Annotated in this window: 57 protein-coding genes, 1 tRNA gene and 1 pseudogene (2 of these 59 running past the window's edge); 31 read left to right on the top strand and 28 right to left on the bottom strand. The window is 72.9% G+C overall.

Annotation, left to right across the window (positions count from 1 at the left end; all coding sequences use genetic code 11):
• The 11 genes and pseudogenes from CFP66_RS11440 to CFP66_RS11485 all read right to left on the bottom strand — a co-directional run.
• Positions 1–145 carry the 5' portion of a LytTR family DNA-binding domain-containing protein gene (locus tag CFP66_RS11440; protein WP_094923124.1) on the bottom strand. The gene continues 731 nt to the left of window position 1, outside the view, so 145 of the gene's 876 nt are visible here — the first part of the coding sequence; its start codon is at positions 143–145; its stop codon lies off the left edge, out of view.
• Between the two features lie 135 nt (positions 146–280).
• Entirely contained in the window at positions 281–1,153 is an 873-nt protein-coding gene (locus CFP66_RS11445) for a S49 family peptidase (protein ID WP_198961400.1), read from the bottom strand.
• Between the two features lie 409 nt (positions 1,154–1,562).
• Entirely contained in the window at positions 1,563–2,768 is a 1,206-nt protein-coding gene (locus tag CFP66_RS11450) for a sensor histidine kinase (RefSeq protein WP_233159329.1), read from the bottom strand.
• 11 nt (positions 2,769–2,779) lie between these two features.
• Positions 2,780–3,655, bottom strand: coding sequence for an Fpg/Nei family DNA glycosylase (locus CFP66_RS11455; protein ID WP_094922868.1), 876 nt, complete (start codon positions 3,653–3,655; stop codon positions 2,780–2,782).
• A 4-nt stretch (positions 3,656–3,659) separates the two neighbouring features.
• Positions 3,660–4,100: a hypothetical protein gene (locus CFP66_RS11460; protein ID WP_094922869.1), complete on the bottom strand. Its 441-nt coding sequence runs from the start codon at positions 4,098–4,100 to the stop codon at positions 3,660–3,662.
• Between the two features lie 69 nt (positions 4,101–4,169).
• Positions 4,170–5,396, bottom strand: a complete 1,227-nt coding sequence (locus tag CFP66_RS11465; protein WP_094922871.1) for a cytochrome P450 — start codon at positions 5,394–5,396, stop codon at positions 4,170–4,172.
• A 91-nt stretch (positions 5,397–5,487) separates the two neighbouring features.
• The gene (locus tag CFP66_RS11470; protein ID WP_233159330.1) at positions 5,488–6,018 is read right to left on the bottom strand and encodes a methylated-DNA--[protein]-cysteine S-methyltransferase; all 531 of its coding nucleotides are present in this window, start codon (positions 6,016–6,018) and stop codon (positions 5,488–5,490) included.
• 227 nt (positions 6,019–6,245) lie between these two features.
• A complete protein-coding gene (locus CFP66_RS50265) occupies positions 6,246–6,785 on the bottom strand; it encodes a glycoside hydrolase family 65 protein (RefSeq protein WP_198961379.1) in 540 nt (179 codons plus the stop codon).
• 103 nt (positions 6,786–6,888) lie between these two features.
• Positions 6,889–7,542, bottom strand: a pseudogene (locus CFP66_RS50270) (family 65 glycosyl hydrolase); the annotation flags it as partial.
• A 28-nt stretch (positions 7,543–7,570) separates the two neighbouring features.
• A complete protein-coding gene (locus tag CFP66_RS11480; protein WP_094922872.1) occupies positions 7,571–8,185 on the bottom strand; it encodes a TetR/AcrR family transcriptional regulator in 615 nt (204 codons plus the stop codon).
• 24 nt (positions 8,186–8,209) lie between these two features.
• On the bottom strand, positions 8,210–8,866 hold the full coding sequence (locus CFP66_RS11485; RefSeq protein ID WP_094922874.1) for a TetR/AcrR family transcriptional regulator: 657 nt from the start codon (positions 8,864–8,866) through the stop codon (positions 8,210–8,212).
• Positions 8,867–8,925: 59 nt separating this feature from the next.
• Between CFP66_RS11485 and CFP66_RS11490 the strand changes: the two genes are divergently transcribed.
• Positions 8,926–9,219 (top strand): cytoplasmic protein, encoded by a 294-nt coding sequence (locus CFP66_RS11490; RefSeq protein WP_094922875.1) that lies wholly within the window; start codon positions 8,926–8,928, stop codon positions 9,217–9,219.
• Between the two features lie 85 nt (positions 9,220–9,304).
• On the opposite strand, the gene CFP66_RS11495 is transcribed toward CFP66_RS11490, so the two are convergent.
• Positions 9,305–10,609 carry a UDP-glucose/GDP-mannose dehydrogenase family protein gene (locus CFP66_RS11495; protein ID WP_094922877.1) on the bottom strand — a complete coding sequence of 435 codons (1,305 nt, stop codon included), beginning with the start codon at positions 10,607–10,609 and terminating at the stop codon, positions 9,305–9,307.
• Positions 10,610–10,736: 127 nt separating this feature from the next.
• Complete coding sequence (locus tag CFP66_RS11500; RefSeq protein ID WP_094923129.1) at positions 10,737–12,368, bottom strand: TM0106 family RecB-like putative nuclease; 1,632 nt, start codon at positions 12,366–12,368, stop codon at positions 10,737–10,739.
• Between the two features lie 347 nt (positions 12,369–12,715).
• Here CFP66_RS11500 and CFP66_RS11505 point away from each other — a divergent pair, with 347 nt between their 5' ends.
• The 5 genes from CFP66_RS11505 to CFP66_RS11525 all read left to right on the top strand — a co-directional run bounded on the left by CFP66_RS11505 (position 12,716) and on the right by CFP66_RS11525 (position 16,261).
• Complete coding sequence (locus CFP66_RS11505) at positions 12,716–13,252, top strand: DUF6474 family protein (RefSeq protein ID WP_094922878.1); 537 nt, start codon at positions 12,716–12,718, stop codon at positions 13,250–13,252.
• A gap of 184 nt (positions 13,253–13,436) precedes the next feature.
• Positions 13,437–13,967 (top strand): hypothetical protein, encoded by a 531-nt coding sequence (locus tag CFP66_RS11510; RefSeq protein ID WP_143517224.1) that lies wholly within the window; start codon positions 13,437–13,439, stop codon positions 13,965–13,967.
• A 40-nt stretch (positions 13,968–14,007) separates the two neighbouring features.
• On the top strand, positions 14,008–14,712 hold the full coding sequence (locus tag CFP66_RS11515) for a YcnI family protein (RefSeq protein ID WP_094922881.1): 705 nt from the start codon (positions 14,008–14,010) through the stop codon (positions 14,710–14,712).
• A complete protein-coding gene (locus CFP66_RS11520; protein ID WP_094922883.1) occupies positions 14,709–15,269 on the top strand; it encodes a copper resistance CopC family protein in 561 nt (186 codons plus the stop codon). The genes CFP66_RS11515 and CFP66_RS11520 overlap by 4 nt, the downstream gene beginning before the upstream one ends.
• A complete protein-coding gene (locus CFP66_RS11525) occupies positions 15,266–16,261 on the top strand; it encodes a copper resistance D family protein (RefSeq protein ID WP_094922884.1) in 996 nt (331 codons plus the stop codon). The genes CFP66_RS11520 and CFP66_RS11525 overlap by 4 nt, the downstream gene beginning before the upstream one ends.
• A gap of 61 nt (positions 16,262–16,322) precedes the next feature.
• On the opposite strand, the gene CFP66_RS11530 is transcribed toward CFP66_RS11525, so the two are convergent.
• The 3 genes from CFP66_RS11530 to CFP66_RS11540 are packed head-to-tail and all read right to left on the bottom strand — an operon-like array spanning position 16,323 to position 18,897.
• Entirely contained in the window at positions 16,323–17,732 is a 1,410-nt protein-coding gene (locus CFP66_RS11530) for an NAD(P)/FAD-dependent oxidoreductase (protein WP_094922886.1), read from the bottom strand.
• A complete protein-coding gene (locus CFP66_RS11535; protein WP_094922887.1) occupies positions 17,732–18,391 on the bottom strand; it encodes an NAD(P)H-binding protein in 660 nt (219 codons plus the stop codon). The genes CFP66_RS11530 and CFP66_RS11535 overlap by 1 nt, the downstream gene beginning before the upstream one ends.
• Before the next feature lie 56 nt (positions 18,392–18,447).
• A complete protein-coding gene (locus tag CFP66_RS11540; RefSeq protein ID WP_094922889.1) occupies positions 18,448–18,897 on the bottom strand; it encodes a DUF4442 domain-containing protein in 450 nt (149 codons plus the stop codon).
• 86 nt (positions 18,898–18,983) lie between these two features.
• Here CFP66_RS11540 and CFP66_RS11545 point away from each other — a divergent pair, with 86 nt between their 5' ends.
• Positions 18,984–19,679 carry a haloacid dehalogenase type II gene (locus CFP66_RS11545; RefSeq protein ID WP_094922890.1) on the top strand — a complete coding sequence of 232 codons (696 nt, stop codon included), beginning with the start codon at positions 18,984–18,986 and terminating at the stop codon, positions 19,677–19,679.
• Positions 19,680–19,712: 33 nt separating this feature from the next.
• On the opposite strand, the gene CFP66_RS11550 is transcribed toward CFP66_RS11545, so the two are convergent.
• Positions 19,713–20,828: a 5-methyltetrahydropteroyltriglutamate--homocysteine S-methyltransferase gene (locus tag CFP66_RS11550; RefSeq protein WP_094922892.1), complete on the bottom strand. Its 1,116-nt coding sequence runs from the start codon at positions 20,826–20,828 to the stop codon at positions 19,713–19,715.
• Positions 20,829–20,901: 73 nt separating this feature from the next.
• Here CFP66_RS11550 and CFP66_RS11555 point away from each other — a divergent pair, with 73 nt between their 5' ends.
• The 3 genes from CFP66_RS11555 (at position 20,902) to CFP66_RS11565 (ending at position 22,955) form a co-directional block, all read left to right on the top strand.
• Positions 20,902–21,735 (top strand): LLM class F420-dependent oxidoreductase, encoded by an 834-nt coding sequence (locus tag CFP66_RS11555; RefSeq protein WP_094922893.1) that lies wholly within the window; start codon positions 20,902–20,904, stop codon positions 21,733–21,735.
• A gap of 68 nt (positions 21,736–21,803) precedes the next feature.
• Positions 21,804–22,046 (top strand): DUF2630 family protein, encoded by a 243-nt coding sequence (locus CFP66_RS11560; RefSeq protein WP_094922895.1) that lies wholly within the window; start codon positions 21,804–21,806, stop codon positions 22,044–22,046.
• A gap of 291 nt (positions 22,047–22,337) precedes the next feature.
• The gene (locus tag CFP66_RS11565) at positions 22,338–22,955 is read left to right on the top strand and encodes a uridine kinase (RefSeq protein ID WP_094922896.1); all 618 of its coding nucleotides are present in this window, start codon (positions 22,338–22,340) and stop codon (positions 22,953–22,955) included.
• A 428-nt stretch (positions 22,956–23,383) separates the two neighbouring features.
• Here CFP66_RS11565 and CFP66_RS11570 read toward each other — a convergent pair.
• Positions 23,384–23,469 (bottom strand) — tRNA-Leu (locus tag CFP66_RS11570).
• 123 nt (positions 23,470–23,592) lie between these two features.
• Between CFP66_RS11570 and CFP66_RS11575 the strand changes: the two genes are divergently transcribed.
• The 10 genes from CFP66_RS11575 (at position 23,593) to CFP66_RS11620 (ending at position 34,772) form a co-directional block, all read left to right on the top strand.
• Complete coding sequence (locus CFP66_RS11575) at positions 23,593–24,906, top strand: DUF3662 and FHA domain-containing protein (RefSeq protein ID WP_094923130.1); 1,314 nt, start codon at positions 23,593–23,595, stop codon at positions 24,904–24,906.
• Between the two features lie 65 nt (positions 24,907–24,971).
• Positions 24,972–25,430 (top strand): FHA domain-containing protein, encoded by a 459-nt coding sequence (locus CFP66_RS11580; protein ID WP_094922899.1) that lies wholly within the window; start codon positions 24,972–24,974, stop codon positions 25,428–25,430.
• Between the two features lie 94 nt (positions 25,431–25,524).
• Positions 25,525–26,868: a PP2C family serine/threonine-protein phosphatase gene (locus CFP66_RS11585; RefSeq protein WP_094922901.1), complete on the top strand. Its 1,344-nt coding sequence runs from the start codon at positions 25,525–25,527 to the stop codon at positions 26,866–26,868.
• Positions 26,868–28,307, top strand: a complete 1,440-nt coding sequence (locus CFP66_RS11590) for an FtsW/RodA/SpoVE family cell cycle protein (RefSeq protein ID WP_094922904.1) — start codon at positions 26,868–26,870, stop codon at positions 28,305–28,307. The genes CFP66_RS11585 and CFP66_RS11590 overlap by 1 nt, the downstream gene beginning before the upstream one ends.
• Complete coding sequence (locus tag CFP66_RS11595; RefSeq protein WP_094922907.1) at positions 28,304–29,779, top strand: penicillin-binding protein 2; 1,476 nt, start codon at positions 28,304–28,306, stop codon at positions 29,777–29,779. Before CFP66_RS11590 ends, CFP66_RS11595 begins: the two co-directional genes overlap by 4 nt.
• Positions 29,776–31,188 (top strand): serine/threonine-protein kinase, encoded by a 1,413-nt coding sequence (locus CFP66_RS11600; RefSeq protein WP_233159331.1) that lies wholly within the window; start codon positions 29,776–29,778, stop codon positions 31,186–31,188. The genes CFP66_RS11595 and CFP66_RS11600 overlap by 4 nt, the downstream gene beginning before the upstream one ends.
• Positions 31,189–31,297: 109 nt before the next feature.
• Positions 31,298–33,226, top strand: a complete 1,929-nt coding sequence (gene pknB / locus CFP66_RS11605; RefSeq protein ID WP_094922909.1) for a Stk1 family PASTA domain-containing Ser/Thr kinase — start codon at positions 31,298–31,300, stop codon at positions 33,224–33,226.
• A gap of 40 nt (positions 33,227–33,266) precedes the next feature.
• On the top strand, positions 33,267–33,902 hold the full coding sequence (locus CFP66_RS11610) for an aminodeoxychorismate/anthranilate synthase component II (RefSeq protein WP_094922910.1): 636 nt from the start codon (positions 33,267–33,269) through the stop codon (positions 33,900–33,902).
• 88 nt (positions 33,903–33,990) lie between these two features.
• Positions 33,991–34,263: a cell division protein CrgA gene (gene crgA / locus CFP66_RS11615; protein WP_094922912.1), complete on the top strand. Its 273-nt coding sequence runs from the start codon at positions 33,991–33,993 to the stop codon at positions 34,261–34,263.
• A gap of 62 nt (positions 34,264–34,325) precedes the next feature.
• The gene (locus CFP66_RS11620; protein ID WP_233159332.1) at positions 34,326–34,772 is read left to right on the top strand and encodes a PH domain-containing protein; all 447 of its coding nucleotides are present in this window, start codon (positions 34,326–34,328) and stop codon (positions 34,770–34,772) included.
• 271 nt (positions 34,773–35,043) lie between these two features.
• Here CFP66_RS11620 and CFP66_RS11625 read toward each other — a convergent pair whose 3' ends face one another.
• From CFP66_RS11625 to CFP66_RS11635, 3 genes are all read right to left on the bottom strand, one after another.
• Positions 35,044–35,745 (bottom strand): rhomboid family intramembrane serine protease, encoded by a 702-nt coding sequence (locus CFP66_RS11625; RefSeq protein WP_233159333.1) that lies wholly within the window; start codon positions 35,743–35,745, stop codon positions 35,044–35,046.
• Positions 35,746–35,944: 199 nt separating this feature from the next.
• Positions 35,945–36,478, bottom strand: a complete 534-nt coding sequence (locus CFP66_RS11630; protein WP_094922917.1) for a peptidylprolyl isomerase — start codon at positions 36,476–36,478, stop codon at positions 35,945–35,947.
• A gap of 32 nt (positions 36,479–36,510) precedes the next feature.
• On the bottom strand, positions 36,511–37,656 hold the full coding sequence (locus CFP66_RS11635) for a S9 family peptidase (protein ID WP_233159334.1): 1,146 nt from the start codon (positions 37,654–37,656) through the stop codon (positions 36,511–36,513).
• 224 nt (positions 37,657–37,880) lie between these two features.
• Between CFP66_RS11635 and CFP66_RS11640 the strand changes: the two genes are divergently transcribed.
• Positions 37,881–38,357, top strand: a complete 477-nt coding sequence (locus CFP66_RS11640; RefSeq protein WP_094922921.1) for a hypothetical protein — start codon at positions 37,881–37,883, stop codon at positions 38,355–38,357.
• Positions 38,358–38,453: 96 nt separating this feature from the next.
• Complete coding sequence (locus CFP66_RS11645; RefSeq protein WP_094922922.1) at positions 38,454–38,870, top strand: hypothetical protein; 417 nt, start codon at positions 38,454–38,456, stop codon at positions 38,868–38,870.
• A gap of 192 nt (positions 38,871–39,062) precedes the next feature.
• Here CFP66_RS11645 and CFP66_RS11650 read toward each other — a convergent pair whose 3' ends face one another.
• Positions 39,063–39,389 (bottom strand): putative quinol monooxygenase, encoded by a 327-nt coding sequence (locus CFP66_RS11650; RefSeq protein WP_094922924.1) that lies wholly within the window; start codon positions 39,387–39,389, stop codon positions 39,063–39,065.
• Positions 39,390–39,458: 69 nt separating this feature from the next.
• On the opposite strand from CFP66_RS11650, the gene CFP66_RS11655 reads away from it, so the two are divergent.
• Positions 39,459–40,118 (top strand): DUF6886 family protein, encoded by a 660-nt coding sequence (locus tag CFP66_RS11655; RefSeq protein ID WP_233159335.1) that lies wholly within the window; start codon positions 39,459–39,461, stop codon positions 40,116–40,118.
• A gap of 245 nt (positions 40,119–40,363) precedes the next feature.
• Here the strand turns inward: CFP66_RS11655 and glgX are convergent, their stop codons facing one another.
• The gene (gene glgX / locus CFP66_RS11660; protein WP_094923133.1) at positions 40,364–42,481 is read right to left on the bottom strand and encodes a glycogen debranching protein GlgX; all 2,118 of its coding nucleotides are present in this window, start codon (positions 42,479–42,481) and stop codon (positions 40,364–40,366) included.
• A 201-nt stretch (positions 42,482–42,682) separates the two neighbouring features.
• On the opposite strand from glgX, the gene CFP66_RS11665 reads away from it, so the two are divergent.
• A complete protein-coding gene (locus CFP66_RS11665) occupies positions 42,683–43,372 on the top strand; it encodes a GntR family transcriptional regulator (RefSeq protein ID WP_158228069.1) in 690 nt (229 codons plus the stop codon).
• 16 nt (positions 43,373–43,388) lie between these two features.
• Here the strand turns inward: CFP66_RS11665 and CFP66_RS11670 are convergent, their stop codons facing one another.
• Positions 43,389–44,105 carry a ribonuclease activity regulator RraA gene (locus CFP66_RS11670; RefSeq protein ID WP_094922927.1) on the bottom strand — a complete coding sequence of 239 codons (717 nt, stop codon included), beginning with the start codon at positions 44,103–44,105 and terminating at the stop codon, positions 43,389–43,391.
• Positions 44,106–44,196: 91 nt separating this feature from the next.
• Here CFP66_RS11670 and CFP66_RS11675 point away from each other — a divergent pair, with 91 nt between their 5' ends.
• The 3 genes from CFP66_RS11675 to araD are packed head-to-tail and all read left to right on the top strand — an operon-like array spanning position 44,197 to position 48,843.
• Complete coding sequence (locus CFP66_RS11675) at positions 44,197–45,504, top strand: Nramp family divalent metal transporter (RefSeq protein ID WP_158228070.1); 1,308 nt, start codon at positions 44,197–44,199, stop codon at positions 45,502–45,504.
• Between the two features lie 19 nt (positions 45,505–45,523).
• The gene (locus CFP66_RS11680; protein ID WP_094922931.1) at positions 45,524–47,128 is read left to right on the top strand and encodes a thiamine pyrophosphate-dependent enzyme; all 1,605 of its coding nucleotides are present in this window, start codon (positions 45,524–45,526) and stop codon (positions 47,126–47,128) included.
• A complete protein-coding gene (gene araD, locus CFP66_RS11685; RefSeq protein ID WP_094922933.1) occupies positions 47,125–48,843 on the top strand; it encodes an L-arabinonate dehydratase in 1,719 nt (572 codons plus the stop codon). Before CFP66_RS11680 ends, araD begins: the two co-directional genes overlap by 4 nt.
• A gap of 27 nt (positions 48,844–48,870) precedes the next feature.
• On the opposite strand, the gene CFP66_RS11690 is transcribed toward araD, so the two are convergent.
• Together CFP66_RS11690 and CFP66_RS11695 are read right to left on the bottom strand one after the other, a co-directional pair.
• Positions 48,871–49,647 carry an alpha/beta fold hydrolase gene (locus CFP66_RS11690; RefSeq protein WP_233159336.1) on the bottom strand — a complete coding sequence of 259 codons (777 nt, stop codon included), beginning with the start codon at positions 49,645–49,647 and terminating at the stop codon, positions 48,871–48,873.
• Positions 49,584–50,642: a DMT family transporter gene (locus CFP66_RS11695; RefSeq protein ID WP_233159337.1), complete on the bottom strand. Its 1,059-nt coding sequence runs from the start codon at positions 50,640–50,642 to the stop codon at positions 49,584–49,586. The genes CFP66_RS11690 and CFP66_RS11695 overlap by 64 nt, the downstream gene beginning before the upstream one ends.
• Positions 50,643–50,714: 72 nt before the next feature.
• Here CFP66_RS11695 and CFP66_RS11700 point away from each other — a divergent pair, with 72 nt between their 5' ends.
• Positions 50,715–51,623, top strand: a complete 909-nt coding sequence (locus tag CFP66_RS11700; protein ID WP_094922936.1) for a LysR family transcriptional regulator — start codon at positions 50,715–50,717, stop codon at positions 51,621–51,623.
• A 22-nt stretch (positions 51,624–51,645) separates the two neighbouring features.
• On the opposite strand, the gene CFP66_RS11705 is transcribed toward CFP66_RS11700, so the two are convergent.
• On the bottom strand, positions 51,646–52,752 hold the full coding sequence (locus CFP66_RS11705; protein ID WP_094922938.1) for a zinc-binding dehydrogenase: 1,107 nt from the start codon (positions 52,750–52,752) through the stop codon (positions 51,646–51,648).
• Between the two features lie 67 nt (positions 52,753–52,819).
• Here CFP66_RS11705 and CFP66_RS11710 point away from each other — a divergent pair, with 67 nt between their 5' ends.
• Positions 52,820–53,614: a helix-turn-helix transcriptional regulator gene (locus CFP66_RS11710; protein ID WP_233159338.1), complete on the top strand. Its 795-nt coding sequence runs from the start codon at positions 52,820–52,822 to the stop codon at positions 53,612–53,614.
• Between the two features lie 62 nt (positions 53,615–53,676).
• Here the strand turns inward: CFP66_RS11710 and CFP66_RS11715 are convergent, their stop codons facing one another.
• Positions 53,677–54,666, bottom strand: coding sequence for a GlxA family transcriptional regulator (locus CFP66_RS11715; protein ID WP_158228071.1), 990 nt, complete (start codon positions 54,664–54,666; stop codon positions 53,677–53,679).
• A 102-nt stretch (positions 54,667–54,768) separates the two neighbouring features.
• On the opposite strand from CFP66_RS11715, the gene CFP66_RS11720 reads away from it, so the two are divergent.
• Both CFP66_RS11720 and CFP66_RS11725 read left to right on the top strand, forming a co-directional pair.
• A complete protein-coding gene (locus CFP66_RS11720) occupies positions 54,769–55,563 on the top strand; it encodes a carboxylesterase (RefSeq protein ID WP_094923135.1) in 795 nt (264 codons plus the stop codon).
• Positions 55,564–55,717: 154 nt separating this feature from the next.
• A protein-coding gene (locus CFP66_RS11725; RefSeq protein ID WP_094922942.1) for an SDR family oxidoreductase crosses the window boundary here: on the top strand, positions 55,718–56,307 show its 5' portion. The gene runs 151 nt beyond the window's last position; only the first 590 of its 741 coding nucleotides appear in the window; it begins with the start codon at positions 55,718–55,720; the stop codon falls past the right edge of the window.

The following is a 56,307-nucleotide window of genomic DNA, read 5'->3' on the forward strand; positions in this document are numbered from 1 at the left end:
GCAGGGCGTCAGTGGCGTCGGACGCCTTGAGCACCGTTCCGACGCGGGAGTCCTCGCTGAGCAGGAAGGCCAGTTCTTCGAGAGCCGGCAGCTCGTCGTCCACTGCGAGGACGACCAGGCCACCGGAGCTGTCGTTGCTGTCCACGATCTCCTCATCCTGCGTGTCCGGGGCTGGCGCCGGGGCCGGGACCACCTGCCCCAACTCCGTCGACCATGGTGACGGCGAATCCGTGTGAGTGCCAGAGTCCAGCACCAATCGGGTTCGTCCGGTCACACCGCGCTACAAACCGTACCGCGCCCACAGGGCTCGTATTTCAGCCGCCTCGGTAACGCCCAGCACCGCATCGGTGCTGATCACGCTGGTCGCGGCGGCCGGGGGGGCCAACCCGAGCCGGGCGAGGAGCGGCTTGCGCCCCTCCACCGGAACGAGCTCGGCGTCCGGGAAGCGCTCGGTGAGCACGGGTCGCGCCGTGCCGAGCGCGTCGACGAGCCCGAGCTCGACGGCCCGCGCACCCGTCCACACCTCGCCGGTGAACAGCTCGGCCCCCTCACGGAGCCGATCACCGCGACGGGACACAACCCAGCTCTGGAACATCTCGTGCAGCTGGTCCTGCAGGTCACGCAGCCAGTCGACGTCCTCCTGCTTCTCGGGCAGGAACGGGTCGAGCCGCGCCTTGGACGTGCCGGCCGTGTAGAGCCTGCGCTGCACGCCGAACCGCTCGATCAGCCCGTCCAGCCCGAAACCCTGGCTGATCACACCGATCGACCCCACCAGCGACGTGGGGTGCGCGAAGATCTCGTCGGCGGCGCAGGCGAGCCAGTAGCCGCCTGAGGCGGCCACGTCCTCGCAGAACGCGAGCACCGGCACGCCCTTCTCGGCGGCGAGCCCGCGGATGCGGTCGGCCACCAGCGCCGACTGCGTGGGCGAGCCGCCGGGCGAGTTGATCAGCAGCGCGACGGCGGCGAGCCGCTCCGGCGCGAACGCGCGCTCGAGCGCCTTCTCGACCGCAACGGCGTTGATCACCGATCGGGGTACCGGCCCGGTCGTCGCCGTGATCACACCGTGCAACCGGACCATCGAGACGACGGGCCGCTCGCTGCGCTCACCGAGGCGTCCAGGCAGGCGCGAGGCGAGCCGGTCGGGCAGCCGGATCACGTCCATGGCCCTACGTTACGCGGCCAGGCCGCCACCGCAAGATCAAACTTCCCCCGCGAGTCGGGGTCTCGGTGCACACGTGTCGCGCTCTGGGGCACGGCAGTCGCACCCCGAGCGCAGGCGGGCGGTGGCTCCGCGCACGCGGGACGCCGACCCGGCACAGACAGTCGCGGGCCCGGGCAGACACATCGCAATCCGGCCCGACGCGGCCCACTCAGCGCCGCGGTCGCATGATCATTTCGACCCGCACACCAGGGCGGCCCGCGCAACGCTGCGGTACTTCTCGCCGCGATCTCCCCACCCCCGCAAGTCGCGGCCATGATCGGTGCGAGCCGTGCACCAGGGTCGCGCGCACGACGCCGGCGTACTGCTCGGACGATCAGTGGCGCGGGGGCGCCGCGGACCGTCAGACGCGGATGCCCGCGCGGAACTTCGGGACGCGCAGGGTGATCTTCATGCCGGCCCCGGGAGCGGTGTCCACGACCAGGCCGAAGTCGTCGCCGAAGGTGGAGCGCATCCGGTCGTCGACGTTGCCGAGGCCGACGTGCGCGCCGGACTGGTGGGCGTCGTCCAGGTCGTCGGTGAGGCGCGAGGGGTCCATGCCGATCCCGTCGTCCTCCACGATGATCACGCACTCGGCGCCCGCGTTCTCGGCGGTGATCGTGATCGTGCCGCCGGCGGGCTTGCTGGCCAGCCCGTGCCGGACGGCGTTCTCGACCAGCGGCTGCAGCGCCAGGAACGGCAGCACGACCGAGAGCACCTCGGGGGCGATCTGCAGCTTGATGTTGAGCCGGTTGCCGAAGCGGGCCTTCTCCAGCCGCACGTAGCGCTCGATGTTGGTGAGCTCGTCCTGCAACGTCGTGTACTCGCCCGCGGTGCGGAAGGAGTAGCGGGTGAAGTCGGCGAACTCGATCAGGAGCTCGCGGGCGCGCACCGGATCGGTTCGGATGAACGAGGCGATCGTGGTGAGCGCGTTGTAGACGAAGTGCGGCGAGATCTGCGCGCGCAGGGCTCGCACCTCGGCGCGGTTGAGCCGGGCCCGCGACTCGTCGAGCTCGGCGAGCTCCAGCTGGCTGGAGACGTAGCGCGCGACCTCCGCCGTGGCGCGCAGCAGCACCGGACCTGCGGTGGACGTGGTGAGCGCGGCGAGGGTGCCGACGATCGCGCCGTCGGTCTCCAGCGGCACCACCACGATGCCGCGGACCTCGCAGTTGGGGTGTTCGCACGACAGCGCGGTGTGCGAGAGCACCTGCTGGCGCCCCGTGGAGATCACCGTCTCGGCCAGCGAGCGGACGTCGGGCTCGTGCTGGTCGGCGTCGCCGTCCCAGGCCAGCGTGCCGCCCCGGTTGTCGGTCATGGCCAGCGCGCACGTGTCGAGCAGCTGCCGCAGGTAGGGCAACGCGAACGAGGCCGAGCTGGGCGAGAGACCCTCCCGCAGCGAGGGCGCCGCCAGCGCAACCGTGTGCAGCGTGGCGAACGTGGCACGTTCCAGCGGCGTGGCGAAGGTGTTGCGCCGGTTGCGCAGGATCAGCACCACGACGAGCACGATCATCATGATGATGACGGCACCGGCGATGAGCAGCGCCGTGGAGCTGCCGAGCAGCTCAGTCACGTTCCACCTACCTACCTCACCAGCCGCGACAGCCGCCGGTCGGCGAGGGGTTTGCCGCCGGTCTGGCAGCCGGGACAGTACTGGAACGACTTGCTGGCGAAGGACACCTCCCGCACGATGTCGCCGCAGACCGGGCAGGGCAGCCCGGTGCGGGCGTGCACGCGCAGCCCGGAGCGCTTCTCCCCCTTGAGCTGCGCGGCGCCCTGTCCGACCGAGCGCTCGACCGCATCGGTGAGGACCGAGCGCGTCGCCCCGTACAGCGCGTCGACCTGTTCAGCCGTCAACCGGCCCGCGGTGGCGTAGGGGGAGAGCCGCGCGGTGTGCAGGATCTCGTCGCTGTAGGCGTTGCCGATGCCGGAGATCACCGGCTGCTCGGTGATCAGTGTCTTGATCCGCTCGGTGCGCCCGGCGAGCAGCGCGGCGAACTCGTCGCGGGTGAGCGCCAGCGCGTCCGGACCGAGGCGCGCGATCCCGGGGACCTGCTGCGGGTCGGCGACCAGGTACACCGACAACCGCTTCTGGGTGCCGGCCTCGGTGAGGTCGAAGCCGGGCCCGCCGACGGCGTCGAGGTGCACCCGCAGCTCGAGCGGCCCGCGCCCGGGCTTGGGAGGGGTGGCAGCAGCCGTGTCGTGCCAGCGCAGCCAGCCGGCCCGTGACAGGTGGGTGATCAGGTGCAACGGCTCGTCGGGACGGTCGCCGAACTCGACGGACAGGAACTTGCCGTAGCGGGCGGCGCCGGTGACCACGCGACCCACCAGCGCCGACATCGGCGGGTCGAAGGTCTTGACCGCGCTCATGCTCGCCACGTCGACGCGCGCGACCGGCCGGTACAGGGCGTGCTCGCGCAGGTGGTGGGCCAGCGCCTCGACCTCGGGGAGCTCGGGCATGACGTCAGTTGACCGGTTGGAGCGGACTGTCGGCGTGGCCGGGGGTGCCCTGGGTGCGGATGCGGCGCACGATGATCCGGATCTCCTCCTGGGCCTTCGACCCGCCGCGGACGAGGCCGGTCCACCGCTCGGCGGGCAGGTCGTAGCCGCCTGCGGTCTCCGCGACGACGGTCCACGGCCTGCGCAGGTACCAGCGCACCGGGAAGAACCCCACGACCACCACGGCGACGAGCCAGAGGAACCACGGGATGTGCACGCCCGCCGGCTTCCAGGCGACCACGATCACCCAGAACACGAAGAGGGCGGACAGGATCAGTACCGCGGCGCCACGCCCGCCGTCGACGTCGTGCTCGAAGTCGTCGCCGGTGGCCGGCAGCGACCACTCGATGTTGCGGCGCACGGACCACATCCGCCCGTCGACACCGGCGACCGTTTTCGTAGCCATCTTCCCCGCCGTCGTGAGTGTGCCCGATGTTCTCCCACCACTTTCCCACAGACCGGGCCCGTTGCGGCCCTACCAGCGCAACGGCAGGGACGTGATGCCGTTGATGAAGTTGGACACGAGCCGGCGCGGCTCACCGTCCGGCTCCGCCTGCGGCAGGCGCAGGAACTCGGTGAAGAACTCGCGCATCTGGAGGCGGGCGAACGCCGCTCCGAGGCACAGGTGCGGGCCCTGCCCGAACGACACGTGGTCGTTCGGGTCGCGGGTGAGGTCGAGCCGGAACGGGTGGGGGAAGTGGCGCTCGTCGTGGTTGGCCGAGACGTGGTAGACGACGACCTTGTCGCCCGGCGCGATGCGTTGCCCACGCAGCACCACGTGCCGGGTGGCGGTGCGCCGGAACGTGAGCACCGGCGGGTGGACCCGCAGCAGCTCCTCGATCGCCGACGGCAGGAGCGCGGGATCGGCGCGCAGCCGCCGGTAGGCGTCCGGGTTGTCCAGGAGGGCGAGCACACCGCCGGGCAGCGCGCTGCGCACGGTGTCGTTGCCGGCGATGACCAGCAGGAAGAAGAACATCTTGAGCTCGGCGTCGGTGAGCCGCTGCCCGTCCACCTCGGCCTGCACGAGCGCGGACATCAGATCGTCGGCGGGCTCCGCGCGCTTGCGCTCGGCGAGCTCCTCGGCGTAGCCGAACATGTCGGCGAGCTGCGCGGGCGAGCGCGGGTTGACCGGCCGCCCCTCGGCGTCGGTGACGACCTGCGCGTGCTCCGGGTCCTGGTAGCCGATCACCCGGTTCGTCCACCGCAGCAGCAGGGCGCGATCGCCCGCGGGCACCCCGAGCAGGTCGGCGAGGTTCTGCAGCGGCAGGTCGTCGGTGACCTCGCGCGGCAGGTCGCAGCGCCCCCGCGCGACCGCTGCACCGAGCAGCACCGCGGCCCGCTCCCGCACCACGCCGGCGAAACGCTCGAGCCGGCGCCGCGTGAACGTGCCGGTGACGATCCGGCGCAGCCGGACCTGCTCCGGCGGGTCCATGTTGAGGATCATCCTGCGCAGGAACGGCAGGTCGGCCGGGTCCGGGTCGCGGATCTGGGTGGCCCCGAGCGCCGAGGAGAAATCGCCGGGTGTGCGCAGGACGTGCCGCACGTCGTCGTAGCGGGTGACCGCCCAGAAACCCGGACCCGCAGGCCAGACGCCCACGGCAGGCTCGGACTGCCAGCTCACCGGCGCCGTGTCGCGCAGCAGGCGCAGCGCCTCGTGCGGCACGCCGGCCCCGAACGTGCGGGGATCGAAGACTCCGTTCATTTGCCTCCGCTTCGCTTCGGCGGGCTCGCGGGCCTCTCAGCCCGCTCGCTCTCGCGCAGGTCTCCTCGTGTGCCGGAGCGGCGCCTCATGCTCACTCTGACCCGAAGTCGAGTGCCGGGGTGAGCACGCCTTCCAGCGCGAGCAGCCATTCCTTGGTGGCCCGGCCGCCGCCGAAGCCGCCGAGGGTGTCGGAGCCGAGGACCCGGTGGCACGGCACCACGACCGGCAACGGGTTGGACCCCATGATCGACCCGACGCCGCGCGCGGCCGTGTGGGCCTGGCCCAGCCCGCTGCGCGCGGCCAACTGGCCGTACGTGGCGGTGGCGCCGAACGGCACCGTGTCGTACAGCGTCTCCAGCACCCGGCGCTGCGAGCCTGCGGTGAGCGACCAGTCCAGCGGCACCTCGAACACCCGGCGCGTGCCCGCGAGGTACTCGGCGAGCTGGACCGCGGCCTCGCCGCCGTCGCCGTCGGCCAGCGGCTCACCCAGCCGGGCGGCCGCACGCTCCGCGGCCTCGGGATGCCGGCCGAAGGCCACGAGCGCGAGCCCGGCCTCCGTGACGCCGAGGGTGAGCGCGCCCATCGGGCCGGGGGCGTCGAGCACGGTGCGCACGAGGGTCACGCCCGTCAGTGTGACGCGTCCCTCCGACGATTTCCGCCGGACGCCTTGACGCCCCGTCGGCCCGACAAGATCACCGACGACCGTTGCGGCCTGACCGGTGTGAGTCGCACGCCAGGGCCCACTGCGCGTCAGACCCCCCGGCGGGGGCGGGGCACGAGGTCCCGAGCCGGGAACGGCGCGCCCACCCCAACCCGCCCTACGAGGCAGGGGTCGCGGGCGGCACGAGCTCACCGGATGTGCGGGGTGCCGCACCGGCATCCCGGTGGCGTGTCGCGGCAGAGGGGCCCGCGGTGTTCGGGCTGCTCCGGCACGGAGGGCTGCGGGCGCGGCGCGAGCGGGCGGACCACGGCGGTGCGGCCGGTCAGCGCGATGTCCTCGTCCTCGTGCCGGATCGTCAGCGCGTCGCCATCCTCCAGGGCGTAGCGCGCCTCACCGTCGCCGATGCCGACCCGCAGGCGCGCGCCCCGGTGGCGGACCCGGAACGTCAGCCGCGTGATCCGCGACGGCAGCGCGGGCCGGAACCGCAGCCCGGGCCCGTCCTGCCGCATCCCGCCGAAGCCCGCCACGAGCGCGATCCAGGAGCCGGCCAGTGCTGCGAGGTGCAGGCCGTCGGCCGAGTCCTGCTCGGCGTCGCGCAGGTCGGCCAGTGCCGATTCGGCGAGGTAGTCGTAGGCCAGGTCCAGGTGCCCGACCTCGGCCGCCAGCACCGCCTGGCAGGACGCCGACAGCGACGAGTCGCGCACGGTGATGCCCTCGTAGTAGGCCACGTTGCGCGCCTTCTGCTCGTCGGTGAAGGCGTCCCCGCAGGTGCACCGCCGGCTCCGCGCGACTCTCGAACCGGTGGTCCGCCGCCGCGGCCACGCACAGCCCGGAGCGGCGCGTCCGGTGCAGCAGGGCGATCCGCCCGCCGTCGACGTGGTGCTCCTGCGCTGCGAAGGGGTGCTCGAGCAGGTCGTCCGCGGTGGGGCGGCTCGGCAGGTGCGGTTGCTGGCCGTTGGCGACCAGGCTGGAGGTCAGGGCGATGGTGACCGGCTCGTCCACCGCCCGCACCGTGTAGCGCACCGCCGCAACTCCGCGGTGCACGAACGAGACCAGCCGCTCGGAGCGGACGTCCACCTCCCGCCCGGCGGGCGAGCACCACCGCAGGCTGCGCCGCAGCGTGCCGGACCGCATGTCGAGCACGCGCTCGTGGTGGGGCACCTCCCCCGCGCGCAGGTCGAGCGGCTGGCCGTCGACCGCCACGCGCACGTGCGTGCCGTCGATCGTGTGCACCAGCGTCTGGGTGGCCTCCGGCTCCCCGCAGCCTGCCTCGGTGTAGACGACCGACCGCAGCTCGTGCAGCCCCGCGAGGTAGGTGCCCGGCATGTCGACCGGGTCGCCCTCGTCGAACGTGCGCCGGATGCCGAGGAAGCCGTTGGACAGCGCGAACGCCGCTTCGACCTCGGCCATCGAGTCCAGGCGTGGCCGGGGTTGGCGGACGCACCAGGGCTCGACGGTGAACGGGTCGCTCGTCCGGGGCGGCATGACCGCTCGTTCCCCGCGTCGACGTCCGCTATGCCCGATCCGGTGGGAACAGATCCACGGCCAGGTGCCGGCTGACCCACTCGGCCCAGTCCGGCGTCGTCCACCCCTGCGCGACGACCAGCAGCCCGTAGGTCTCCGGGGACAGCAGCGCCGCGATGATCTCGGTGGCCCGCTGCAGCGACACGCGCTCGGTGAACCCTGGCTTCTCCGCGAGCTCGTCGACGGCCAGCGCGTGCGTCGCGAGGGTGGCCTTGCGGGTGCGGTCGAGCAGCTCGCGGGGCTCGGGGTCGGCGGCGGCGGCACGCAGCACGGTGTCGAGCGGGTACCGGCGCTCGACGAGCGGCGCCGTGTCGGTGACGTATCGGCGCACCGCAGCGGCACCCGACGGCTCGGCGCGCAACCCGGCGATCCACTCGTTCGGCTGATCGTCGGCACCGATCGCCAGCGCGGCCTCCAGTACCGCCGCCTTGCTACCGAAGGAGAGGTAGAGCGTCTGCACAGCCACGCCGGCCGCACGGGCGATGCCGGCCATCGTCGTCTCCAGGTAGCCGTCGCGCACGAACAGCGGCACGGCGGCCTCGATCACGCGGTGCCGGGTGGCGCGGGCGCGTTCGGCCCGGGCGGTGCGCGCACGAGCAGTCAACTGGAACTCCTTGCTGGAACGTCGTTACAGCTTCACGTTACAGCATGTAGATCCATATTGATCTTCCATCACGGCGCGGACGGGTCCGCCGTCGCACATCGCGGACCGGAGCAGCGCACGCGCCGTCCACTGCATCGTCGACACGGCCTTCTCCCGGGGGAGGCCGGCGACGTCGACCATCCAGACGAACGACTCGATACCGGTGGCGGCGCGGATCGCCACGGCAAGGCTCCTGCGGTCGAGCCGGGGGTGAGTGCGGGCCAGCGGTGCGAGGGCGTCCTCGATCCACCCGATGACCCGGCCGCGGCGCAGCACCGGGCCGGTGGGGTCCTGCCCCGGTTCGAGGGACAACCGCAGCGACGCACGCAGCTGCGCCTCCCAGTCCACGACGATCCGGGCGGCGGCCGCGACCACGAGTGCAAGCCGCTCCTCGGGGTCGTCCGGGGGATCGTCTGGGAGCAGGGAGGTGCGGTCGACCTCCGGATGAGCAGCGACGACCAGCGCGCGCTGGTTGGGGAAGTAGCGGTACGCCGTGGTGCGCGAGACCGCCGCGGCGGCCGCGGCGTCCTCGACGGTCGGGGTGGCGCCGGTGGCCAGGAGCTCCCGGGCCGCGGCCACGAGCGCCTCGCGGGTGCGCGCCTTCTGGTTGCGGCGACCGGTCTGCTCGTAAGGGATTGCCATCGTGTCTTACGGTACCGTACTGTCCTTCATGGTACTTACGTCCCATGAAGGAGGTCGCCATGTGCACCGATCCCGTGAAGACGGACCCCGGCCTCTACTCGGTCGTGCTCGAGAACGAGCGCGTGCGGGTGCTGGAGTACCGCGACCACCCGGGCGACCGGACCTCGGTGCACGACCACCCGGACATGGTGATCATCCCGCTGGCCACGTTCCGGCGGCGCCTCACCGTCGACGGCCGCACCGTCGAGGTCGAGAAGCGCGCGCACGACGCCGGCTGGGTGCCTGCGCAGACGCACGCCGGGGAGAACATCGGGGAGACGGACTCGCACGCGCTGTTCGTCGAGCTCAAGTAGGCGCGACACACGCACCCCATGACCCCGACACGCGCGCCTGGAACCCCGACTCGCGGAAGTGGGTGCCCAGCGGCCCCACCCGCCCTCAGCGACGCCCGACGCCGACCCAGCTGATGCCGGCCCGGCGCAGCACGTCGGGGTCGAGCAGGTTGCGGCAGTCCACCACCACGCGCCCGCCCAGGGCACCGGCCACCGCCGCCCAGTCCAGGGACCGGAACTCGGGCCATTCGGTGAGCACCACCAGGGCGTCCGCGTCCTTGGCGACGCGCAACGGCTCGTCGGCCACCGTGACGTCGTCGGTGAAGCCGGGGACCGCGGCCGGGCAGCCGGGGTCATACGCCGTCAGCTCGGCGCCGCCCTCCCGCAGCAACCGCGCGACGGCGAGCGCGGGCGAGTCACGCAGGTCGTCCGTGCCCGCCTTGAACGTGAGCCCGAGCAGCCCGATCCGCCGGCCCGCGAGGCTCCCCCCGACGGCCTCGGCGATCTTGTCGACCACGATCCGGCGCTGCCGCTCGTTCGTGGCGATGCTGGCACTCACCAGCGGCAGCTCGATCCCGGCCGCCGCGGCCACCTGCACCAGCGCGTTCGTGTCCTTCGGCAGGCACGAGCCGCCCCAGCCCGGACCCGGCGCCAAGAACGCCTGCCCGATCCGGCGGTCGTGCCCCATGCCCTCGGTGACGTCGGCGACGTCGGCACCCAGCACGTCGCACATCTCGGCGAGCGCGTTGACGTAGGACAGCTTCATCGCCAGGAAGCAGTTCGCGGCGTACTTCACCATCTCGGCGCTCGCGGCGTCGGTGAGCACCGTGGGGGCTCCGAGCCGCGCGTACAGCGCCGCCACCCGCTCGGCGGCGTCCTGCGCATCGCTGCCCACGACGATCCGGTCCGGGTGCAGGAAGTCGTGCACGGCCGAGCCCTCACGCAGGAACTCCGGGTTGCTCACCACGGCCACATCGCGGCGGTTCAGCAGCTTGCGGGTGGCCTCCGCGGTGCCCACCGGCACCGTCGATTTGTTGACGACCACGCACCCGGCCGGCAACAGGTGCCGCACCTGCGCTGCCACGTCCCGCACGGCGGCCAGGTCGGCGGCCCCGCCCTCCCCCATCGGCGTGGGCACGCAGAGGAAGACCACCTCCACGGCGTCACCGTCGCGGCCGGCCACCGCGTCCCGCGCCCCCAGCACGAACTCGAGCCTCCCCGCGGCCTGGTTCTCCGCCACGAGCTCGGGCAGCCCGGGCTCCAGGATGTCGACCACGCCGCGGCGCAGCCGCTCGACCTTCGCCTCGTCGACGTCCGCGCACACCACCCGGTGGCCCAGGGAAGCGAGGCAGGCGCCGGTCGTCAGACCCACGTAGCCGGAACCGATCACCGCGATGCGTCGGGCGAACATGCCTGCACGCTCCCCCCGCCGGATGACGACGGGCTGGCACAGGGATGACACGCAGACGGCCGTTCGGCTCACACACCGGTTGTGCTCGCACCCGGACGCCGAATCGCGCGACCCGCGGGCATGGGTCCTACAGCTCGCCCGCCAGCGGCACCTGCTCGATGGCGGGCGAGGTCATCCACTCGCGCAGGACGCGGGTGGCCTCGACGTCGTCGGCGTTGTAGGCGAGCAACCGCTCGCGCTGCGCCACTTCGGGCTCGGCGCCGTCCATCCCGACGGCGTCGCGGTACCAGCGCATGGAGTTCTCCCCGCCGGCCTCCGGATCCCGCCAGGAGAAGCCCGCGGCCGGCGCGATCCGCTTGAGACCCTTGCCCTGCGCGCAGAGGAACCACTGGCTGACCACGGCGAACAGGTCGATCCAGCCGGGGTGGGCGATGAACTCCTCCACCTCGGTGATCGGGGGGATGCCGGGCAGGCCCGCGAAGCGGCTCGCCGACGCCAGCAGCCAGCGGTTCTCCGCCTGCTCGTTGTAGCAGTAGGCCGCGAAGCTGCGGCCGGTGGCGGCCGCCCGCGCGCGCACCCCCGAGAGCCAGGACCAGAACTCGGCGAACGAGCGCGCCTCGTCCTCGGTGGGCACCGGCTCCCAGGTGACGAAGGCGCGGTACCCGTCGGGCTCGTCGCCCGCCTGCCGGCCGCCGGGATGGCGCAGCAGCACGCCCCACATGTAGGAGCCCGCCTCGCCGAAGCTCTCCATGTCGATGTCGACCTCGACGTCGGCACGCGCCACGGAGACGTGCGGCACCCGCCGCACGACCGTGAGCCCGCGCCGGCGCGCCCGCGCGAGCGCGACCAGGTCGGCGAAGGGCAGCCCGGGGACCTCCACCGGGGGCTCGGCGGCCGGGTCGAGGGCGGCGAGCGCCTCGACAGTGCCGACACCGACCTCGCGCAGCACCCCCGCGAACTCGCCGCGCACCACCAGGCTGACGTCCTCGGCGCGCTCCAGCACCGCCTCGCACGTGGGCCACCACGGGCAACGCCGGCACTCGGTGATGCGCGACGGCTCGGCGAGCGCAGGCGCACCGGTGGCGGCCGCCGCGGCGACCGCGACACGATCGGCGAAGCGCACGTCGTACTCGGCGAGCGTGGACCGCGCGCCCGGCCAGTGGCCGGCCCGCAGGTCGTGCCACACGACGACGTCGGCATCGAGCCCGATGACCCCGCCGTGGTCGCCGTGGCGCAGTTCGGGGGACGCGGCCCAGCCCGCGGCGTGCAGCATCCGGTTGAGGTGGGCGAGCCGCAGCAGGTCGCGCGGCTGCGAGCGCACCTTGCGCGCAGGATCGGGAGCCGCACCCCCCGGGCGCGGCTCCAGGATCGGTGTGGTGAGCGCACCGCTGCCCGGGTCGGTGATCCGGTGGCGCACGACGATGACGGGGATGTAGCCCCCGCCCGGCACGCGGACCAGCAGCTCCGCACCACCGCGGCGGCCCGCCTGCGCGTCGGGCGGCAGGGTGGCGCCCCAGATGAAGGCGGCACCCGCGGCGACGGCGCGCGCGGTGGCCTCGACGCGCTCCGGGCCGGACAGCGCCGCCGGCACCGCCTCCCACCCGGCGCCCACGGTGGCGCCCAGGCGGGCACCGATGCGCTCCCGGTGGACGACGGCGTCGTCGCGGCGCTGCTCCAGCGAGGGATCCGGCAAGGCCCGCGGCGATCCGATCGCACCCGGATCGTGGTCGAGGTGCACGCGGCGCCGGCACCGCGTCATCGCCGCAGCGTCGAGCACCGGACCGCCGCCGGTGGGCCCCGCCGCCGGGAGCCGGTTCTCGATCGCTGTCACGCCCCCGAGACTAGTGACCACGACCGACAGTCCGTGGTCGAGCGGGCGTCCCACCCGGGTGGTCCTTGCCGCAGCGGACGCGCCGTGCCGGGCACGAGCGCCGCTGCCCTGATCGGCACTAGGCTGCTCACACCCGGCACCTGATCATCTGTGACCTCGATCAACGGGGACCTCGATCAACGGGAACGGGCGACGAGGAGGGCGAACGGATGGGGCTCCGGCGACGACGGTCGACGTCCGGCCGATCAGACGGTGCTGCCGAGGGGGCATCCGACGTGGCGGCGGGTGTGGCGGACGCCACGGGTAAGGCCGGGCGGGCCGCCCGCAGGGCGGGTGCCGCCACCGAGAACGCCGGTGCGGAGCTCGCGGTGGGCGCCCGCAAGCCGTTCACCGCGGCGCGGGCCAAACGCATGATCGGCATCGGCAAGGCGGTGGCGCCGCTGCTGGCGCCCTACGCGCTGGCCGCCGCCGGAGTGGCGCGTGCCCGCTGGGACGCCCACCGCGCCGCGCGGCTGGGCGTCGAGCCCGGGCAGCTCGCGGCGTACGCCGGCCCCGGTGGCGCGCTGCACGCGCGGCTCTCGCGCCTTGCGCAGGCGCTCGACGAGCTCGATTCCGGTTCCGAGACCGACACCACGAACGCAGGCCGCCGCTTCGCCGCCGACGCCCGCCCGCGCCTCGCCGACCTGGCCGTGGCCGTCCGGGCGGCCGAGCAGATGCCCTCCACGCGGCGCCGCACCGCCTACCGGGCCGTCGCCGGCGAGCTGGACCGGCTCGAGATCGGGCTGCTCCGTCACCTGGGCATCACCGCCTGACCCACGATCGGCGTCGACGAACGGCACGTTCGTCGGAGCCCGGGCGACGAGGGCGGCGTTCGTCGGAACGGCGCGGTCCACCCGCACCAACGGTCACGACCCGCGGTCGCAGCCCGACCGCCGGTCGTCGCGACGGTGGCCCGTGCACGCCGGGCCGCCCGGTCGGCGGCTACCGTCGTGCCCCGTGACGAGCGGTCCTGACGGCGGTGTGCTCCGGGCCTGCGTGGTGGCCGGGCTGTGCGCGCTGCTCACAGCCGCAGGTCACACGGCGGGCGGCGGAACGGCACCCGACCTGGCCGTGCTGGTGGTGCTGCTGCCGCTGCTGGCGTACGGCCTCGTGGACGTGGCCGGCCGGTGCCGCAGCGCGGCCGGCAGCGTCGGGGTGCTCGCGGCGGGCCAGCTGGTGCTCCACCACGTCATGGAGCTCCTGCACCCCACCCACCAGGTGGCGCACGCCACGCTGGCGCCGGGTGCGCAGATGGTCACCATGCACGCTCTCGCAACCCTGCTCACCGGGCTCGCCCTGCGCCACGCCGACCGCGGCGTCGCTGCGCTGCTCGCGGCGCTGGGCCGGGTGCTGCCCCGCAGGCTCGTACCACCGCCCGCCGACCGGCCGCTGCCCGTGCTCGCGGTACCGGCCCCCGCGGTTCCCGCCCGGCTCGCCCGCGCCTTCGCCGTGGCCCACGCCCGGCGCGGCCCTCCGGTGACGTGCTGACCACCACCGCACGTCCACCGACCTCTCCCCGGAGACACCCATGTCCTCGTCCACCCGCCGGGGCGCGTTGCGCGCCGGCACCGTCCTCGTGACGGCCGCGGTCGCCGGCCTCGCCCTCGCGGCACCGGCCCTCGCCCACGTCACGGCGACACCCCAGACCGCGGAGCAGGGCGGCTACGCCGTCATCGCGCTGCGCGTCCCCACCGAGTCCGAGACCGCGGGCACCGTCGCACTGCAGGTCACGCTGCCGGCCGACCACCCGATCACCTCCGTCCGGACCACGCCGCGTCCCGGATGGACCGCAACGCTGGCGAAGGCTCCGCTGGACCCGCCGATCGAGCGGCACGGGCGCACGATCACCGAAGCGGTGCGGACCGTCACCTGGACCGCGGACCCCGGTGTCCGGATCGGTCCCGGCGAGTTCGCCGAGTTCCCGCTCTCGCTCGGGCCGATGCCGACCGACACCGACCAGGTGCTGCTGCCCGCCGTGCAGACCTACGACGACGGCGAGGTCGTCGCCTGGGACCAGCCGCCGGCGGCCGACGGCTCGGAACCGGAGCGGCCCGCGCCGTCGGTCACGCTGACCGCGCCCGCCGAGGCGGCGGCAGCTCCCGCGGCGGCCGGCACCACCGACACCACGGCCCGCTGGCTCGGCGGCGGGGGGCTGCTCGTCGGCGCGCTCGGTCTCGGGGTCGGCGCGGGTGCGGTGCTCCGCTCCCGCCGCACGACGGAGGGCCTCCGATGAGGGCTCGCTTCGTCCGCGCCATCGCCGTCACCCTCCTCGCCGGGCTCGCCCTGCTGCTCGGGGCGGCTCCCGCGCTCGCCCACACCCGGCTGCAGAGCAGCGATCCGACCGACGGCGCGAGCCTCGACAGCGCCCCCGAGCAGGTCGCGCTGACGTTCAACGAGCCGATGTCGCCGGAGTTCAGCACGATCACCGTGATCGGCCCGGACGGCCAGACGAACTACCAGGACGGTGCCGTCACCGCGGAGGGGGGCACGATCAGCACGCGGCTGCTCCCGCTCGGCCCCGCGGGCCGGTACGAGATCGGCTACCGCGTGGTGTCCGCCGACGGCCACCCCGTCACCGGGAGCGTCGCGTTCACGCTCACCACCCCCGGCCCGGGCGCCGCGAGCGCGCCGGCCGAGTCCTCCGCCGGGCCCTCCGCCGCGCCCGCGTCCCCCGCCCCGCCCGCCGCGTCCGAGGACGAGGGCGGCGCTCCGGTGTGGCCGTGGGTCGTGGGCGCCGTGGTGCTGGTGGGCGCCGGTGTCGTGGTGGCCCTGCGGCTGGGCCGGGGATGACGCCGCCGACCGCGGGGCCGCGCCCGCTCGACCGGCTGCGGCCGGTCGGGTGGGCCGCGCTCGCGGTCGCGGCGGCCTTCACGGCGAGCGTGCTGTCGGGCGCCCTCGCGAGCTCCGCCCTCCCGGTGCTGGTCGGCACGTCCGTCACGCGTTCGGGCATGGACGTGGCGGGGGTCGGCTGCGTGGGGCTCACCCTGCTCGCCGTGCTGCTGCCGGCCGCCCGCCGGCTGCCCGGATCCGCCGTGCGCGACCTCGAGCGCGTCCAGATGACCTCCGACCGCGCGCTCGTCGCCCTGGCCGGTGGCTGGCTGGTGCTGTCCCTGCTCGGCATCGCGTTCCGGACGGCCGACGCGTTCGGCCGTCCGCTCGGGCAGCTGTCCGGCGGTGAGATCGGCAGCTACGTCACGGAGCTTGCGGGCGGGCGCGGCCTGGTGCTGTCCGCTCTCTGCATCGCGGCGGTGCTGTGCTGCGCGGTGCTGCGGCTGCGCGACCGCGCACTCGTGCCGGTGCGGGCGGTGCTGGCCGCGGCCCTGCTCGGGCTGATGACGCCGGGCGTCACGGGGCACTCCGGCACCTCCCCCGACCACCAGATCGCGATCATGACGATCGGCGGGCACATCGTCACGGCCTCGCTGTGGGTGGGCGGGCTGGCGGCCGTGCTGGCGCTGGTGGCCCGGCACCGGACGCTGCTCGACGCGGTGCTCCCCCGCTTCTCCCGGCTCGCCGGCTGGTGCCTCGGCGCGGTGGCGGTGACCGGTCTGCTCAACGCCCTGCTCCGCCTCGGCTCGTGGAGCAACCTGCTGCTCACCGACTACGGGCGGATCGTGCTCGCGAAGGCCGTCTGCCTCGGGTTGCTCGCCTTCCTCGGCAACCTCGCCCGACGCCGCCTCGCCTCCGGACGCACACCGGTGCTGCGCTGGGCGGGCGTCGAGGTGGCGGTCATGGCCGCGACGCTGGGCCTCGCCGCGGCACTGTCGCAGTCGGCGTACTAGGCAGCGGCAAGTCCTGCCGCCCGCTGCGAGTCGCACGTCATGGGCCTCGCGGCCGCGGCGGTCACGAACTGCGGTAGGCCTCCAGCAACCGCAGCCAGACCTCGCTCATCGTCGGGTAGGCCGGAACCGCGTGCCAGAGCCGGTGCACCGGCACCTCGCCGACGATCGCCACGGTCGCGGCGTGCAGCAGTTCGGCGACGTCCTGCCCCACGAACGTCACACCGACGAGAACCCCGCGCGCGGGGTCGACGAGCATCCGTGCGGCGCCGTCGTACCCGTCGGCCTGCAGCGAGGAACCGGCCACGGCGATCGGCAGGTCGATCACCCGCACGTCCAGCCCCGCGTCCCGGGCCTGCGCCTCGGTGCGGCCCACCGACGCGACCTCGGGGTCGGTGAACACGACCTGCGGGACCGCCGAGTGGTCGGCGGTGGCGACGTGCTCGCCCCACGGCGCGACGTCGAGGTCCTCGCCCGCGGCGCGGGCCGCGATCGCGGCGCCGACGATCCGGGCGTCGTACTTGCCCTGGTGGGTGAGCGGCGCGCGGCCGGTGACGTCGCCGGTGGCGTAGAGCCACCGTCCGGCCACACCTTCCACGAGGCCGGTGTCGTCCACCACGAGGGTCACGCCCGGTTCCAGCCCGACGGACTCGAGGCCGACGGAGGTGGTGTGGGGCCGTCGTCCGGTGGCGACGAGCAACTCGTCGACGACGACGCTCTCCTCCCCCAGGTGCAGCTCGATCGCATCTCCCACCGCCGAGACCGACTCGAGGCCGTGCTCGAGGCGCACGTCGACGCCTTCGTCACGCAGGGCGGCGGCCACCCGCTCGCCCGCGAACGGCTCCAGCGCCGGCAGCAGGCGCGGCCCGCGCTGCAGCAGCACGACCTGCGAGCCGAGCCGCTGGAACGCCTGCGCGAGCTCGCAGCCGACGACGCCGCCGCCGAGCACGCCGAGCCGCGGCGGCACCTCCTTCGCCGACGTCGCGTCGCGCGAGGTCCACGTGCGGACCGCGTCCAGCCCGGGCACCGGGGGCAGCTTCGGCACGCTGCCGGTGCTGACGACGACGGCGTGCCGCGCGGTGAGCGTCTCGCGCCCGGCGGGGCCCTCCACCTCGACGGTGCGTTCGCCGCTGATACGGGCGTGCCCGCGCAGGACCCGGATCCCCGCGCCGGTGGCCCACTCCACCTGGCTCTCGTCGTTCCAGTCGTGGGTGAAGGAGTCGCGCCGGGCGAGCACCGCTGCCGGGTCGAACTCGGCGCTCGTGCCCGGGAGCCTGCGCACCGCGGCGACGGCGTGCCCGGTGCGCAGCAGCGCTTTCGACGGCATGCAGGCCCAGTACGAGCACTCCCCGCCGAGCAGCTCGGCCTCGACGATCAGGGCCGAGAGCCCGGCGCGGGTGGCGTAGTCGGCGGCGTTCTCGCCGACCGACCCACCACCGATGACGATGACGTCCACATCCGCTTCCGGGGCCATCACGCCACCGCCGCCACGGCTGCGACCACGTCGTCGTCGCCTTCGCGCAGTTCCAGAACGGTGCCCGCGGAGCCGGGCGCGTCGAGCAGGGCCACGAGCACGGCCGCGGTGTCGTCACGGGTGACGCTGCCGTGCGGCACCGGTGGCGGCGCGAGCTGGACCCGCCCCACACCGGGGTCGTCGGTGAGGCTGCCGGGACGCAGGATCGTCCAGTCGAGGTGGTCGGCGGTCCGGATCGCGTCCTCGGCCGCCCGCTTCGCGCCGATGTAGGCGGCCCAGACCTCGCCCCGCTCCGCAGCGGGCTCGTCGTCGACCCCCGCGGAGGAGACCAGCAGGTACCGCCGCACCCCCGCGAGCCGGGCCGCCTCGGCGAGCAGCTCGGCCGCCGCGCGGTCGACGGTGTCCTTGCGGTCCACGCCGCTGCCCGGCCCGGCGCCCGCGGCGAACACGACCGCGTCGGCGTCCGCGAGCACCGTGGCGAGGTCACCCGCCCCGGCCGACTCCAGGTCCAGAACGGCCGCCGTGGCGCCGGCGCGTTCGACGTCGGCGACGTGGTCGGGGTTGCGCACCACCCCGGTGACGAGGTCGCCGCGCCCGGCGAGCAGCACCGCCAGCCGCAGCCCGATCTTCCCGTGTCCTCCTGCGATCACCACCTGCACGAGACGGACGGTAGTCGTGGCGGAGCGCCCGTGCCGCGAGGATGACCTGACAGTGGCTAACGGTTCGGTCGCAAGGTCCAGACCACGGTCATGCCGGTGGTCTCGCGGTCGTCGGCATCGCGGACGGTGACGGCGACCTCGAACTCCGGGCGACGGCCGGCGTCGAGCTCCGCGAGCACGTCGGCGACCGGGCGCTGCAGCAGCGCCTCGGCGCTCAACTGCCCTCGGGCGACGGCCCGGTAGGTGATCTCGGAGCGCACGGGGAGCGGTGTCGCCCGCTCCATCACCTGCGCGAACGCCGCCAACGCCACCGCGCCCGATGCCGTCTCGGCCAGACCGAAGATCATCGCGGCGTGCGGGCCGCCCACGTGGTTGCGCAGGTCCGGGTCGTCCGGGAGCCGCACGACCGCGCGTTCCGCGGTGGTCTCCACGAACTCGACGCCGACCGTGCGCGCCCAGGGCACGCTCTCCCGCATCGCCGTCCCGACCCAGCTCGTCTCCGCCATACCGACGATGTTACCGGTCAGTAGATTCCACACCCGCGCATGCCGTCACCCGCTCGCAAAGCGGTACGGGACGTAGGCTCGCCCGGGTGGACGTCCGCGCTCTGGTGTTCGACGTGTTCGGCACGGTGGTCGACTGGCGCACGGGAGTCGCCCGCGAGGTGCGCCGGCTCCTGCCCGGCGTAGACGACGCGGGAGCCCTGGCCGACGCCTGGCGCGGCCGCTACACCCCATCGATGGACCGGGTGCGCCGCGGCGAGCTCCCGTGGACCTCGCTGGACGACCTGCACCGGGCGTCGCTGGACGCGCTGCTGCCCGAGTTCGGCGTGCCGGACGCACCCGAGGCCGTCCGCGCCGAGCTGGTCCTCGCCTGGCACCGGCTCGACCCGTGGCCGGACTCGGTCGCGGGGCTGACCCGGCTCAAGGCGCGGCACGTGATCGCGTCGCTGTCCAACGGGAACGTCGCGCTGCTCGTCGACATGGCCAAGCACGGCGGCCTGCCGTGGGACACGGTGCTCTCGGCGGAGCTGTTCGGGCACTACAAGCCCGACGCCGAGGTCTACGACGGCGCCGCCCGGCTGCTCGGCCTGCCGCCCGAACGGGTGCTGATGGTGGCCGCCCACCTCGACGACCTCGCCGCCGCCCGCGCCCGCGGGCTGCGCACCGCGTACGTCCACCGCCCGCACGAACGCGGCCCGGACGCCGCCCCGCCCCCACCGGAGGCCCCGGAGGCGGACCTGTCGGTGGCCTCGCTCACGGACCTGGCGGCACACCTCGGCGCCTGAGCGCCGGCACCGCCCGAGGGCGAGACGGGGCACTCACCCCCAGACGTCCTGCGCCACCTGGACGATCAGCCGCAGCTTCGCCACCTGCTCCTGCTGGGTGAGGACGTTGCCCTCGACGGTGGAGGAGAAGCCGCACTGCGGCGACAGGCAAAGCTGGTCGAGCGGCACGTACTTCGCAGCCTCGTCGATCCGGCGCTTGAGGTCGTCCGGGTCCTCGAGGCGGCCCGACTTGGTGGTGACGAGCCCGAGGACCACCTGCTTGCCCGGCGGCACGAACCGCAGGGGCGCGAACCCACCGGAGCGCTCGTCGTCGAACTCGCAGAAGAACCCGTCGACGTCGAGATCGCCGAACAGGGCCTCGGCCACGAAGTCGTACCCGCCCTCGGCCGCCCACGACGAGCGGAAGTTGCCGCGGCACATGTGCGTGGTGACGCGCAGGCCCTCGGGCCGATCGGCGATCGCGGCATTGATCTGCTTGATGTAGCGCAGGTGCTGGTGGTCGGCGTCGTCGCCGCGCGCGGTGAGCTCTGCGCGCTGTGCCGGGTCGTTGAGGTAGGCGAGGCTGGTGTCGTCGAGCTGCAGGTAGCGGCAGCCCAGGTCGGCGACGGCGCGGACCTGCGCGGCGTAGGCGGCCGAGAGGTCGGACCAGAACTCGTCGACGTCCGGATAGACGGACCTGTCGATCGCCGCCTCGCCGCCCCGGTAATGGACCATACTCGGCGACGGGATCGTGAGCTTCGGAACGGCCGTGGTGGTCTGCTCGGCGAGGAAGCGGAAGTGGTCGGCGAAGATCGGCTCCTCCAGCCGGATCTTCCCGTCGACCGCGAGTGCCGACGGGGTGAACTCGATCTTCTCGGTGGCGTTGCGGAACTTCACCGCGAGGTTCGAGTCCGTCCGGCTGACGCCACCGAGCCGGAAGATGAAGTCCATGTGCCACGACGACCGGCGGAACTCGCCGTCGGTGGCCGACTGCAGGCCGATCTCCTCCTGCATCGCCACGACGTCCCGGATCGCGGAGTCCTCCGCGGCGCGCAGGCCGTCGGCGTCGAGGGTGCCGGCCGCGAACTGCTCGCGTGCCGCGAGCAGAGCGGGCGGGCGGAGGAGGCTGCCGACGTGGTCGGCCCGGAACGGCGGTTCGGTGCGCGGCATGGCGGCAACCTAGTCCCGCTGCCGCCGGTGCGCCGTGGCCCCTTCCGCAGGGTGGAAATGCGAGGCTGACGATGTGGAGCACGGGGTACTGATCTTCCTGACGGACTACGGCATCGACGGCGCCACGTTGGCGCGGGCCACCGAGGAGCGCGGCTTCGACGGGCTGTTCCTCACCGAGCACACGCACATCCCGGTGAGGCGGGAGTCGCCCTGGAACGGCGGCGCCGAACTGCCCCGGCGCTACTGGCACACCGAGGACCCGTTCGTCGCGCTGGCGGCGATGGCCGTGGTGACCGAGCGGATCGCGCTCGGCACGGCGGTCTCCCTCGTGCTGCAGCACCACCCGATCGGGCTCGCGAAGACGATCGCGAGCGTCGACCGGCTCTCCGGCGGCCGGTTCGAGCTGGGCGTCGGCCCCGGCTGGAACCGCGAGGAGATGGCCAACCACGGCGTCGACCCCCGCACGCGGACCCGCCGGATGCTCGAGCACCTCGCCGCGATGCACGAGATCTGGACGCAGGACGAGGCCGAGTTCCACGGCGAGTTCGTGAACTTCGACCCGATCTGGTCCTGGCCGAAGCCGGTGCGCACGCCGCCCGTGCTGATCGGCGGCGAGGGACCGACCGTGCTCGACCGGGTCCTGTCGCACGGCGACGGGTGGATGCCCCGGCGGGTCGCCCGCGACGAGGTCGACGCGTTCGCCGAGCGGGTGGCACAGCTGCGCCGCCGGGCCACCGACGCGGGCCGCGGCCACCTCCCCGTCACGGTGTTCGGTGCCGTCCCCGAGCGCGAGGTGCTCGACGCCTACGCCGCCGCCGGAGTCGACCGCGTGCTGTACGAACTTCCGGACGCGGACGAGGCGGAGGTCCTGCGCACCCTCGACACGCTCGCCGAGCTCCGCTCCTGAGCCCGGTCACGCCACACCCGTCTCGGGTACAACGACCGGGACGCCCGTCACCGAGCGGAGGAACCGAGATGGACGACGACGAACTGCACCGCCACATCGACGAACTGGTCGCCGAGGAGCACCGGCTCGAGCGCGCCCACGTGGGCCAGGCGCTGTCGGAGAGCGAGCAGCAGCGGATGACCGAGCTGGGCGTGCAGCTCGACCGCTACTGGGACCTGCTGCGCCAGCGCGACGCCCGCCGCCGGGCCGGGCTCGATCCCGACGACGCCCAGCAGCGCTCGACCGATGTGGTGGAGGGCTACCGGCAGTAGGGGAACTCCGCACCCACACGGGCGCGGGTCTGTTCGTCGTTCGGCGCAGGATGCGTTCCGCCACGGAACTCGCGCGATCCACCGCCGCGGTGAGCAGCGCTGCTTCCGTGGGAGCCCATGTTGCGGCACTCCTGGCGATCACGGCAGCGAGCCGGCCTGCGAGGAGCACGTGAGTGTGGTCGTGGGGCCCTGGCGTGCGACTCGCATCGATCACGCGCAGGGGTCCGGCCGGCGCGACGCGACGCCTGCTCCCACTGGCGGGAGCGGCCGGATGCGGGAGAGCATGCGGCGGTGCAGATCACGCCCGTGACCCCGGACCGGCTCGTCGACGAGGTCGTGGCGCTCGTCGACGCCCGCCCGGGCCGGGTGCGGACAGCGCTCGACGGCCCACCCCCGACGCAGCCGCTGGCGCTCGCGGAGCAGGCGGCCGTGCAGCTGCGCACCCGGGGACGCGAGACGGTGGTCGTCAATGCGGGTGATTTCCTGCGCCCGGCCTCGCTGCGGCTGGAGTTCGGCCGCGCGGACCCCGACGAGTTCCTGGACGGCTGGCTGGATGCCGGCGGCCTGCGCCGCGAGGTGCTGGACCCGGCGGCCCCGACCGGTTCGGGCCGGGTCCTGCCGCGCCTGTGGGACGCCGCGACCGACCGCGCCCACCGCGACCGCCACGTGCAACTGCCACCCGACGGTGTGGTGCTGCTGGCCGGATCCCTGCTACTGGGCCGCGGCCTCCCGCTGGACCTCGCCGTACACCTGCGGATGACCGAGGCAGCCCTGACCCGCACCCTCCCGCCCGGCGAGCACTGGACCCTCCCCGCCTACACCCGCTACGAGGACGAACGCCACCCCTCGGACCAGGCCGACCTGGTGGTCCTGTCCGACCACCCGACCCGCCCGGCAGTCCGCAGATGACCAACACCACAGGACGAAGCAGCCACCACACCTGCGGGCGAGCCGAGCGGCCGAATCCGCGCGCCGAACGGCCACCCGCGAGCGAAGCGACAAGCGAAGATCAGCACAAGCGAGCGAAGCGAAGCGGCCGGGGAGAGGATCAACGAGACCGAAGCAGACGCGAGCCGGATCGGCGGCCCGAGGACCAACGCGAGCGAACGCCGGACGCGAGCGAAGCGAAGCAACACAGCGATCAACGCGAGCGAAGCGAAGACCGGGTGCGAGCGAAGCGAAGCACCGACCCCGAACGGGAGGCAACGATGAAACGGAACCCGAAGCGATGGGGGTCCGGGGGCGGAGCACCCGGCTGGGGGTCTGGGGGGCTCGGCCCCCCAGAGGAGAACCGATGTCCACCGAGAAGCGAACGCGCCCCGTGAGCATGCGTCGCCTGGTGGGCGAGGAGGGAGTTGAACCCTCACGTCCTTTCGGACACACGGACCTGAACCGTGCGCGTCTGCCATTCCGCCACTCGCCCTGACGGGGGGAACGCTAACACGGGGGTGTGGAGGGGCCCTGGTCGGGGGGCGACATGGCCCGGGCTAGCACAGATACGATCGGCACTGCCAGCAACACGCCGATGCGAACGGAGGAAGATCGGTTGGGTCGCGTCGACAGGTTCGAACGCCGTCTCCAGGGACTGGTGGGCGACGCCTTCGCGCGGGTCTTCGGCGGCAGCGTCGTTCCCCAGGAAGTCGTGCAGGAGCTGCTGCGGGAAGCCGAGGGCCACATCGAGGAGCTCGCAGGGGGGCGCCTGCTGGCGCCGAACCGGTTCACTGTGCTGCTCAGCCCCGCCGATCTCGCTCGCATGGGGGGTGACAGAGCGGAGATCGTCAACTCGCTGTCCGGCTCTGTCACCGAACAACTCGCCGACCAGGGATGGGACACCTACGGCGAGGTCGTAGTCTTTCTGGAGCGCTCCGATGCGCTGCACACGGGACAGTTCCGCACCCGCTCGTCCGTGGACCCCGACGCTTCCCGCCGGGACGCCATGCGAGCACGCGACGCAGGAGAAGCACCCATGAGCCAGCAACCGGGCCACCCCGAGGAGAACGGGCAGTACGGATACGACCGTGGTGCCCCCGGCGGATACGGGCAGCAGACGTACGCCCCTCCCGCCTACGACCAGCGCCAAGGGGGGTACGACCAAGGCGAGCCGGGCCAGCAGGGCTATGGCCCGCAGCAGGGCGGCTACCCCCAGCAGGGCGGCTACAACGGGCAGCCCGGCGCCGGGTACGACCAGGGCTACGGCGGCCAGCAGCAGCCCGGCTACGGCGGCCAGCAGCAGGGTGGTGGCTACGGCGGCCAGCCCGGCGGCGGGTACGACCAGGGCTACGGCGGCCAGCCGCCGGCCGGCGGGTACGGCGGCCAGCAGGGTGGCGGGTACGGCGGCCAGCCCGGTGGCCAGCCCGGGTACGACCAGGGCTACGGCGGTCAGCCGCCGGGTTACGCCCCTCCCGGGTACGGCCAGCAGCAGCCGGGCTACGCGCCGGGCGGGTACGACCAGGGCTACGGTCAGCAGCAGGGTGGCTACGGTCAGCAGCAGTACGAGCAGGGCTACGACGGCGGCGGCGGGTACGACCAGGGCTACGGCGGCCAGCAGGGCGGCTACGGCGGGTACCAGCAGCAGCTGACGGCCTCGCTCTCGCTGGACGACGGCTCGGGTCGCACCTACGACCTCACCCAGGGCAGCCACGTGATCGGGCGCGGACAGGACTCGTCGTTCCGTCTCCCCGACACCGGCGTGTCGCGCCGTCACCTGGAGATCAGCTGGGATGGTCAGACGGCCACGCTCACCGATCTCGGTTCCACCAACGGCACAACCGTCAACGGCAACCCGGTGCAGACGTGGCAGTTGGGCGACGGTGACGTCGTCCGGGTCGGGCACTCGAGCCTGGTCTTCCGCGCCCAGTAGGCGAGGATCGCCGGCCGTGGACGGCCGGATGAGGACGACATCGGAGAGAACGGAGTTCGCCGCGAGTGCCGGAGTTGGTGCTGCAGCTGACCAGGGCGGGGTTCCTCGCCCTCCTCTGGCTGTTCGTGCTGGTCGCACTCCGGGTGGTGCGCTCCGATCTCTATGCCGCATCCGGTCTGCGTGCGCTGATGCCCGGCGGCGGGCGGGTCAGGGCCCGCACCGGGCGCGGCCGCACCCCCCGCCAGCTCATCGTCACGCAGGGGGCGTTGGCCGGTACGCGGATCTCGTTGGACTCCCGGCCGATCCTGATCGGCCGGGCGGACGATTCCACGCTGGTGCTGGACGACGACTACGCGTCCACGCGCCACGCGCGTATCGCGATGCAGGGCGACGAGTGGTACGTGGAGGATCTCGGGTCGACCAACGGCACATACCTCGACCGGGCTAAGGTCACCGGGCCCACCCGGGTTCCCCTGGGTGTCCCTGTCCGCATCGGCAAGACGGTGATCGAGCTTCGGTCATGAGCCGGCGCACACTGCCTCGCCGCGCCCTGGCGTTCGCCGCCCGGGCCGGCCGCGCCGGTCGATCTGCCCCTGAACGTGATGTCGGAGCGCTGAGATGACGCTGGTCCTGCGCTACTCCGCCCGCAGTGACCGCGGGCTCGTCCGGCAGAACAACCAGGACGCCGTCTACGCGGGTCCGCGGCTGCTCGCGCTCGCGGACGGAATGGGTGGCCACGCCGCGGGTGAGGTGGCGTCGTCGCTGGTCATATCCGCGCTCGCCTCGCTCGACGAGGACGACCCGGGCGACGACCTGCTGGCGGAGCTGCGCGACGCCGCGGTCGACGGCAATGCCGCGATCACGCGGCACGTCGCCGACGCACCCGATCTGGAGGGCATGGGCACCACGCTCACCGCCATCCTGTTCGCGGGTTCCCGGCTGGGTCTGGTCCACATCGGTGACTCGCGGGCCTACCAGCTGCGCGACGGGTACCTGACGCAGATCACGAAGGACGACACGTTCGTCCAGTCGCTGATCGACGAGGGCCGCATCACCGAGGAGGAGGCCCACACGCATCCGCAGCGCTCGCTGCTGCTGCGGGCGATCACGGGTCAGGACATCGACCCGTCGCTGACGATCCGCGAGGCGCGGCCGGGCGACCGCTTCCTGCTCTGCTCCGACGGCCTGTCCGGGGTGGTGAGCGACGAGACCCTCGCCGAGACGCTGCAGGCTTACCGGGATCCGCGGGAATGCGCGGACCGGATGATCGAGCTGGCGCTGCGCGGCGGTGGCCCGGACAACATCACCTGCATCGTGGCCGACGTCGTCGACATCGACTTCGGCGAGGACGCGCCCATCGTGGGCGGCTCGGTGGGCGACGGCTCGGAGGACGGGCCGCCCCCGGATTCGGCGGCCGCGCGCGCCTCGGCCACCACGCTCACCCGCACCGCGCCGCAGCAGGTCGTGTCGACGCCCGAGGTGCGCCCTTCGCGGCGCCGGGGGCGGCTGCGGGTGGTGCTGGCCGTCGTGGCCGTGCTGGCGGTGCTGGCCGGCGGAGGCCTGCTCGCCCGCATGTGGGTGATGGCGCAGTACTACGTGAGCGCCGACGGCGAGCAGGTCGCGATCTTCCAAGGCGTGGGTGGCGAGGTGCTGGGCGTCGCGCTGCAGTCGGTCGCGGAGCGCACCGACGTGGCGCTGACGGACCTGCCGGAGACCGAGCGCAGCCAGGTGCGCGACGGCATCACCACGGACAACGGACTCGCAGGGGCCCGCGGCGTGGTCGACCGCCTGCGCGCCCGCATGCTGGAGCCGTGCCCGCCCCCGCAGCCGCCGCAGCCCCCGCCGCCCCCGCCGCCGGTCGTCGACCCGGGTGTGCCGGTGCCCGGGATCCCGCCGGTCGACACCACCCCGCTGCCGATACCGGCACCCGAGCCCGGGACGACCTGCCGGTCGGTGGGCTGATGAGCGCGCCGGCAGCCGGTGCGGGCCCGCCGCCCGCCGCACCCGCTCCGCTGCCGACCGGGCGTGGGATCGAGCTCGTCCTGCTCGCGTTCGCCGCGGTGTTGGTCACGAGCGCGCTGGTCCTGGTGGAAGCCAACCAGGAGCAGGAGCTCAGGCAGGTCCTGCTGTGGATCGGCCTCGCCTACCTCGCGCTGTTCGCCGTGGCTCACCTCGCGGTGCGCCGGTTCGCCCCGTACGCCGATCCGCTGATCCTGCCGTGCGTGGCGCTGCTCAACGGGCTGGGCCTGGTGATGATCCACCGGCTCGACCTGGCCAATGCCGAACGGGCGACCGCCGCGGGCCGCGACACGCCGGTGGAGCTGATCTCCCGCCAGGTCGCGTGGACCGCGATCGGCCTCGCGCTGTTCGTCGCGGTGCTCGTGGTGATCCGCGACCACCGCACCATCTCCCGCTACGCGTACACGGCCGGTTTCGCCGGCCTGGTGCTGCTGGCGTTGCCCGGCCTGCTGCCCTCGTCGATCTCCGAGGTCAACGGGGCGAAGCTGTGGATCCGGGTCGGCAGCGTCGGCATCCAGCCGGGCGAGTTCGCGAAGATCCTGCTGATCGTGTTCTTCGCGGCGTTCCTGGTGCAGAAGCGCGAGCTGTTCAGCACCGCGGGGCGCCGGTTCCTCGGCATGGAGCTGCCGCGGGCGCGCGACCTGGCTCCGCTGCTCGTGGCGTGGGGCCTGTCGGTCGGTGTCCTCGTGCTCGAGCGCGACCTCGGCACCTCGCTGCTGTTCTTCGGCATCGTGCTGGTGCTGCTCTACGTCGCCACCGAGCGCGTGTCGTGGATGCTCATCGGGCTGTCGTTCTTCTTCGGCGGCTGCATCATCGCCTACCAGCTGTTCGGTCACGTGCGCGTGCGCGTGCAGGTGTGGATCGACCCGTTCGCCGACTTCGACAACACCGGGTACCAGATCGCGCAGGCGCTGTTCGGGCTCGGCACCGGCGGGGTGGGCGGCACCGGGCTCGGCGCGGGCCGCCCCGACCTGGTGCCCTACGCCGAGAGCGACTTCATGCTCTCCTCGCTGGGCGAGGAGCTCGGCCTGATGGGGCTGGCCGCGATCCTCATCGTCTACCTGGTGCTGATCACGCGTGGGCTGCGCAGCGCCCTCGCCGTGCGCGACAGCTTCGGCAAGCTGCTGGCCACCGGGCTGGCGTTCACGCTGGCGCTGCAGACCTTCATCGTCATCGGCGGGGCGACGAAGCTCATCCCGCTCACCGGTCTGACCCTGCCGTTCCTGTCGTACGGCGGGTCGTCGCTGGTGGCGAACTACGCACTCGTCGCGATGCTGCTGCGGATCTCCAACGCCGCTCGCGCCCCGCTCCCCCGGCGGCCGGCCACCCCCCTCCCGCCGCTGGCCGAGGCGGGCACCGAACTGGTGGAGCGGCGCCCGTGAACACTCCGGTGCGTCGCGTCGCCATCGCCGTGATGGCGATGATCCTGCTGCTGATGGGCAACCTCACCTACGTGCAGGTGGTCCAGGCCGGTGACTACCGCAGCGATCCGCGCAACCAGCGCGTCCTGCTGGCCGAGTACTCGCGCAAGCGCGGGCAGATCAACGCCGAGAACCAGATCCTCGCCAGCAGCACCGAGACCGACGACCGCTTGCGCTACCTGCGCCAGTACGCCGACGGCCCGGTGTACGCCCCGGTCACCGGCTACTACTCGGTGACCTACAGCTCCAGCGGGATCGAGCGGGCCGCCGACGAGGTGCTCAACGGCAGTGACGACCGGCTCTTCGGCCGCAGGCTCTCCGACCTGATCACCGGCCGCGACCCCAGCGGGGGCAACGTGGTGCTGACGCTCGACCCGCAAGTGCAGCAGACGGCCTACGACGAGCTCACGGAGCGCGGCTACACCGGCTCCGTCGTCGCGCTGCGGCCGCAGACCGGTGAGATCCTCGCGATGGTGTCCACGCCGTCGTTCGACCCGAACCCGCTGGCCAGCCACGACGCGGAGGAGCGCAAGGCGGCCTGGCAGGAGTACAACGAGGCGGAGCCGCCGGTGCTGCCCAACCGCGCGATCTCCGAGAGCTATCCCCCGGGGTCCACGTTCAAGCTCGTCGACGTCGCGGCCGCACTCGCGAGCGGCCGCTACACGCCGGACAGCCAGCTCACGGCCGCATCGGCGATCACGTTGCAGGGCACCAACACCCAGCTCCAGAACTTCAACGGCAACGCGTGCGGCACCGGTGAGTCGGCGAGCCTGCGCGACGCGCTGCAGCGCTCGTGCAACACGGCGTTCGCGCAGCTCGCGGGCGAGCTCGGGGAGCAGGCGCTGCGTGAACAGGCCGATGCCTTCGGCATCGGCACGACCGACCTGACGGTGCCGATGCCGGTGGCCGCCTCGACGATCGGCGACATCCCCGACACCGCCGCGCTGCAGCAGTCCAGCATCGGCCAGCGCGACGTCGCCCTCACCCCGCTGCAGAACGCGATGATCGTCTCGGCCATCGCCAACCGCGGGCAGGTGATGGCCCCGTACCTGGTCAGTGAGATCCAGAGCCAGGAGCTGGACCCCGTGGAGACCACCGAGCCGGACCGGATCGGCACGGCCGTCGATCCGGGGGTGGCCGCCACCCTGACCGAGCTGATGGTCAACAACGAGAACAACTACTCCGGCAGCGGGAAGATCACCGGCGTGCAGATCGCGGCCAAGACCGGCACCGCCGAGCACGGAGCCGATCCCAAGTCGGTGGCCCCGCACGTCTGGTACGTGGCCTTCGCCCCTGCCGACGACCCGCAGGTGGCGCTCGCGGTGCTGGTCGAGTCCGGCGGCGACCGCAGCAACCTCGCGGCGACGGGTGGCACGGTCGCCGCCCCGATCGGCCGCGCCGTCATCCGCGCCGCGCTGGGGACGGAGCGGTGACCGTCCTCGCTGCGGGGCAGAGCATCGACGACCGCTACCTGCTGGAGCGGCGCATCGCCGTGGGCGGCATGGGCGAGGTCTGGGAGGCTTCCGACACCCGGCTGGGCCGCAGCGTCGCGGTGAAGGTGCTGCGCCCCGAGCTCGGTGACGACCCGGAGTTCCTGCACCGCTTCCGCATCGAGGCCCGCACCGTCGCCTCCCTCGACAACCCGGGCATCGCCGCCGTGCACGACTACGGCGAGGACGAGGGCCCCAACGGCCGGCGCACGGCGTACCTCGTGATGGAGCTGGTGCGGGGCGAGCCCCTGTCCACGCTGATCTCCCGGGGCCCCATCGAGGCCGACGAGACGCTGCGGCTGATCGAGGACGCCGCGTGGGCGCTGCAGGCGGCGCACGAGCGCGGCTTCGTGCACCGCGACGTCAAGCCGGGCAACATCCTGGTCCGCACCGACGGGGTGGTGAAGCTCACCGACTTCGGGATCGCCAAGGCCGCCGACGCGGTGCCGGTCACCCGCTCCGGGATGGTCATGGGCACGGCCCACTACATCGCCCCCGAGCAGGCCAGCGGCGCGGAGGCGGGATCCGCGGGCGACGTCTACTCGCTCGGCATCGTCGGCTACGAGTGCCTCGCGGGCCACCGGCCGTTCCGCGCGGACAGCGCCGTGGCGGTGGCGATGATGCAGGTCCGCGAACCCCCTCCACCGCTGCCGAGCAGCGTCCCGGCCGGGGCTCGCGAGCTCATCGAGGCGGCGCTCGTCAAGGACCCCACCCAGCGCTACTCCACGGGCGGTGAGTTCGCGCTCGCCGTGGCGGCGGTGCGCCGGGGTGAGCCGCTGCCCGCGCCCGGCGCGGTCACCGGCACGATCGTGCCGCCACGTTCCCCCTCCACCCCCACCCGCCCACGTCCGGCGGTCGGTCCCGGCGCGCCGCCGTCGACGCCGCTCCCGGCCTCGGGGGCCTACTCCACGTCCTACTCCGCGCCTTATTCCCCGCCTGTCCCGCAGCGCCCGGCGCCGCCGGCATCCCGGCCCGTGGCCCAGCAGGCGCCGGCAGCGCGGCACGCCCAGCCGGTGGGCGAACGGGGGGGCCGATCCCGCTCCCAGGCGCCGCCGGCGCGGCGCGGCGCGCCCGCCCGACCGCACGGGCGAGCCTCCGCCGGCTCCTTCCGCCTGCAGCCCAAGTCGTCGGGGCGCACCCTGCTCCTCGTGCTGTTCGTGCTGCTGACGCTCGCCGCGGTCGCGGTCGGCGTGCTGTTGTTCCGGGGTGGCCTGCCACCCGCCGGTTCGCCGGTTCCGACCCCACAGGGAGCCGGAGCCGGTACGGTGGCTAGTCGGGAGGGCGTCCTGGCCGGATCGGCGGTACCCGGCGGGGCACTCGCCCTGGTGATCGTCACGGGGAGCGCCCGGTGAACCCGTCCAACCGACGGCCCGGCGCTGCGGTGGTCCCGGAACCACCCCGCTGGGCGACGCGGCCCGGCATGATGTCCGAATCCACCATGACTCCCAGGAACCGGCACCGATGACCACCCCCCGACTGTTGTCCGAGCGCTACGAACTGGGCGACGTGCTCGGTTACGGCGGCATGTCCGAGGTGCACCGGGGGCTCGACACCCGGCTGGGCCGCGATGTCGCCGTGAAGGTCCTACGGGCCGACCTGGCGCGCGATCCCCAGTTCCAGATGCGCTTCCGTCGCGAGGCGCAGAACGCCGCATCGCTCAACCACCCCGCCATCGTGTCGGTGTACGACACGGGCGAGGTGCAGAGCGAGTTCGGCCCCCTGCCCTACATCGTCATGGAGTACGTCGACGGGCAGACGCTGCGCGAGATCGTCAAGACCTCCGGTCCGATGACGCAGCAGCAGGTCATCGAGGTGATGGCCGATGTCTGCGCCGCCCTCGACTTCAGCCACCGGCACAACATCATCCACCGCGACGTCAAGCCCGCCAACATCATGATCAACACCGGCGGCGCCGTCAAGGTCATGGACTTCGGCATCGCCCGCGCGCTGGGCGAGGGCCAGAACGTCACCCAGACGGCCGCGGTGATCGGCACCGCCCAGTACCTGTCACCGGAGCAGGCGCGCGGTGAGGCCGTGGACGCCCGCTCCGACGTGTACGCGGCCGGCTGCGTGCTGTTCGAGCTGCTCACCGGCGAGCCCCCGTTCACCGGCGACACCCCGGTGGCCGTGGCCTACCAGCACGTACGGGAGGAGCCGCGGCGCCCGTCGGAGGTCAACCCGAGCATCCCGTCCTCGCTCGACGCGGTCGTGCTGAAGGCGCTGTCGAAGAACCCTCTGAACCGCTACCAGTCGTCCGCCGAGATGCGCTCCGACCTCGTGCGCGTGCGCAACGGGCAGAACCCGATGGCCCCGCTCGTGATGAGCGAGGACGAGCGCACCGCGATGCTCGCCCCGGCGTCCCACGAGGCACCCACGCGGCGCCTCAACGGCCGGCACAACATGCCGCCCGCCGACGACTACGACTACTACGACGAGGAGCCGCGGCGCAGCACCGGGAAGACGATCGGCATCGTCGCGGCGGTGCTGGTCGCGCTCGGGCTCGTCGGCTTCGTGGCCTTCCAACTGTTCAGCGCCCCGCCCGCCGCCAGGATCGTCGCGGTGCCCGCGGTCACCGGGCTCGCGCAGAACGATGCCCAGAACCAGATCATCGCTGCGGGCCTGCGGCTCGGGTCGGTCACACCCGAGGAATCCTCCCCCCAGGACCGCGGCAACGTGATCCGCACCGATCCCGGCGTCGGCTCCGAGGTCGAGGAGCGCAGCGCGGTCAACCTGGTGGTAGGCAGTGGTCCGGCGAGCGTCAACGTGCCCCGTCTGGAGGGTCTGACCGTCCAGGAGGCGCAAACCCTGCTCGAGGACGCGGGCCTGCAGATCGGCGCGCAGACCGAGCAGGAGACCCCCGACTCCACCAAGGTGGGCCAGATCATCGCCACCACCCCACGCGCAGGCGAGGCCGCCGAGGGCGGGTCCACGGTCGCGGTGATCGTCGGTTCCGAGCCGACCGGCGTCCAGATCCCGGACCTCGCCGGTCAGGACCTCGACGACGCCGAGAAGACGCTGCGCGACCTCGGTCTGAGCCCGCAGCGCCCGGATTCCGACAGCGGCAGCGGTAGCGACGACAACGAGCGGGTGTCGGGCACGAATCCCACCGCGGGTCAGCGGGTGCCGAAGGGGTCCTCGGTCACGCTGCTCACCGGCGACGGCGACGGCGACGAGGTCGAGATGCCCAACCTCGAGGACCAGCCCCAGGACCAGGCCGAGGACCGGCTCCGCGATCTCGGGTTCACGCGGATCCAGATCCGCACGGAGACCACCAGCAACGACGACCTCGACGGCCGCGTCATCGAGCAGTCGCCCCGAGCCGGCGAGAAGGTGCCCACCGACCAGCAGGTCACGCTGACCATCGGCGACGCACCAGGGGTGTTCGGTTAACGCGACGGCGCGGCCCGCCGCGTTCGGGGACACTGAGCCCATGCGCGTGCTCGTCATCGACAACTACGACAGCTTCGTCTACAACCTCGTGCAGTACCTCGCGCAGCTCGGCGCGCAGGTCGTGGTGCGCCGCAACGACGAGGTGGAGCTCGACGAGCTCGGCGACGTCGACGGTGTGCTCCTCAGCCCCGGGCCGGGTGTTCCGGAGCGGGCGGGAGTCAGCATCGAGGCGGTCCGGCGCAGCGCGGAGCGCAGCCTGCCGCTGCTCGGCGTGTGCCTCGGCCACCAGGCGATCGGGGTGGCGTGGGGCGGCGTGGTGGAACGCGCCCCGGAGCTGTTGCACGGCAAGACCTCGCTCGTGCACCACGAGGACGACGACCTGCTCGCCGGGCTGCCGAACCCGTTCGTCGCCACCCGCTACCACTCGCTCTCGATCCGTCCCGACACGCTGCCCTCGGCGCTCGAGGTCACGGGACGCACCGAGGGCGGCGTCATCATGGCGGTGCGCCACCGCGAGCTGCCCGTCACCGGGGTGCAGTTCCATCCCGAGTCGGTCCTCACCGAGGGTGGGCACCGGTTGCTCGCCAACTGGATGGCGAGCGCGGGGCACCCCGTGCCTGAGGCCACCGTGGCGGCTCTCACGGCCGAGACAGCGGCCGTCACCGCCCGCGCCTGAGCCGCGCTGCGCACGTAGCGGCGTCGGCAGCGGGCGGGCGCGCTACCGTGGGGGGCACGCACCCCGACGTCCGACGAGGTCAATACACATGCCGAAGTCCAAGGTCCGGAAGAAGGCGGTCTACACGCCGCCCGCCAACAAGCAGCGCCCCGGCACCACGCCGGTGAAGGTCGCAGGGCCCACGCACCCGGTCTACATCACGGTGATGCTGGGCCTGATGCTGGTGGGGCTGGCGTGGCTGGTCGTCAACTACCTGGCCGGCGACTCGATCGCGTTCATGGTCACTCTCGGTTCGTGGAACTTCGCCATCGGGTTCTCACTGATCGTGATTGGCCTTCTGATGACCATGCGGTGGCGGTGACCTGCGAAAAGACACCGATGTGAGTAGTCCCCAGTGTGGACAGTCACTGTGGACAAGTCACCGTGAGTGATCATGAGCCGTCGGCGGTGGCCGAGTGGAGCCCCGCAGCAGGCCTCGTCGTCCTCGGCTGGCTGATCGCCGTCGCGGCCACCGCGTGGTGCGTGGCGCTGTGGGCGAGCGGTGCCGACCCCGCGGGCCGCCTGCTCGCGGGCGTGGCGGCGGTGGGCGCCACGGTCGCCGCGCTCTTCGGCACCCGCGCCCGGCCTCGGCTGCGCGCCGACCCCGACGGGTTGACGGTCGGCGGGCTGCTCCGTTCGCGCCATCACCCGTGGCCGTTCGTGACGGAGATCCGGGTCCTGCGGGTTCGCAGGCTGGGACGGGAGACGTCCCTCCTCGAGGTCGACACGGAGGCGGCCGACGGCAGCGAGCGCCTGCTCGTGTTCGGGCGGCTGGATCTCGCGGCCGACCCCGAAGACGTGGCGCCCCTCCTGCGCGCCCTGCGCCCCTGAGAGCCGCCTCGTACCCGCACATCCCCCACATGTCGCAGCCGCGTACTGCGCGTGGCAGTTGCGCCCCCCGTTTGAGCGGTCGTGCCGGCGGCGCGTGCGCGCCTACCATCGAGGTCCGCGACGAAGGGAGTCTGGATGGCGAAGACGACATCTATGCGGGGTACGGACGGCTGCTCCACCGGATGCGGCTGCAACCCACCCGCCTGACCCATCCCGACGAGCCACGGCGGGGCAGCCCTGACGAGGGCGCCCCGCCGTCGAGGTGTCTGCGTCAGGGTGTGAGGGCGGTGACACCGATCACGAGCGCCACCACCGCGGTGAGCGCGACCAGCGCGACCACCTGCACGGGAACCCGGTTCCGGGCCGGCGCGTAGACGAGCGCAGCCGTGGCGGCAGCGCCGACCACGAGCCCGCCGAGGTGACCGATCAGCGAGATCCCGGGGATCGTCACGCTGATCACCACGTTCAGCACGATCACGCCGATGACCTGCCCCGCGGGCACGCGCAGGCGGCGCAGCACCACGGCGAGCCCGCCCATCAGGCCGAACACCGCACCTGACGCGCCGGCCACGGCCTGGTTCGGCTCGTAGAACAGCATGACGGCGGCGGCGCCGCCGAGCAGGGCGATGAGGTAGACGGCCAGGAAGCGCGTGCGCCCGAGCACGGTCTCGAGGTCCCGGCCCAGCACCCACAACGCCACCATGTTGAACAGCAGGTGGATCCCGCCGATGTGCAGGAAACCCGAGGTGAGGACGCGCCACCACTCGCCGGCCTGGACGAGACCCGGCACGAGCGCCCACTCGCCGAACAGCGGGGCCGCCGCGTTGCTCATCGGGTCGCCCGCCTGGACCACCGTCCAGACGTAGACCAGCACGTTGAGCGCGATCAGCGTGGGCACCACGATCACCCGGGCGCCGGGGGTGGCGCCTGCAACCGTGCCGGGCCGACGCGTCTCGCGCCTGCCCTCGTTCACGCAGTCGACGCATTGGTAACCGACCGAGGCCTCCCGAAGGCACTCCGGGCACGCCGGACGCCCGCAACGCGTGCAGGACAGGCCGGTGGCGCGGTCCGGATGCCGCACGCAGACGGCCGGTGGGCCGTAGGGCGCCCCACCGGGCTGGTGCGGCGGTGTCGGCGGGCCGGCGGGATGGGTCATCGGTCGGCGGGCGGACTCAGGCCGAGATCTCGACGTGCTCGATGACGACCTCGGAGAGCGGCCGGTCGTTGCGGTCGGTGGCGGTCTGCCCGATCGCGTCGACGACGGCGCGGGACTCCGCGTCGGCCACCTCACCGAAGATGGTGTGACGGCGGTTGAGGTGCGGGGTGGGGCCGAGGGTGATGAAGAACTGCGAACCGTTGGTGCCGGGGCCCGCGTTGGCCATCGCCAGCAGGTAGGGGCGGTCGAACCGCAGGTCGGGGTGGAACTCGTCGGCGAACTGGTAGCCGGGGCCACCGCGCCCGGTGCCCGTGGGGTCACCGCCCTGGATCATGAAGCCGGTGATCACGCGGTGGAAGACGGACCCGTCGTAGAACGGGCCGGAGTTGCCGCCGCCGGCGTTGGGCTCGCTGTAGGACTTCTCGCCGGTGGCCAGCCCGACGAAGTTCGCGACGGTCGTGGGGGCGTGGTCCGGGAACAGGACGATCCGGATGTCGCCCTGGTTGGTCCGGAGCGTCGCGGTGTTCTTGTCGTTGCCTGGTTCGGTCACGCCCCTATCGTGCCAGCCTCGTTCCAGCGCCGTCAGCGGCCACCGCGTCCGGCCTCCAACGCGTCGGCCAGGAACGACGTGATCATGCGCTCGTAGGCCGCCGGATCGGCGTTCCAGGACGCGGTGTGCTCGGCCTCCGGGACCTCGACGTAGCGCATCGGCCACCCCAGCGAGGGGGCAGCGGCGGCGAGGGCCCGGCTCGCCGTCACGGGGACGGCGGTGTCCCCCGTGCTGTGCACCACCAGCGTCGGCGGGCGGACCGCGGGTGGGTGACGGCGCAGGTCGAAGCGGTCGAAGTCGATTCCGATCCGCCTGCTGGTCACGGCGGTCGCCAGGGGCGAGAGCACCGTCGGCAGCCGCCGGTTGCGGGCCTGCAGACGCAAGGTGGCGCGCCAGTCCACGAGCGGGGCGTCCCAGACCACCGCCGCCACGCGCCCGGCCTCGGCCGAGCGGTCGAGGAAGGCCCCGGTGATCGCGCCGCCCATCGACCACCCGAACAGGACGATCCGCCGCGCGCCGCGGGCGACCGCGAAGCGGACGGCGGCCTCGACGTCCTCCCACTCGGTGTCACCGAGGTGGTAGTGGCCGTCCGGGCTCGCAGGTGCGCCCTCGTCGTTGCGGTAGGTCACCACCAGCTGCGGGTGGCGGCGCTCGTGCAGCGTCGGCAGGATCCGCAGCGCCTCGCGGCGGGAGCTGCCGCGACCGTGCACCATCACCACCCAGGTGTCGCCGTCGGCGGGCACCAGCCATGCGGGGCAGGGGCCGAGCGGCCCCGGCACGTCGACGTTCTCGAACGGGAGGTCGCGCGCGCCGGGATCCGGGTCGAAGGGGCCGGCGTCGAGCACCGCCGCGGCCCCCGGCACGGGAGCCTGCCCCCCGAGCAGCGGCCGCACCACCTGGTCGGGGCGTCGCCGTGCCACCGGACCCACCACGGCGAGCCCGCTCGCACGGTCGGTGGCCCAGCGCAGCCCCCAGGTGCCGGGCTGTGCGGTGAGGGCCGTGGCGGCGAGCGTGACCGAGCCGTCGGCGACGTCCAGGACCCGCTCGGGGTAGACGGGGCGGATCGACGTGTCGAGCAGGACCGACGAGTAGAACCAGGCGATCCCCGCCGCGCCGGCGCCGACGCCGACTCCCAGCCCGACCCCGAGCCCGGCTCCCACCCGCCGCAGAAGCGCCACACGACGATGATGCCCGCCCTGGCGGGGCCCGCGACCGCCGGCGCCCGCACCCTGCGGCACCCGTCCGGGTGGCAGGCCTGGGACCTGCGGCTTCCCCGGCCACCGCATCGGGTGAACCGCCTGGCGGAGCGGTGGGGACACCACATCCCGCGACAGCGGCCTTCGTTGTGCCCCCGAGACCAGCGTCACTTCCCGACGAGAGTCCGCACGAAGGGAACACATCGATGAGCAGCCTCGCTCGGCGCAGCCTGCGCGCCACTGCCGCCGTGGCCGGGATCGCCGCTGCCGGCTTCGGTGTCGCCGCTCCCGCGGTCGCCGCACCGGCCCCGCAGGACGGCCCGAGCACCGACGACACCGCTCCCCCCGCACCCGAGGCCGGTTCGTCGCCCAACGTGCTCGGCGAGCTGCCCAGCAGGGACGTGTCGCAGCTGCCCAAGCTGGCGAGCATCGAGGCCCCCAAGGTCTACACCGCAGGTGGGTCCGACGGGCTGCCGACGGACGAGGACATGCCGCTCCCGACCGCTACGGACCTGGTGAACCTCGGGGCCCAGGAGCAGCTCGAGGGCGCGAACGTGGAGTACCAGGCCGCCGCACCGCAGGACGGTGAGGACGCGGCTGGGGACCTCGGCGCCGACGCGATGGTCGCGGACCTGGCCTCGCGCGCGTTGAACTCGACCGAAGGCAACGACGTCCGCGCCTAGTGCCCCCGGCCGTTACCTCCCAGGTCATCGACCGCACGACCGTCGAGGGCGAGAGTCGATCCCGACAGCAGCCGGATCGACGCCAGGAGGCCCTCGATGACCGCCCTTCCCCTCGCCCGCCTCGCCGCAGTCCGTGACAACGGGCGGTTGCTGCGGATCGCACTCCGCCTCGACGCCGCCGCGTCCGGCGCCCTCGGGCTGCTCGCGGTCGGCGCAGCCGCGCCACTGAGCGGCCTCCTCGGCCCGGGCGAGGGCGTGCTGCGGGGCGTCGGCGCGTTCCTCGTCGTCTACGCGCTGGCCCTCGTGGCGGTCGCGGCCGGATCCGTGATCTCGCGACCCGCCGCGTGGACCGTCGTGATCGGCAACTCCGTCTGGGTGCTGGGCAGCATCGGCGCCGCCGTCGCCGGCCGCGCGGAGCTCACCACGCTCGGGATCGCGGTGGTGCTGGCACAGGCGGCCGCCGTGGCGATCTTCGCCGACCTGCAATGGCTGGGCCTGCGCCGGGCACGGTGAGCGGTAGCGTCCGGCGCTGCGCAGCAACGCCCGCGCGATCCGTTTCCACCGCGCTCGCGGCTGGCGACCGGACGGCGCCGAGAAGACCGAGCAGGGCCCCGGTGGTGCGGTCCTGGAGGAGGCCCACTACGTCAGGACGACGAGAACGTCCTGACGGGGTCCCAGGCGTGCGATGTTCCACGTGGAACACCCTCAGCCACGCGGGCTGATCTCCCCCATCTTCGACCAGCCCTCACCGGGGACGCCCTGCACGCTGATGATGTCCGGGGTGGTGGCGACGTAGTCCGGCGCCCAGCCGACGAAGGTCGTGAAGTGCGCGCCGGTGACGTGCGCCTCCGCCGCGCCGTCCTGGAACGCCTCCACCAGCACGAACTGGTGCGGGTCGGTGACGCTGCGGGACCACTCGAAGAAGATGTTGCCGGGCTCTGCACGGGTGGCCTCGGTGAACTCCGCGACCTTGTCGAGCCACTCGTCGCTGTGCTCGGGCCGGATCGTGAACTTGACGACGATGAAGATCATGGAAGCCTCCGGTCCGGGTCGATCAGTGCGCGGAGCGACCCTACCGGCACGGTCCGGCAGGATGGGGCCGTGCGACCTGGACGCGGCGAGGTGCTGCACTTCTCCGAGGATCCGTCGATCACCCGGTTCGTGCCGCACGTCGCGGCGAGCGCCCGGCAACCCGCCGCGTACGTCTGGGCCGTGGACGCCGAGCGGGCACCTTCCTACTGGTTCCCCCGCCAGTGCCCGCGGGTGCTCGCGTGGGCGCGGCCGGACTCCGATCCGCGGGACGTCGAGCGGGTCATCGGGCCCGGGGGCGGCGAGCGCGTCCACGCCGTCGAGCACCGGTGGCTCGAGCGGATGCGATGCGTCGAGCTCTACGCCTACCGGCTGCCGGCGCAGCACTTCGTCCCGTTCACCGAGCCCGAGCCCGCCGCGGCCGCCGGAGCGGGACCCGAGCCCAGCGCACACGTCAGCACGAGGACCGTCCGCCCGCTCGGCCCGCCCGAAAGGGTCGGTGACCTGTTCGACCTGCACGCGGCGACCGGGATCCAGCTCCGGGTCCTGCCCGAGCTCGCCGCGTTCTGGGCCGCGGTCAGCTCCAGCACGCTCGGGTTCAGCGGGATCCGGCTGCGCAACGCCGGCATCGCCCCCGTCGGGCACGCTCGAGGCCTGGGTGGCCACGAACGTTCACCGGGTCATTCAGCGGCCGGTCCACAGCCACGGGTGCGCGGACACCGGCTGCGCTGATCAGTAGCTCGGGGCGGGCGCTGCGACACTGGTGCACTAGTCGGAGTGATCACGGCCTGGTGATCGGTCCGAGCAGTGCGCCCCGAACCCAGCCGATGATCACCGGTAGGGGTGGGGAGGCGCCCGACGACCGTACGAACGCCGACAACGCGCCCGTGTCCGCAGCGAACGCCAGCAACGCCGGGGCCGCGTGAGCAAACCCGGCGAACGTGTGGTCAGCGCACCAGTGCTCCCCGCCGGGACCACTAGTAGCGCTTGCGCAGCACCATCAGCGAGCGGGCGGTGATGCGCAGCCGGCCGCCCGGCTTCGCGTCCCGCTCGCGGCGCCGGGCCCGCGCCAGGAGCGGGTCGGCGGTGTCGACGCAGATCTCCCACATCCGCCCGTACACCTCGGCGGGCAGGGTGAACCGCACCGGCTGGTGGTGCGCGTTGAACAGCAGCAGGAACGAGTCACCCACCACGCGGCGCCCGAGCTCGTCGCGTTCCGGGATGCCCTGGCCGTTGAGGTAGACGGCCAGGGACCGCGCGATGCCGGAGTTCCAGTCGTCGTCGGTCATGGGCTCCCCGTCGGGGCGCAGCCACGCGATGTCCTCGATGTTCGAGCCGCGGATGGTCCGTCCCTGGAAGAACCGGCGTCTGCGGAAGACGGGGTGCTCCCGGCGCAGTGCGGCGATCTGCGCCACGAAGTCGGTGAGCACCGAGCTCTCGCGCGCTGCCGCCCAGTCCACCCAGGCGATCTCGTTGTCCTGGCAGTAGACGTTGTTGTTGCCGAGCTGGGTGCGCCCCAGCTCGTCGCCGTGCGAGAGCATCGGAACGCCCTGGGAGAGCAGCAGGGTGGCGACGAGGTTGCGCTTCTGGCGCTCGCGCAGCGCGTGCACCCCACCGTCCTCGGTGGGCCCTTCGACGCCGTGGTTCCAGGACCGGTTGTGGCTCTCGCCGTCGCCGTTGCCCTCGCCGTTGGCCTCGTTGTGCTTCTCGTCGTAGGAGACGAGGTCGTTCAGCGTGAAGCCGTCGTGCGCCGTGACGAAGTTGATCGAGGCGATGGGCCTGCGGTTGTCCTTCTCGTAGAGGTCCGACGAGCCGGTGAAGCGGGACGCGAACTCCCCGAGGCTCGCGGGCTCACCGCGCCAGAAGTCGCGCACGGTGTCGCGGTACTTGCCGTTCCACTCGGTCCACAGCGAGGGGAAGCCGCCGACCTGGTAGCCGCCCTCGCCCACGTCCCACGGCTCGGCGATGAGCTTGACCTGGCTGACGACCGGGTCCTGGTTGACCAGGTCGAAGAAGGCCGCCAGCCGGTCGACGGCGTGGAACTCGCGCGCCAGCGCCGCGGCCAGGTCGAAGCGGAAGCCGTCGACGTGCATCTCGAGGACCCAGTAGCGCAGCGAGTCCATGATCAGCCGCAGCGACTCGTGCGCCCGCACGTTGAGGCTGTTCCCGGTGCCCGTGGTGTCGAAGTAGAACTCCGGCTGGTCGGGGACGAGCCGGTAGTAGTTGTGGTTGTCGATGCCGCGGAAGGACAGGGTCGGGCCGAGGTGGCTGCCCTCTGCGGTGTGATTGTAGACGACGTCGAGGATCACCTCGATCCCGGCGCGGTGGAGCAGCTTCACCATCGTCTTGAACTCCTGCACCTGTTCCCCGCGGGTGCCGAAGGACGCGTAGCCGTTGTGCGGGGCGAAGAAGCCGATGGTGTTGTAGCCCCAGTAGTTCGAGAGCCCGCGCTCCTGCAGCGCGTGGTCGTGCACGAACTGGTGCACCGGCATCAGCTCCACCGCGGTGACGCCGAGGGATCTGAGGTGCTCGATCATCACCGGGTGGGCCAGGCCCATGTAGGTGCCCCGCAGGTCGTCCGGCACGTCCGGGTGCGTCATCGTCATGCCCTTGACGTGCGCCTCGTAGATCACCGTCTCGTGGTACGGGATCCGCAGCACCCGGTCCCCGGTCCAGTCGAAGAACGGGTTCACGACCACCGACCGCGGCACGTGGGGCCCGGAGTCGGCGTCGTTGCGCGAGTGCGGCTCCCCGAACCGGTACCCGAACAGCGCCTCGTTCCAGGTGGGGCTGCCCTCGATCGCCTTCGCGTACGGGTCGAGCAGCAGCTTCGCGGGGTTGCACCGCAGGCCCGACGCGGGGTCGTAGGGCCCGTGCACGCGGAAGCCGTAGCGATGGCCCGGCGCGACCCGCGGCACGTAGCCGTGCCAGATCAGGGCCTCCCGTTCGGGCAGGTCGACGCGCGACTCGCGGCCGTTCTCGTCGAACAGACAGAGTTCCACCCGCTCGGCGACCTCGGAGAACAGTGCGAAGTTGGTGCCGCCGCCGTCGAAGTTGGCACCCAGCGGGTAGGGCGATCCGGGCCAGATCTGCAGTGCGTCCTCCTCGACGTCCGTGCGCGGGATCGGTTCCCGCATCCGAACTGCATACCCGACCGGGTGATCCCCGGCAGCGCTCGTCCCGACGGCTGATACCCGCGACGGGACGAACGCCGCCCACCTGCCACCTCACGGATGCCATCCGCCCGCGACTCGCGGACGGGGGACCGCGATCCGCGGGCGTGGTATACCAACGATGTGACGGATCCGGCGCCCGTGCTGCCCCCGCTGGGCCGCTCGACCACGCGCTCGGACCTGGTGGCCGTGTCGATCAAGTCCGCGATCCTGTCCGGGCGGCTGCAGCCCGACGAGGTGCTCGTGGAGCGCCGGCTGGCCGAACAGCTGGGAGTGTCCAAGACCCCGGTGCGCGAGGCGCTGATCGCGCTGACGTCCTCCGGGCTGCTCACGCCCACCCGCAACCGCGGCATCGCGGTGCGGCGGCTGCGGGCCGAGGACGTGCAGCGCGTCTACGAGATGCGGATGCTCGTGGAGCCGTGGGCGGCAGCGCAGGTCGCCGGCGGCGGCCGGTTCGAGGCCGCCGATGCCCGCCAGGCGCTCGAGGACGCCGCGCGGTGCCTCGAGGCCGACGACCACGGCGGGCTGAGCATGGCCAACCGCCGGTTCCACCGGTGCCTGTACTCCACCTGCTCCAACGACCTGGTGGTACACGCGCTCGACGACCTGCAGGACCTCACCGCGCTCGGCACCGTGAGCCTGCTGTGGGAGCAGTGGCCGACCTGGCGCGACGAGGCGCAGGAGCACCACGAGATCCTGGCCGCGGTCCAGGACGGCGACGCGGACGGGACGGAGGAGATGGTGCGCAACCACATCCAGCGTTCGATCACGCGGCTCGCCCGCCTGCGCGCGCAGGCCGCCACCGCGAGCTGATGGCCTGGCGGGGCCGTCAGTGGCGGCCGGCGCGGTACTCCGCCAGCGTCTGCTCGTCCGGGGGGTACGTCCCGCGCAGCGGCGCACCGGCCTCGATCTTCGCCAGCACGAACTCCTCCAGCCGCTCCTGCTCGACGGCCGCGGCGGCGACCTCGTCGGCCAGGTGGCGGGGCACGCAGACCACGCCGTCCTGGTCGCCGACCATGATGTCACCCGGGTAGACGGCGACCTCGGCGCAGCCGATCGGCACCTGCAGGTCGCAGGCGTGGTGCTGGGCCAGGTTCGTGGTGGCCGACGCCCCCGCCGCGAACGCCGGCAACGCGAGCTCGGCGAACCCCGCGCTGTCGCGCACCGAACCGTCGGTGACCAACCCGCCCACACCGCGCTGCCGCAACCGCGTGGCGAGGATGTGGCCGAGCGACGCGGCGCGCGTCCGGCCGCGGGCGTCGACGACGAGCACCGCGCCCGCCGGCACCGTCTCGATCGCACGTCGCTGCGGGTGGTCGTAGTCCTGGTAGACCGAGAGCGTGTCCACGTCCTCGCGGGCGGGGATGCAGCGCAGGGTGAAGGCCTCGCCCGCCATCCGCGTGCAGCCGGGGTTGAGCGCGGCGAGCCCGTGCAGGAACGTGTTGCGCAGCCCGCGCGCCATCAGCTGGGTGGTCACCGTCGCCGTGCTGACGGCGCGCAGCGCCTCCAGGGTGGCCGCGTCCACGGCTGCCTCGGTCGTCGTCATGGCACTCCTCATCCTCGAGTCGTTCTGGCCCGCCTACGTGGTATACCAATACACCAAGATGCCACTCGGCGACGATGACGAGGAGTGCACCATGAGTGATCGGCCAGAGCAGGCCGAACAGCTGGGAGCATCCGCACCGCCTGCGGAGAACTTCCTGGCGTACATCAAGGCCTTCGGGCCCGGGATCGTCGTGGCGTTGAGCTGGGTGGGCACCGGCGATCTGATCGACAACTCGGTGGCGGGCGGCAACTACGGCTACGCGCTGCTCTGGGTGCTGCCACTCTCGCTGATCTTCCGCTTCGTGTTCGTCAACGCGCTCGGCAAGTACCCGCTCTACAACGTGCAGCGGGACCCGAGCATCGTCCGGGGCATCGCCCGGACACACCCGGCCTTCGGGTGGCTGATGCTCGTCTCGTTCGTGATCTACACCCACATCCTGCTGGCGTTCACGCTCAGCGGGGTCGGCGTGGCACTGGAGGGCCTGTTCGGCGGGATCCCGTCGTTCTGGTGGTCGGTGATCGGCGCGGTGTCGGTCTTCGCCGTCACCCTCAAGGGCGCCTACCGCTTGATCGAGCGGATCTTCAAGGTCGTGCTGGCGGTCATGGTGCTGACGTTCGTGGTCGGCATCGTCCTGGTCGGGATCAACTGGGGCGAGCTCGTCAAGGGCTTCGCGTTCGAGCTGCCCCCGCAGCAGGGCCTGTTCGACTCCGGGCTCGTCGCGTCCAGCCTCGTGCTCGCCACGCTCGGCTCGATGGCCAACCTCTTCTACCCGGAGTTCCTCCGCGAGAAGGGGTGGGTCACCCCGGCCCACCGCAAGGTGCAGCAGTACGACCTGCTGTTCGGCACGGTCGTGGTGCTGTTCCTCGCGGTCGCGGTGTGGGCGATCGGCGCCGAGGTGCTGTTCGGCAAGCAGGGCGTGAGCGAGGCGAGTGACATCGCGGGCGCGCTGGGCACGGCGATCGGCCCGGTCGGGCCCTACATCTTCTACCTGGGGCTGCTCGGCGCCGCCTGGACCACCGTGGCCGGCTCGCTGTTCGCGCTCGGGAAGATGGTGGTCGAATCGCTGCACGTCGTGCGGCCGCGCCGGGGCGAGCGCTACGGGAGCGCCATCACCAAGGACCCGGTCTACCGGTGGATGATCCTCTGGGGCCTGGTCGCCGTGGTCTGGTCGTTGCCCCACGCGCCCGGGTTCGTGGCGCTGGTCGTGGTGTCCCACGTGCTCACGTCGCCGTTCCTGCTGCTGATCGTGCTCGCCCTCATCGTGATGCTCAACCGCACCGACATCATGGGCCGCTACACCAACAGCTGGAAGGAGAACATCGGACTCGGCCTGGTCGCCGTGTTCGTCGCGATCGCCGCCGTGCAGGGCATCGGCCAGGCGATCGGGGAGATCTTCTGATCCGAAGGAGAACGTTCTGATGCCGACCGTCGCCGCCGCAGTGGCGAACCTGCTCGCCGAGGCAGGCGCCCGGCGCTGCTACACCGTGCCCGGCGAGTCGTTCCTCGCCCTCATCGACGAGATCGCCCACCACCCGCAGATGCAGCTGGTGTCGGTGCGCCACGAGTCGGGTGCCGCCTTCATGGCCGACGCCGACGCGCGGCTCACCGGCGTACCCGCGGTGGCCATGGCCAGCCGGGGACCGGGCTCGTCGAACCTCGCGATCGGGGTGCACACCGCCCACCAGGACTCCACGCCGATGATCGTGCTGCTCGGCCAGGTCGACTCCGAGCTGCGCGGGCGCGAGGCGTTCCAGGAGGTCGACCTGACCGCCTTCTACGGCCCGATCACGAAGTGGGCGGTGACGGCGGAGCGGGCGCAGGACGTCCCCGGCCTCGTGGCGAAGGGCTGGGAGATCGCGACGACCGGACGGCCCGGCCCGGTGGCGATCGCGCTGCCCAGCGACGTCGTCGACGTCGAGCTGGGTGACGTCCCGATCGCCGCACCGGCCACCCCGGTGCCGGCCCCGCCGGACCCCGACGCCGTCGCGGACCTCGCCGAGCGACTGCTGCGCGCCCGCCGGCCGGTCGCCATCGCCGGGGAGGGCTCCCGCGCCGCCCGCGACGAACTGGTACGCGTGGCCGAGCGCTTCGGCATCGGGGTGTGCACATCCTTCCGCCGCCAGGACGCGTTCCCCGTCGAGCACCCGCAGTTCCTCGGCCACCTCGGCCTGACGGTGCCACCGGAGACCGCGGACGCGACGTCCGGCGCGGACCTGCTGCTCGTCGTCGGCACCCGGCTCGACGAGATCACCACCCAGCGCTACCGGTTGCCCGCGCCCGGCTGCGAGGTCGTGCACATCGGCCGGTACGGCGCCGGCGGCATCGACGCCGAGCCGGCGGACGTCCTCGCGGCACTGGCCGACCACCCCGGCGCAGCGCGTCCCGTGGACTGGAGCGCGGCGCACGCCGGCGTCGACGCCTGGTCCACCGCCGTTCCCACGGCCGCCGGCGCCGGGGTGCACCCCACCGACGTCATCACCGCACTGCACCGCGCCCTGCCCGCCGACGCGATCGTCACCAACGACGCGGGCAACTTCGCCGCGTTCCTGCACCGGTACTGGCGGTTCCCGCCGACCACCACCCAGCTGGCGCCGGTCAACGGGGCCATGGGCTACGCGGTGCCCGCCGCGGTCGCGGCGGCGCTGGCCGCCCCGGACCGCACCGCCGTGGCGGTGGTGGGCGACGGCGGCGTCCTCATGACCGGCCAGGAGATCGAGACGGCCGTGCGCCTCGGCGCCCCCGCCGTGGTCGTCGTCCTGCAGAACGGCATGTACGGGACGATCGCCATGCACCAGGCCCGTGACCTGGGCCGCACGTCCGGCGTCGACATCTCCGGCGTCGACCTCGTGCGCTGGGCGGAGGGCCTCGGAGCCGACGCTTACGGGGTCGGCGACGCGGCCGGGCTCGACGACGCGCTGCGCCGCGCGGTCGCCGGCCGCCGGCCCGCGGTGGTGGCCGTGCGCACCGATCCGGACGTCATCACCCCCGCCGCCACCCTCGGCGAGCTGCTCGGGTCGTCATGAGGCGCGCCCCCGAGGAGCTGCGCAGCCACCGGTGGTTCGGGGCGCGCGACCTGCGTTCCTTCGGGCACCGCTCGCGGGCGCAGCAGATGGGCTTCGACGCGCAGGACTACACCGGCCGTCCGGTGATCGGCGTCCTCAACACCTGGAGCGATCTCAACCCGTGCCACACGCACTTCCGCGACCGGGCCGAGGAGGTCAAGCGCGGGGTGTGGCAGGCGGGCGGGTTCCCGGTGGAGCTGCCGGCGATGTCGCTGTCGGAGCCGTTCCAGAAGCCGACCACCATGCTCTACCGCAACATGCTCGCGATGGAGGCCGAGGAACTGCTGCGCTCGCACCCGGTGGACGGCGCCGTGCTCATGGGCGGCTGCGACAAGACCACCCCGGGCCTGGTCATGGGCGCCACGAGCATGGGTCTGCCGTTCGTCTTCCTGCCTGCGGGTCCGATGCTGCCCGGCCGGTGGGGTTCCGAGGTGCTCGGCAGCGGCTCCGACACGTGGAAGTACTGGGACCGCAAGCGCACGGGCGCGATCAGCGAGGAGGACTGGAACGCGATCGAGGGCGGCATCGCCCGCTCCCCCGGCCACTGCATGACGATGGGCACGGCCAGCACCATGACGGCCGCCGCCGAGGCGCTGGGGCTCACCCTGCCCGGCGCGTCGTCGGTGCCCGCCGCGTTCTCCGGGCACGCGCGGATGGCGGTGGCCTCCGGGCGCCGGATCGTCGACATGGTCTGGGAGGACCTGCGGCCCGAGCAGGTGCTCACGTCCGCCGCCTTCACCAACGCCGTCACCACGGTCATGGCCCTGGGCGGCTCGACGAACGCGGTGGTGCACCTGGTGGCGATGGCCGGGCGTGCGGGCGTGGACCTGCCGCTCGACGCGTTCGACGCCGTCGCGCGGCGGACCCCCGTGCTGGCCAACATCCGCCCGTCGGGCGCGTACCTGATGGCCGACTTCCACGACGCAGGCGGGTTGCGCGCACTGCTGGCGCAGCTGTCGGACCTGCTGGAGCTCGACGCGCACACCGTCAACGGGGCCACGCTCGGCGAGAACATCGCGGGCGCCACCGTGCACGACGACGACATCATCCGGCCGCGGGATCGCGCGCTGTCGCCCGAGGGCGCCCTCGCCGTGCTGCGCGGCAGCCTCGCCCCGAACGGCTGCGTGATCAAGACGACGGCCGCGAGCCCGCACCTGCTGAAACACACCGGGCCCGCGCTCGTCTTCGACGACTACGACGACCTCGCCGCGCGCATCGACGCCGACGACCTCGACGTGGACGAGAACTCGGTGCTCGTCCTGCGCGGCGCCGGCCCGATCGGCGGGCCCGGCATGCCCGAGTGGGGACAGCTGCCCATCCCGAAGAAGCTGTTGCAGCGCGGTGTCACGGACATGGTGCGGATCTCCGACGCGCGCATGAGCGGCACGAGCTACGGCACCTGCGTGCTGCACGTCGCCCCGGAGTCGGCGGCGGGCGGCCCGCTGGCCCTGGTCCGCGACGGCGACCTCATCGAGCTGGACGTGCCCGAGCGCCGGCTGGACCTGCAGGTGCCCGCCGACGAGCTGGCCCGGCGCCGGGACGCGTGGCGGCCACCGGCCCCACCACCGGCCCGCGGCTACGGCGCCCTGTTCGCGAGGCACGTGACGCAGGCCGACAAGGGCTGCGACTTCGATTTCCTGGCGGGCGCAGGCGCCCCGGAGCCGGCGATCCACTGACACGCGCCTGCAAACTCTCGTCGACACCTAGCCGACGGAAGCGTCGTTCGTCGCAGGGCCGGCGTTGGCCATGAGCCAATTCTGCAGCGTCGTCGCCAGCGGGACCGGGGCGTCCAGGTGGATCAGGTGGCCTGCTCGCGGGACGCGGACCAGCTCGGCGCCGGGAATGCCCGCGACGATGCGCTCGCCGGTGGCCACGGGGATCCAGGTGTCCTCGACTCCCCACAGGACCCGCACGGGGATGTCGATCCTGCCCAGCAGCGCCTCGTTCTCCTCGAGGTAGCGCTCGTCGAACGCCGCGATCTGCCGGTAGAACGCCGGCTGCCCGTCCTCACCCAGCCAGGGGCCGACGAGCTCCGCGAGGTCCTCGGGGTGCAGGCCGCGATGGCCGGCGTTGCCGACATAGGCCCTGACCAGGGCCTCATGGATATAGGGCGGAACCTGCGCGAGGACGTCCGGGTGCTGCTGGACCAGCCGGAAGAACGGCGATCCCGCCGGCGGGATCGCCACGACGTCGGCCATCAGCAGCGATGCGTAGGGCACCTCGTGGACGAGGTGCGCGCGCAGCGAGACGGCCCCGCCGTAGTCGTGGGCGACGACGTGCGGCCGGTCGAGACCCCAGTGGTCGAGCAACGCCGCGAACGCCCGCGCCTGGACACCGAAGTCGACCGCGTGCTCGGCGTCCTTCGAGGACCGCCCGTAGCCGGGCATGTCCCACAGGTACACGGTGAAATCGCCGCTCAACGCCTCGGCGAAGGGCCGCCACAGCCACGACGACCAGGGAGTGCCGTGGCAGAAGACCACCGCAGGCCCCGTCCCGGCGCGTCCCCACGCGATGCGCCGCCCCTCCCACGTGAACGTCTCCGCAAGATCCATGGGCTCAGTGTGGCTCTCAGTACGGGTGAGGAGCGAGATCGCCTGGCCGAACGTCTGATCCCGTGCTCGCGGACGCCGCTTCGTTCGGCGCCGACACCGGCGGCGACCACCAACCCGATCCCGACGACGGCGCTCCGGCCCGGCACCTGGTGCAGCGCGACCAGCCCGATGACCAGCGCGATCGCCGGTTCGAGCGCCATCAGCGTGCCGAACGCCGCCGCGGTGAGCCTGCGCAGCGCCACCATCTCCAGGCTGAAGGGAACCACCGGTAGCAGCACGGCGAGCCCCAGCCCGATCAGCAGCAGCTGCGCGTCGAGAGCGCCGAGCACGGCCGGTGCGTCCGTCAGCGCGACGACGACGGTGGCGGTGAGGCCCGCCACGGGCATCGAGACGGCGAGGCCGCGCAGCCCGGTCGCCTCGTCGCCGACCTTCTGCGTCAGCACGATGTAGCCGGCCCAGCAGGCAGCCGCGGCCAGCGCGAACCCGACGCCCACCGGATCGGCCCCGCCGTGCCACGGCTCGGTGAGCAGCAGCACCCCGGCCGCCGCGACGAGCGCCCACAGGCGTGCCGGCCCACGGCCCCGCGCGACCGCGACGCCCAGCGGTCCGAGGAACTCCAATGCGCTCGCGGTCCCGAGGGGGATCCGCGCGACGGCGGCCATGAACAAGAACGTGAGGCCCGCCGTCACCACGCCGAGGAGTGCGCAGGTCAGCAGGCCTTGGCGGGTGAACTGGCGCAGCGGCGGGCGAACGAGGACCGCCAGCAGGAGCCCGGCCCACGCCAGCCGCAGCCAGGCGGTCCCCCCGGTGCCGAGCCGGTCGATCAGCCCGATCGACGCGGCGAGGCCGAGCTGGACGCACAGCATGGCGACCACGGCGAAAGCGGAGCCCAGCCGCGCGCCGGAACCCGGAGAGGTGCTCACGGCAACCAGTAGAGGTCATCCGATCGTTCGCGTCCACGTGACTTCCATGCACAGACTGTTCATGATTTGTGGATGGAAACGCGACGCCTGGAGCTCCTCGTCGCGCTGGCCCGGCTCGGCTCGATGCGCGAGGTGGCCGAGGAGATGGACGTCACGACGTCGACGGTGTCGCAGCAGATCGCCGCGCTCGCCCGGGAGACCGGGACCGTGCTGCTGGAGCCGGCGGGGCGTCGGGTGCGGCTCACGCCTGCCGGGCGGCGGTTGGCCGACCACGGCCTCACGATCCTGGCGGCGGTCGATGCGGCCCGGGCGGACCTGGACGCGGACGCCGAACCCGCGGGCACCGTGCGGGTCGCCGGGTTCGCGACGGCGATCCGACGCTCGCTGCTCCCCCTGCTGGCCTCGCTGGACGGCACCCGCGTCCGGATGCTGATCGCCGAGCACGAGCCCGCCGAAGCGCTGGACCTGCTCGCCGAGGACGCGGTCGACCTCGCCCTCGTGTACGACTACGCGCTCGCCCCGCGCACCGTCGACGACCGGTTCGAGGTCACCCCGCTGTGGACGGCCCGGTGGGGCCTCGGAAGACCGGCGGAGCCCGCGATGGAGGACCTCCCCGCCGTCTCGACCGTGGATCGCCACCGCGACCACGACTGGATCGTGAACTCGCGCAACGACGCGGACGAGCGGGTGGTCGCCGCGCTGGCCGCGTACGCCGGGTTCACCCCCCGGATCGTGCACCGCGCCGACAGCCTCGACCTGGTTCAGGACCTGGTCGCCGAAGGCCTCGGGGTGGGCCTGCTGCCCGAGGGGGTGTCGATGCGACCCGGTGTGCAACTGCTCGCCCTTCGCGAGCCCGACGTGCTGCTGCGGGCGTTCGCGGTGGTCGGGCGGGGCCGGGATGCGTGGGCGCCGCTGGCACTGATCATGGGCAGGCTCACCCACGCGGGGGTGCCGCCCGGTGATTCCGCCTGCCCAGGATGATCTGGACCTCGGCCGGCGTCGATCATCCGACGAGCGGCCCGCTGGAGGCACAGGAACGGATGCTCGACCCTGCCCGTCCGGGCACCAGTACGACGACGCCCGCTCCCCCGGTGCGAGCGGCGAGGCCCAGCGCGGCCGCAGGGTCGTCGAGACCCACCGTGGCAGGCTCGAGCGCGCCGAGGTCGACGGCACCGGCGGCCACCAGGCGCCACACGCGGAGCAGCGTCTCCCGCCGGAACATCCACGACCCGACCAGCCGCAGACGCCGGCGCATCACCGCGCCGTACGGGATCGGGAGGTCCCGGCGCACCCCGCCGACCAACACCATCGTCCCGCCGGACCGCAGCGCGTCGACACCCGCCAGCGTCGGATCGGCGCTGGGCACCGGTCCGAGCGCGTCGAGCACGACGTCGACCTCGCCGATGGCCGCCGCGGTCCCCGCGCGGTCGGTCAGCGGAACCGGCTGCACCCGGGGGTCGAGGGCGGCCAGCCGCTCCAGCACCGCCGGGTTGCGGCCGACCGCAGCGACCCGCGCCGCCCCGTGTGCCAGCGCCAGGTGCACACCCGCCGTCCCGAGCTGCCCGGTCGCGCCGAGCACGGCGACGTCGTGACCCGCCGCCAGACCCGCCCGGTCGAGTCCCTCGGCCGCGACCGCGAACCAGCCCACCAGGGCCTCGCCCGGCGCGCCGCACGCGCCGGGCAGCCGGACCAGCGCGGCGGCCGGGGCGAGCATCCGCTCGGCGAACGAGCCATCGCGCCACCGCTCCTGCATCACCGCGACCGTCGGAGTGCGCTCGCCCCGACCACCGATCCCGGTCCAGCCCACCAGGAACTCCTGCGGATCGACCACGTCGTCCGAGCCGAGCACGCCGATGTGCGCCACCACATCGCCGACCGCGAACCCGAACACGTCCTCGCCGACCGCCAGCACCCGCCCGATCCCGCCGACGCCGAGCACCAGCGGGGTCGGGACCCCGCCCCGCGGGCCCGCCTTCGTGACGGCATCGGTGTAGGAGGGCACGTGGACCGCGAGAACCTCGAGCAGCACCCCACCCGGGCGCAGCCGCGGCTCGTCGAGGTCCGCCACGCGGAGCGGAGCACCGGGTTCATCGAGCATCCATGCACGCATGACGACGAGCCTGCCCCGCGGCTTTCCTGGTATTGATACGCTCTTCATCCTGGTATCGGAGGTACCTGTGACCGCTTCCCCCGACGGTCGCGCGTCGCGGCGGTCCGTCTCCGAGCTCGGGAGCTTCCTGCGGCACAGGCGCGAACGTCGCTCCCCGGCTGACGTCGGCCTGCCCGGCGGAGGCCGACGGCGGACACCCGGACTCCGCCGGGAGGAGGTCGCGCTGGTGTCCGGGGTGAGCACCAGCTGGTACACCTTCCTCGAGCAAGGCCGGCCGGTCCGCCCGTCGGCGCAGGTGCTCGGTGCCGTCGCGGGCACGCTGGGGCTGACCGACGACGAGCGCGACCACTTGTTCCGTCTCGCCGGCCTCGCCCCGGAAGGTCCGGCCGCCGGTCCGGAGCGGATCGACCCGGGACTTGCGGACCTCGTCGACGCGGTCGATCCGCGCCCCGCCTACGTCACGGCGGCGAGCTTCGACATCCTCGCCATCAACGCTGCCGCGAGGTCGCTCTTCTGCGGTGCCGTACCGAATCTCGCGCTGTGGGTGTTCGGCGACCCGGCCGCGGAGGAGCTGCTGGTCGACCACGAAGAGGTGGCGCTCGGCCTGCTCGCGCGGCTGCGCTGGGCGAACGCCTGCCATCCGGACGACAGGCGGATCGCGGAGGTCGTGGCGCAGCTGCGGGAGACCTCCGCCGATGCCGCCCGGTGGTGGACGCGCCAGGACGTGCGCGACGTCCGATCGGGAATCAAGCGGGTCCGTCACCCGGAGCACGGCGTCCTCACGCTGACCCACACCGCCCTGCACCCGGCCGAGCGCCCCGACCTGACGCTGGTGGTCTACGGCCCATCAGATCTCGAGTAGCAGCGTCGTCGCCAGCGGGACCGGGCGCGTGCCCCGCGGGGAGCCCACCGGGCCGGCGCTGATCACGGCTGCGGAGCGCGGTCCGGCGCAGGCTTGGAGCGGAACGTGTCACGGTAGTTCCGCGGGCTGGTGCCGGTTTCGGTGAGGAAGTGCCGACGTAGGGACTGGGTCGAGCCGAAGCCCGCTGCGTGCGCCACCTGGGTCACGCTCAGATCCGAATCCTCCAGCAGCTCCCGCGCGCGCTCGACGCGGCGGCGCGCGATCCAGCCCGCCACGCTGTCACCCGTCTCCGCGCGGAATCGCCGTTCCAGTGTCCGCGGGCTGATGCTGGCCCGGGTCGCGATCTCCTTGAGGGTCATGGCCTCGGCGATGTTCCCGGCGACCCATTCCAGGACGGGCGACAGCGATCCCGACATCGGCCGGGGCAGGGCCTTGGCATATTGCGCCTGACCACCGCTCCGGTGTGGCGGACTGATGAGCAGCCGGGACACGTCGTTCGCGTACGCCTGGCCGTGGTCCTTCCGCAGGACGTGGAGACAGAGGTCCGCCGCGGCGAGCATGCCGCCGGAGGACAGGATCTGCCCGTCGTCCACGTACATCTCGTGCTCCATCAGATGCGCACGCGGGAACGCGGTGCGGAACTCGTCGGCGAGCGCCCAATGCGTGGTGACACGGCGGCCGTCGACCACCCCGGCCTGGCCGAGGACGAACGCTCCGGCACACAGCGACACCAACCGCGCCCCCGCGGCGGCCGCCGCCGCTACCGCGGAGAGCACAGCGGGGTCCTGCGGCGCCGACGGTGCCTCGAGGCCGGGCACGACGACGATGTCGGCGCCGGCGATCGCCTCGACCGGCTGCAGGTCACCGATGGTGAAGCCGAGCGAGGTCGGCACCGACGCGGACCCGCAGAGCACGACGTCGTAGGGCGCCTCCGGCTCATCGCGGATCTTGGCGAACACCGACGGGCGACGACCGAACGCCTGCACCGCGATCGCGAGGTCGAGGACGAACGTCCCACCCAGAACGACGATCGCAACGCGATGACGCTCCACCTGTGCCTCCTTGGCCGGATCCGGTCGAAGTATGGCGTGCAGAGTGGTGCTGGTCACCCCGCGTCGGCCCGACACTCGTTCTCCCGAGTCGAGAGGGCGGTCATGACACCCGACACCATCGTTCTGGTCCACGGCTTCTGGGTCACCCCACGCAGCTGGGAGAACTGGACCAGCTACTACGAGGCGAAGGGATATCGGGTGCTCGCGCCCGGCTACCCGGGCTTCGAGGTCGAGGTGGAGGCGCTGCGCGCCGACCCACAGATCATCATCGATGTCACCGTTCCGGCGATCATCGAGAAGCTCGAAGCAGCGATCCGCGAGCTGGACACGGCCCCGATCATCATGGGCCACTCCGCGGGCGGGGCCTTCACCCAGATCCTGCTCGACCGCGGTCACGGCGCCGCCGGCGTCGCGCTCAACTCCGCACCCACCGAGGGTGTGCGGGTCGTGCCACTGTCCCAGGTGAAATCGACGTTCCCCGTGCTGAAGAGCCCGTCCAACCGGCACAAGGCCGTCGGCCTCGACTTCGAGGGCTGGCGGTACGCCTTCACGAACACGTTCAGCGAAGAGGAAGCCCGGGCGCTCTACGAGCGCTATCACATCCCCGCGAACGGCGGGATCCTCTGGGGCGGTGTCCTGGCGAACTTCCAGCCCGGACACCAGGACACCTGGGTCGACTACCACAACGACGACCGGGCACCGCTGCTGTTCGTCTCGGGCTCGGAGGACCACATCATGCCGCCGAGCATCCAGCGGTCCAACGCCAGGCACTACAAGTCGAACACCGTCACCGAGCACAAGCAGTACGAGGGGTACGCGCACCTGCTCCCGGCGCAGAAGGGCTGGGAGCGGATCGCAGACGACGTTCTGGAGTGGGCCGTGGAGCACGCCCGCTGATCCACGGACCTGCTCGCGTTCCTCGACGCGGCCGGACCTGGGGTCGGTGTGCCGTAGCGATCACTCCGCGATCCCCTGCGACTTGAGAAACGGACACGTGTCCACTAGGTTCGACGACTAACCGGACACTTGTCCGTCTAGTCGAAGGATCTTCATGCCCCTCCACGGCAAGGTCATCGCCATCACCGGCGCCAGCAGCGGGATCGGTGAAGCAACCGCTCGCCACCTCGCATCACTCGGTGCGACCGTCGTCCTCGGCGCCCGCCGCACCGACCGACTGGACCGGCTGGTCTCCGAGATCGAGGCCGCCGGCGGAAAGGCGGCCGCCACGCGCGTGGACGTCACCCGTCCCGACGACCTCCATTCTCTCGTCGCCCTCGCCGTCGAGCGCTTCGACCGCCTGGACGTCCTGGTCGGCAACGCCGGGGTCACCAAGATCAGCACCGTTGCGGACCTGGATATCGAGGGCTGGTCGGCGATGGTCGACGTGAACGTCAAGGGCATCCTGCACGGGATCGCCGCAGCCCTGCCGGTGTTCCGCGGTCAGGGCAGTGGCCACCTCGTCACCGTCGTCTCGACCTCCGGCCTGAAGATCGTCCCCACTCAGGCGGTGTACGCCGGGACGAAGAACGCGGTGCGCACCCTCCTGGAAGGGCTGCGGCAGGAGAGCACCGACGGCGTCCTGCGGACGACGTCGATCTCCCCTGGCTACGTCCGCACCGAGCTGATCGACACCGCCGTCGA

Source organism: Pseudonocardia sp. MH-G8 (assembly GCF_002262885.1).
In the GTDB taxonomy this organism is placed as follows: domain Bacteria; phylum Actinomycetota; class Actinomycetes; order Mycobacteriales; family Pseudonocardiaceae; genus Pseudonocardia.

Coding starts and splice junctions, on each gene's coding strand:
- CFP66_RS11455 (WP_094922868.1), bottom strand. CDS start 3,655: ATGCCCGAGCTCCCCGAGGTCGAGGCGCTGGCCCACCACCTGCGCGAG.
- CFP66_RS11460 (WP_094922869.1), bottom strand. CDS start 4,100: ATGGCTACGAAAACGGTCGCCGGTGTCGACGGGCGGATGTGGTCCGTG.
- CFP66_RS11465 (WP_094922871.1), bottom strand. CDS start 5,396: ATGAACGGAGTCTTCGATCCCCGCACGTTCGGGGCCGGCGTGCCGCAC.
- CFP66_RS11485 (WP_094922874.1), bottom strand. CDS start 8,866: ATGGCAATCCCTTACGAGCAGACCGGTCGCCGCAACCAGAAGGCGCGC.
- CFP66_RS11490 (WP_094922875.1), top strand. CDS start 8,926: ATGTGCACCGATCCCGTGAAGACGGACCCCGGCCTCTACTCGGTCGTG.
- CFP66_RS11495 (WP_094922877.1), bottom strand. CDS start 10,609: ATGTTCGCCCGACGCATCGCGGTGATCGGTTCCGGCTACGTGGGTCTG.
- CFP66_RS11500 (WP_094923129.1), bottom strand. CDS start 12,368: ATGACGCGGTGCCGGCGCCGCGTGCACCTCGACCACGATCCGGGTGCG.
- CFP66_RS11515 (WP_094922881.1), top strand. CDS start 14,008: ATGTCCTCGTCCACCCGCCGGGGCGCGTTGCGCGCCGGCACCGTCCTC.
- CFP66_RS11520 (WP_094922883.1), top strand. CDS start 14,709: ATGAGGGCTCGCTTCGTCCGCGCCATCGCCGTCACCCTCCTCGCCGGG.
- CFP66_RS11525 (WP_094922884.1), top strand. CDS start 15,266: ATGACGCCGCCGACCGCGGGGCCGCGCCCGCTCGACCGGCTGCGGCCG.
- CFP66_RS11530 (WP_094922886.1), bottom strand. CDS start 17,732: ATGGCCCCGGAAGCGGATGTGGACGTCATCGTCATCGGTGGTGGGTCG.
- CFP66_RS11540 (WP_094922889.1), bottom strand. CDS start 18,897: ATGGCGGAGACGAGCTGGGTCGGGACGGCGATGCGGGAGAGCGTGCCC.
- CFP66_RS11550 (WP_094922892.1), bottom strand. CDS start 20,828: ATGCCGCGCACCGAACCGCCGTTCCGGGCCGACCACGTCGGCAGCCTC.
- CFP66_RS11560 (WP_094922895.1), top strand. CDS start 21,804: ATGGACGACGACGAACTGCACCGCCACATCGACGAACTGGTCGCCGAG.
- CFP66_RS11585 (WP_094922901.1), top strand. CDS start 25,525: ATGACGCTGGTCCTGCGCTACTCCGCCCGCAGTGACCGCGGGCTCGTC.
- CFP66_RS11590 (WP_094922904.1), top strand. CDS start 26,868: ATGAGCGCGCCGGCAGCCGGTGCGGGCCCGCCGCCCGCCGCACCCGCT.
- pknB (WP_094922909.1), top strand. CDS start 31,298: ATGACCACCCCCCGACTGTTGTCCGAGCGCTACGAACTGGGCGACGTG.
- CFP66_RS11610 (WP_094922910.1), top strand. CDS start 33,267: ATGCGCGTGCTCGTCATCGACAACTACGACAGCTTCGTCTACAACCTC.
- crgA (WP_094922912.1), top strand. CDS start 33,991: ATGCCGAAGTCCAAGGTCCGGAAGAAGGCGGTCTACACGCCGCCCGCC.
- CFP66_RS11640 (WP_094922921.1), top strand. CDS start 37,881: ATGAGCAGCCTCGCTCGGCGCAGCCTGCGCGCCACTGCCGCCGTGGCC.
- CFP66_RS11645 (WP_094922922.1), top strand. CDS start 38,454: ATGACCGCCCTTCCCCTCGCCCGCCTCGCCGCAGTCCGTGACAACGGG.
- CFP66_RS11650 (WP_094922924.1), bottom strand. CDS start 39,389: ATGATCTTCATCGTCGTCAAGTTCACGATCCGGCCCGAGCACAGCGAC.
- CFP66_RS11670 (WP_094922927.1), bottom strand. CDS start 44,105: ATGACGACGACCGAGGCAGCCGTGGACGCGGCCACCCTGGAGGCGCTG.
- CFP66_RS11675 (WP_158228070.1), top strand. CDS start 44,197: ATGAGTGATCGGCCAGAGCAGGCCGAACAGCTGGGAGCATCCGCACCG.
- CFP66_RS11680 (WP_094922931.1), top strand. CDS start 45,524: ATGCCGACCGTCGCCGCCGCAGTGGCGAACCTGCTCGCCGAGGCAGGC.
- araD (WP_094922933.1), top strand. CDS start 47,125: ATGAGGCGCGCCCCCGAGGAGCTGCGCAGCCACCGGTGGTTCGGGGCG.
- CFP66_RS11700 (WP_094922936.1), top strand. CDS start 50,715: ATGGAAACGCGACGCCTGGAGCTCCTCGTCGCGCTGGCCCGGCTCGGC.
- CFP66_RS11705 (WP_094922938.1), bottom strand. CDS start 52,752: ATGCGTGCATGGATGCTCGATGAACCCGGTGCTCCGCTCCGCGTGGCG.
- CFP66_RS11720 (WP_094923135.1), top strand. CDS start 54,769: ATGACACCCGACACCATCGTTCTGGTCCACGGCTTCTGGGTCACCCCA.